48 protein-coding genes and 1 pseudogene (1 of these 49 running past the window's edge) are annotated in these 57,671 nt (G+C 62.8%); 26 read left to right on the top strand and 23 right to left on the bottom strand.

Going from position 1 to position 57,671, the window contains the following annotated elements:
- From ET21_RS0119435 to ET21_RS26730, 5 genes are all read right to left on the bottom strand, one after another.
- On the bottom strand, positions 1–600 hold the 5' portion of the coding sequence (locus tag ET21_RS0119435; RefSeq protein WP_156029307.1) for a zinc-binding alcohol dehydrogenase. It extends 450 nt beyond the left edge of the window; the window shows 600 of its 1,050 coding nt (coding positions 1–600); the start codon lies at positions 598–600; the stop codon falls past the left edge of the window.
- 126 nt (positions 601–726) lie between these two features.
- Positions 727–2,949 (bottom strand): TonB-dependent receptor, encoded by a 2,223-nt coding sequence (locus ET21_RS0119430; protein ID WP_051768246.1) that lies wholly within the window; start codon positions 2,947–2,949, stop codon positions 727–729.
- Between the two features lie 372 nt (positions 2,950–3,321).
- Positions 3,322–4,134, bottom strand: a complete 813-nt coding sequence (locus tag ET21_RS0119425; RefSeq protein ID WP_037471492.1) for an SDR family NAD(P)-dependent oxidoreductase — start codon at positions 4,132–4,134, stop codon at positions 3,322–3,324.
- A 49-nt stretch (positions 4,135–4,183) separates the two neighbouring features.
- Entirely contained in the window at positions 4,184–5,371 is a 1,188-nt protein-coding gene (locus tag ET21_RS0119420) for a cytochrome P450 (protein WP_030540958.1), read from the bottom strand.
- Positions 5,372–5,551: 180 nt separating this feature from the next.
- Complete coding sequence (locus ET21_RS26730; protein WP_051768245.1) at positions 5,552–6,526, bottom strand: AraC family transcriptional regulator; 975 nt, start codon at positions 6,524–6,526, stop codon at positions 5,552–5,554.
- 207 nt (positions 6,527–6,733) lie between these two features.
- On the opposite strand from ET21_RS26730, the gene ET21_RS0119410 reads away from it, so the two are divergent.
- Together ET21_RS0119410 and ET21_RS0119405 are read left to right on the top strand one after the other, a co-directional pair.
- On the top strand, positions 6,734–8,179 hold the full coding sequence (locus ET21_RS0119410; protein WP_030540956.1) for an FAD-binding oxidoreductase: 1,446 nt from the start codon (positions 6,734–6,736) through the stop codon (positions 8,177–8,179).
- 17 nt (positions 8,180–8,196) lie between these two features.
- The gene (locus ET21_RS0119405; RefSeq protein WP_030540955.1) at positions 8,197–8,577 is read left to right on the top strand and encodes a cytochrome c family protein; all 381 of its coding nucleotides are present in this window, start codon (positions 8,197–8,199) and stop codon (positions 8,575–8,577) included.
- A 41-nt stretch (positions 8,578–8,618) separates the two neighbouring features.
- Here ET21_RS0119405 and ET21_RS0119400 read toward each other — a convergent pair whose 3' ends face one another.
- From ET21_RS0119400 to ET21_RS0119380, 5 genes are all read right to left on the bottom strand, one after another.
- Positions 8,619–10,607 carry an acetoacetate--CoA ligase gene (locus ET21_RS0119400; protein WP_030540954.1) on the bottom strand — a complete coding sequence of 663 codons (1,989 nt, stop codon included), beginning with the start codon at positions 10,605–10,607 and terminating at the stop codon, positions 8,619–8,621.
- Complete coding sequence (locus ET21_RS0119395) at positions 10,597–11,016, bottom strand: Zn-ribbon domain-containing OB-fold protein (RefSeq protein ID WP_030540953.1); 420 nt, start codon at positions 11,014–11,016, stop codon at positions 10,597–10,599. Before ET21_RS0119395 ends, ET21_RS0119400 begins: the two co-directional genes overlap by 11 nt.
- Positions 11,017–11,019: 3 nt before the next feature.
- On the bottom strand, positions 11,020–12,198 hold the full coding sequence (locus tag ET21_RS0119390; protein ID WP_237751612.1) for a thiolase domain-containing protein: 1,179 nt from the start codon (positions 12,196–12,198) through the stop codon (positions 11,020–11,022).
- Positions 12,195–13,301 carry a VOC family protein gene (locus tag ET21_RS0119385; protein ID WP_081856783.1) on the bottom strand — a complete coding sequence of 369 codons (1,107 nt, stop codon included), beginning with the start codon at positions 13,299–13,301 and terminating at the stop codon, positions 12,195–12,197. The genes ET21_RS0119390 and ET21_RS0119385 overlap by 4 nt, the downstream gene beginning before the upstream one ends.
- A 76-nt stretch (positions 13,302–13,377) precedes the next feature.
- Complete coding sequence (locus tag ET21_RS0119380; RefSeq protein ID WP_051209639.1) at positions 13,378–14,310, bottom strand: LysR family transcriptional regulator; 933 nt, start codon at positions 14,308–14,310, stop codon at positions 13,378–13,380.
- 200 nt (positions 14,311–14,510) lie between these two features.
- Here ET21_RS0119380 and ET21_RS0119375 point away from each other — a divergent pair, with 200 nt between their 5' ends.
- The 4 genes from ET21_RS0119375 to ET21_RS0119360 are packed head-to-tail and all read left to right on the top strand — an operon-like array spanning position 14,511 to position 17,553.
- The gene (locus tag ET21_RS0119375) at positions 14,511–14,939 is read left to right on the top strand and encodes a nuclear transport factor 2 family protein (RefSeq protein WP_021238077.1); all 429 of its coding nucleotides are present in this window, start codon (positions 14,511–14,513) and stop codon (positions 14,937–14,939) included.
- Positions 14,940–14,966: 27 nt separating this feature from the next.
- Positions 14,967–15,983, top strand: a complete 1,017-nt coding sequence (locus tag ET21_RS0119370) for a fumarylacetoacetate hydrolase family protein (RefSeq protein ID WP_081856782.1) — start codon at positions 14,967–14,969, stop codon at positions 15,981–15,983.
- The gene (locus ET21_RS0119365; protein WP_030540947.1) at positions 15,980–16,474 is read left to right on the top strand and encodes a cupin domain-containing protein; all 495 of its coding nucleotides are present in this window, start codon (positions 15,980–15,982) and stop codon (positions 16,472–16,474) included. Before ET21_RS0119370 ends, ET21_RS0119365 begins: the two co-directional genes overlap by 4 nt.
- A 44-nt stretch (positions 16,475–16,518) precedes the next feature.
- Complete coding sequence (locus ET21_RS0119360; RefSeq protein ID WP_030540946.1) at positions 16,519–17,553, top strand: amidohydrolase family protein; 1,035 nt, start codon at positions 16,519–16,521, stop codon at positions 17,551–17,553.
- Between the two features lie 44 nt (positions 17,554–17,597).
- On the opposite strand, the gene ET21_RS0119355 is transcribed toward ET21_RS0119360, so the two are convergent.
- Together ET21_RS0119355 and ET21_RS0119350 are read right to left on the bottom strand one after the other, a co-directional pair.
- Positions 17,598–18,875 carry a pyruvate dehydrogenase complex dihydrolipoamide acetyltransferase gene (locus ET21_RS0119355; protein WP_030540945.1) on the bottom strand — a complete coding sequence of 426 codons (1,278 nt, stop codon included), beginning with the start codon at positions 18,873–18,875 and terminating at the stop codon, positions 17,598–17,600.
- A 3-nt stretch (positions 18,876–18,878) separates the two neighbouring features.
- Positions 18,879–21,233, bottom strand: a complete 2,355-nt coding sequence (locus tag ET21_RS0119350) for a transketolase (protein WP_030540944.1) — start codon at positions 21,231–21,233, stop codon at positions 18,879–18,881.
- Positions 21,234–21,363: 130 nt separating this feature from the next.
- Here ET21_RS0119350 and ET21_RS0119345 point away from each other — a divergent pair, with 130 nt between their 5' ends.
- On the top strand, positions 21,364–21,852 hold the full coding sequence (locus tag ET21_RS0119345) for an Lrp/AsnC family transcriptional regulator (protein ID WP_030540943.1): 489 nt from the start codon (positions 21,364–21,366) through the stop codon (positions 21,850–21,852).
- 23 nt (positions 21,853–21,875) lie between these two features.
- Here the strand turns inward: ET21_RS0119345 and ET21_RS0119340 are convergent, their stop codons facing one another.
- From ET21_RS0119340 to ET21_RS0119330, 3 genes are all read right to left on the bottom strand, one after another.
- Entirely contained in the window at positions 21,876–22,187 is a 312-nt protein-coding gene (locus tag ET21_RS0119340; protein ID WP_051768243.1) for a putative quinol monooxygenase, read from the bottom strand.
- A gap of 55 nt (positions 22,188–22,242) precedes the next feature.
- Entirely contained in the window at positions 22,243–23,373 is a 1,131-nt protein-coding gene (locus ET21_RS0119335) for an FAD-dependent monooxygenase (protein WP_037471489.1), read from the bottom strand.
- Between the two features lie 89 nt (positions 23,374–23,462).
- On the bottom strand, positions 23,463–24,524 hold the full coding sequence (locus tag ET21_RS0119330; RefSeq protein ID WP_021239165.1) for a VOC family protein: 1,062 nt from the start codon (positions 24,522–24,524) through the stop codon (positions 23,463–23,465).
- Between the two features lie 376 nt (positions 24,525–24,900).
- Here ET21_RS0119330 and ET21_RS0119325 point away from each other — a divergent pair, with 376 nt between their 5' ends.
- The 12 genes from ET21_RS0119325 (at position 24,901) to ET21_RS0119270 (ending at position 41,898) form a co-directional block, all read left to right on the top strand.
- The gene (locus tag ET21_RS0119325) at positions 24,901–25,956 is read left to right on the top strand and encodes an aromatic ring-hydroxylating dioxygenase subunit alpha (RefSeq protein ID WP_051768242.1); all 1,056 of its coding nucleotides are present in this window, start codon (positions 24,901–24,903) and stop codon (positions 25,954–25,956) included.
- A gap of 507 nt (positions 25,957–26,463) precedes the next feature.
- Positions 26,464–28,614: a TonB-dependent receptor gene (locus ET21_RS0119320; protein WP_021239167.1), complete on the top strand. Its 2,151-nt coding sequence runs from the start codon at positions 26,464–26,466 to the stop codon at positions 28,612–28,614.
- 143 nt (positions 28,615–28,757) lie between these two features.
- The gene (locus tag ET21_RS0119315) at positions 28,758–29,273 is read left to right on the top strand and encodes a helix-turn-helix domain-containing protein (RefSeq protein WP_150113402.1); all 516 of its coding nucleotides are present in this window, start codon (positions 28,758–28,760) and stop codon (positions 29,271–29,273) included.
- Positions 29,274–29,428: 155 nt separating this feature from the next.
- Positions 29,429–30,862 carry an APC family permease gene (locus ET21_RS0119310; protein ID WP_030540936.1) on the top strand — a complete coding sequence of 478 codons (1,434 nt, stop codon included), beginning with the start codon at positions 29,429–29,431 and terminating at the stop codon, positions 30,860–30,862.
- A 25-nt stretch (positions 30,863–30,887) separates the two neighbouring features.
- On the top strand, positions 30,888–32,612 hold the full coding sequence (locus tag ET21_RS0119305) for an amidohydrolase (RefSeq protein ID WP_037471485.1): 1,725 nt from the start codon (positions 30,888–30,890) through the stop codon (positions 32,610–32,612).
- A gap of 162 nt (positions 32,613–32,774) precedes the next feature.
- Positions 32,775–33,473 (top strand): LuxR C-terminal-related transcriptional regulator, encoded by a 699-nt coding sequence (locus ET21_RS0119300; RefSeq protein WP_021239171.1) that lies wholly within the window; start codon positions 32,775–32,777, stop codon positions 33,471–33,473.
- Positions 33,474–33,575: 102 nt separating this feature from the next.
- On the top strand, positions 33,576–34,871 hold the full coding sequence (locus ET21_RS0119295) for an aspartate aminotransferase family protein (RefSeq protein WP_030540934.1): 1,296 nt from the start codon (positions 33,576–33,578) through the stop codon (positions 34,869–34,871).
- Positions 34,864–35,919 carry a phosphotransferase enzyme family protein gene (locus ET21_RS0119290; RefSeq protein ID WP_051768241.1) on the top strand — a complete coding sequence of 352 codons (1,056 nt, stop codon included), beginning with the start codon at positions 34,864–34,866 and terminating at the stop codon, positions 35,917–35,919. The genes ET21_RS0119295 and ET21_RS0119290 overlap by 8 nt, the downstream gene beginning before the upstream one ends.
- Positions 35,920–35,990: 71 nt before the next feature.
- Positions 35,991–38,366 carry a TonB-dependent receptor gene (locus ET21_RS0119285; RefSeq protein ID WP_081856780.1) on the top strand — a complete coding sequence of 792 codons (2,376 nt, stop codon included), beginning with the start codon at positions 35,991–35,993 and terminating at the stop codon, positions 38,364–38,366.
- Between the two features lie 62 nt (positions 38,367–38,428).
- Complete coding sequence (locus tag ET21_RS0119280; protein WP_051768239.1) at positions 38,429–40,156, top strand: amidohydrolase; 1,728 nt, start codon at positions 38,429–38,431, stop codon at positions 40,154–40,156.
- Positions 40,157–40,217: 61 nt separating this feature from the next.
- Entirely contained in the window at positions 40,218–41,525 is a 1,308-nt protein-coding gene (locus ET21_RS0119275; protein WP_030540930.1) for an FAD-binding oxidoreductase, read from the top strand.
- A gap of 16 nt (positions 41,526–41,541) precedes the next feature.
- Positions 41,542–41,898 (top strand): cupin domain-containing protein, encoded by a 357-nt coding sequence (locus ET21_RS0119270; protein ID WP_021239178.1) that lies wholly within the window; start codon positions 41,542–41,544, stop codon positions 41,896–41,898.
- 246 nt (positions 41,899–42,144) lie between these two features.
- Here ET21_RS0119270 and ET21_RS0119265 read toward each other — a convergent pair whose 3' ends face one another.
- The 7 genes from ET21_RS0119265 to hmgA form a co-directional block, all read right to left on the bottom strand.
- Positions 42,145–42,894 carry a LuxR C-terminal-related transcriptional regulator gene (locus ET21_RS0119265; RefSeq protein WP_030540929.1) on the bottom strand — a complete coding sequence of 250 codons (750 nt, stop codon included), beginning with the start codon at positions 42,892–42,894 and terminating at the stop codon, positions 42,145–42,147.
- Positions 42,895–42,939: 45 nt separating this feature from the next.
- Positions 42,940–43,164, bottom strand: a complete 225-nt coding sequence (locus ET21_RS0119260) for a DUF2783 domain-containing protein (protein ID WP_051768238.1) — start codon at positions 43,162–43,164, stop codon at positions 42,940–42,942.
- Positions 43,164–44,765, bottom strand: coding sequence for an FAD-dependent oxidoreductase (locus tag ET21_RS0119255; RefSeq protein WP_030540927.1), 1,602 nt, complete (start codon positions 44,763–44,765; stop codon positions 43,164–43,166). Before ET21_RS0119255 ends, ET21_RS0119260 begins: the two co-directional genes overlap by 1 nt.
- 8 nt (positions 44,766–44,773) lie before the next feature.
- Entirely contained in the window at positions 44,774–45,733 is a 960-nt protein-coding gene (locus tag ET21_RS0119250; protein WP_030540926.1) for an MBL fold metallo-hydrolase, read from the bottom strand.
- Positions 45,734–45,799: 66 nt separating this feature from the next.
- Positions 45,800–46,441, bottom strand: coding sequence for a maleylacetoacetate isomerase (gene maiA, locus ET21_RS0119245; RefSeq protein ID WP_202807144.1), 642 nt, complete (start codon positions 46,439–46,441; stop codon positions 45,800–45,802).
- Positions 46,438–47,733 carry a fumarylacetoacetase gene (gene fahA / locus ET21_RS0119240; protein ID WP_030540924.1) on the bottom strand — a complete coding sequence of 432 codons (1,296 nt, stop codon included), beginning with the start codon at positions 47,731–47,733 and terminating at the stop codon, positions 46,438–46,440. Before fahA ends, maiA begins: the two co-directional genes overlap by 4 nt.
- Positions 47,730–49,007 (bottom strand): homogentisate 1,2-dioxygenase, encoded by a 1,278-nt coding sequence (hmgA, locus tag ET21_RS0119235; RefSeq protein ID WP_030540923.1) that lies wholly within the window; start codon positions 49,005–49,007, stop codon positions 47,730–47,732. Before hmgA ends, fahA begins: the two co-directional genes overlap by 4 nt.
- Positions 49,008–49,223: 216 nt before the next feature.
- On the opposite strand from hmgA, the gene ET21_RS0119230 reads away from it, so the two are divergent.
- Positions 49,224–50,720, top strand: coding sequence for an aldehyde dehydrogenase family protein (locus ET21_RS0119230; protein WP_037471482.1), 1,497 nt, complete (start codon positions 49,224–49,226; stop codon positions 50,718–50,720).
- A 297-nt stretch (positions 50,721–51,017) separates the two neighbouring features.
- On the opposite strand, the pseudogene ET21_RS27275 reads toward ET21_RS0119230, so the two are convergent.
- Positions 51,018–51,656: pseudogene (locus tag ET21_RS27275) on the bottom strand (SDR family oxidoreductase); the annotation flags it as partial.
- 85 nt (positions 51,657–51,741) lie between these two features.
- Between ET21_RS27275 and ET21_RS0119220 the strand changes: the two are divergent.
- From ET21_RS0119220 to ET21_RS0119195, 6 genes are all read left to right on the top strand, one after another.
- Positions 51,742–52,173, top strand: a complete 432-nt coding sequence (locus tag ET21_RS0119220; RefSeq protein WP_030540920.1) for a helix-turn-helix domain-containing protein — start codon at positions 51,742–51,744, stop codon at positions 52,171–52,173.
- 97 nt (positions 52,174–52,270) lie between these two features.
- Positions 52,271–53,047: a TetR/AcrR family transcriptional regulator gene (locus tag ET21_RS26725; RefSeq protein ID WP_021239189.1), complete on the top strand. Its 777-nt coding sequence runs from the start codon at positions 52,271–52,273 to the stop codon at positions 53,045–53,047.
- A gap of 513 nt (positions 53,048–53,560) precedes the next feature.
- Entirely contained in the window at positions 53,561–55,201 is a 1,641-nt protein-coding gene (locus tag ET21_RS0119210) for an FAD-binding oxidoreductase (RefSeq protein ID WP_030540918.1), read from the top strand.
- Positions 55,202–55,238: 37 nt separating this feature from the next.
- Positions 55,239–56,114 carry a fumarylacetoacetate hydrolase family protein gene (locus tag ET21_RS0119205; RefSeq protein ID WP_030540917.1) on the top strand — a complete coding sequence of 292 codons (876 nt, stop codon included), beginning with the start codon at positions 55,239–55,241 and terminating at the stop codon, positions 56,112–56,114.
- 232 nt (positions 56,115–56,346) lie between these two features.
- Entirely contained in the window at positions 56,347–57,174 is an 828-nt protein-coding gene (locus tag ET21_RS0119200) for an SDR family oxidoreductase (RefSeq protein WP_051768237.1), read from the top strand.
- Positions 57,175–57,281: 107 nt separating this feature from the next.
- Positions 57,282–57,659, top strand: coding sequence for a TonB-dependent receptor plug domain-containing protein (locus ET21_RS0119195; protein ID WP_030540915.1), 378 nt, complete (start codon positions 57,282–57,284; stop codon positions 57,657–57,659).
- Positions 57,660–57,671: the final 12 nt, after the last annotated feature.

The following is a 57,671-nucleotide window of genomic DNA, read 5'->3' as shown; positions in this document are numbered from 1 at the left end:
GCGCCCCAGAGCCGCCGCCAGCGCATCCCCGTCGCGTGGATCGAGCGCGATATCGACACCCATCGCCCGCGCCAGATCAAGACGTTCGGGATCGATGTCGAGGCCGATCAGCGGCATGGCCCCGCCATAGCGGGCGGCCGAACTTGCGATCAGGCCGATCAGGCCCTGCCCGATGATCGCGACGGGGTCGCCGAGCTGGAAATTGGCGCGCCGCACCGCGTAGATGGCCATGCTGGCGATCGATGCGAAGCAGGCCTGTTCAAAGCTGACCGCGTCAGGAATGGCGATCACCTGATTTTCGGAGACGACGCATTCGGCGGCATGATTGGCGAGCGCGAAAACCCTGTCGCCGATCGCGAAATTCGTGACGCCGGGCGCAATTTCGGCCACATATCCGGCGGCGCTGTAGCCGGGCCTGAACGGAAACCAGCCGTCAGGCAGGCCGTCGCCTGAAAGGAACAGACGTTCGGTGCCCGCACTGATCGCCGTCCGCACCGTTTCGACACGAAGACAGCCGGGATCAAGCGGCCGAAGCTCCTCCTTGCGCAGTGCAACTTCCCCTGCCCGCGTGAAGACGATCGTATCAGTCCGGCTGGTCATGATGAACTCCAACACAACTTGCGGGACGAAGAACCCGGCCTGTGCCGACCCTTCGCCCCGCAGAGCCGCTCCCCCAAAGATCCGGCACCGGCCCGGTCGCCGGGCCAAGTACCGGCAAACAGATGCCTAGAAGCGGAAATCGAGCGCCGCGCCGTAGGTGCGCGGGGCATCGGCGATGACCCCGTCGATCACGGCCTGCTCCGTAATCTGCCTGAAGACTTTCTCATTGGCCAGATTGCGGCCCCAGACGCGCACCCGCAGATGATCGTTGGGAAGCGTCCAGGACAGTTCGGCCGAAAGCAGGCCATAAGGGTCCTGCGAAAGCCGGTTGTCGATCTCGAAATAGCGGCGGCCGCTATAATAATATCCGACCGTCGCGCCCAGCGTTCCTGCATCGAACCGGCGTTCATAGGCGGCCGACACGTTGATCGTATAATCCGGCACGAAGACCGTGTGATTACCCTTGGCGTTGAGAGGCCCGGTCATATTCCCTCCCGTGGGAAGGCCGGTCACGGGGTCCACGATGGGCGTCGTCTGGACCGCGTTGGGGAAGTCGCCATAGCGGGAATGCAACAGCCCAACGCCTGCGCGCAGCGTCAGCCCCTCCACCGGGACGAGGGTGCCTTCGAAATCGAGGCCATAGATTTTCGCTGACGAGGCATTCAGCAACTGAGTCTTGCCGCCTTCTGCCCGCAGCAGCTGAAGATTGGTATAATCGTAGTAGAAGCCGGCGATGTTGAGGCGCAGCATCCGGTTGAAAAGGTCCGCCTTCAACCCGACCTCATAAGCGTCGATCTTCTCCGGCTTGAGCGCATCCGCAGTCGGCTCCTGCAAGTTGTAGAGGCCGCTCTTGAACCCGCGATTGTAGGACGCATAGCCCAGGACGTTCGGGCCAAGATCCTGGTCGAGCGAAATGCGCCAGGTCGGCTTGCTCGATTTCGACCGCCGCACGGGATAGATTATGGGGTCGCCCGGAGGCGCGAAGGAAGGCAGGACCTGCTCATAGTTGGTGGCTTCGCGCTTGTCCCGCGTGTAGCGTATTCCCGTGGTGAGGCGCGTGGTCTTGCCGAGCGGGAACGTCGCCTGGGCAAAGGCCGAAATGGAATCGGTTGTCATCTGACCCGTGCTTCGGGTGATGACCGGACCTGGAGCATGGGTCAGTGCGGGGTAAGCACGGACCTCAAACGGATCGAACTCGCCCTTGTTGCGATAATAGAAGAGGCCGCCGATCCATTTGATGTCGCTGCCTTCGGGCGACAGGATTTGAAGTTCTTGCGTGAACTGGCGCTCATGGGGATTGAGCGCGATGACAAGTCCCCGCTGCGGGTTGGAAAGGAAGTCGACGACCGAAGTCGCGCGCGATTCACGGAAGGCCGTGATGCTGACGAACTGGGCGAAATCCGCTTCCTGTTCGATTTTCAGGCTGAGGCCGCCACTCTTCGCCTTATAGATCGGCTCCTGTTCGGCGGAGGTATCGTAGAATCCACCCTGGGAGCTATAGCCCAACGCGTTTACGGAGCCCGGCGCCGTTCTGGTGGAAATGCCGGTGGTTGTCCTGATGCGGGCATAATCGGCGGCGAAGGTGATGCGCGTCGTGTCGGTAGGCGTGAACAGCAACTTGCTGCGCAATGCAAGGTCGAGCGGCGTCTTGTTCGCGTCGCGGCCGGTGATCACATTCGTGCCCCAGCCCTTGCCCTGATGGGAATAGGAACCGGCAAAATCGATCGCGACCTTGTCGCTAAGTCCGGTGGTGGCGTAGAGTTTTGCATTGAAGGTTTGATAGTTACCGTATCCCACGGTGCCTTCGATCTGCGTGTCGTGACTTGGTTCGCGCGTGATGATCTGGATAAGGCCGCCGGTGGCATTGCGGCCGAACAAGGTGCTTTGCGGCCCTTTCAATACTTCGATCCGCTCGATACTGTTCAGCGCGAAGATGGATGCGGCTTGCGCCGATATATAGACGCCATCGACATAGATTGCGACGCTGTTTTCCTGTCCGGGACTTCCGGCGGCCTGCGTGCCGACGCCGCGGATGAAGGGCGTGGCGTTGCCGATCTGCGTCTGAAGGGTGAAGCTGGGCGCGATCGCGGAAAGATCAGCCGTGTTGGTGATGCCCAGCGCCTGGACGGTGTCAGCGGTCACGGCGCTCACCGTGATCGGAACGCGCTGAAGACTTTCGCTGCGCCGCTGAGCGGTGACGACAATATCTTCGATGCCCACCGGCCCGTTGCGGGCACTTGCGGAATCCGGCATCTGCGTTGCGATGCCGGTCTGAACCCCCTGCGCATGAGCCATGCCAGCCAGACCCAGGGCCACGAAAGACACGCCCGCACGTAAATAGAATGTCATTATACCCTCCCCTATCTGTTATCATCGTGCGCGATTTTCTTTATTCGTGCGCACATTCAGCACAACATTCAGGCCGGGAAGCCCATTAAATCATGCGGGCTTCCCTTATCGCCACTTACCACAGATCACCAAATCTTGCGTCTTGCTCTTATGGGCTCTACGGCGGTTCTTTCGCCGCCATCAGGCGCCATCTGTAGAAATTATGGCTGCTCAAATTATGGGTAATAGCTGTCTGGCCGTCCAATCGTAAAAACAGATTAGAGCCATGCCGAAAACTGATAGGCACTGGCAGGGCCGGGACCCAGCGGCAGGCAAAGGCCGCCCCTCCCAGCGCTTCGCCCCCGCTTCCTCATGGCAGGGCATTATGCTCGCTCATGACAAGCCGGATACGCCCGGAATATGGCTGATATAGCCGCCGTCCACGGTGACGACCTGGCCATTGACATGCCCCGCCGCGTCCGACGCCAGGAAGGCGGCCATCTGCGCCACGTCTTCCGGTTCGCCGAGCCTGTCGTTCAGCGTCTCGCCAAGAGTCATCGTCAGCATTTCAGGCGGCAGATGGTCGCGCACGACCGGCGTCAGGATCAGGCCGGGGGCGACGGCATTGCAGCGCACGCCCAGGCGGCCGTGCGACGCCGCGACCGACCGGGTCATCTGGATCACCGCCGCCTTGGACGCGGTATAGGCAGCCTGGAGGGCATGGCCCCGCAGGGCCATCGCCGCCACGGTATTGACGATCGCCCCGCGCGAGGTGACGAGGTGCGGCAGCGCGGTCCGCATCGCGATCATCGTGCCGCGGCAATTGACGGCGAAGCTCCGGTCCCACGCCCATGTTTCCATCCGCGCGATATCCAGGTCCGCCGCATGGAGTTCGGGCGTGAGCGCCGCGGCATTATTGTGCAATATGTCGAGCCGCCCAAAGCGGGACACCGTCTCCTCGATCAGCGCGACGACCGACGCCTCATCCGCGAGATCGACAGGAAGCGCGATGGCGGCCGCTCCATCCTCGCCGATCCGCTGTGCGGCCGCCTGCGCCGCATCACCGGCAATATCGGCGATCACGACGCTTGCGCCGCGCCGGGCCATCAGCCTGGCGGTAGCGGCGCCAATGCCTCCGGCGGCGCCGGTGACGATCGCCACCTTGCCATCCAGCATGATCGGATCGCGCGGCTGATCACCTTCCATATTCGCCTCCTCATTCGTGCAACGGCTGACGCTATCCCGCCCGCCCCAGTTACTGGACGGCGCGGACAGAAAGCCGCTTCCACAGGCGGACGATATTGTTGACCTCCCGTTCCTCTTCGATAATTTCGAAGCGTTTCACCGCCGGGAGCAGTTCGGTGAGCAGGGCGGCGATCTCCATCCGGGCGAGGTTCGCGCCCGCGCAGCTGTGGACCGACCGGCCAAAGCCGACATGCTGGGCAACGCCCTGCCGCCCAATGTCGAACCGCTCGGGCGCATCCCATCGCCGTTCGTCGCGATTGGCCGAAGCGAACATCACCAGCACGCGGGAACCTGCCGGAATGGTGACGCCCTCGACATCGACGTCGCGGGTCACATAACGGGTCCAGCCCTGAATGGGCGATTCCAGGCGCACGATCTCGTTAATGGCGTTGGGGATCAGGTTGGGCCGGTCGCGCAGCAGGTCCCATTGTCCGGGATGGTTCGCGAACAGCCAGATGGCGTTCACCGTGGCGGTGATGGTGGTGTCCAGGCTGGGACCTACATAATCGAGCACCATCGTGGCGCATTTGTCGCGGGGGATCGCCCCCTCATCCGCCGCTTCATAGAGCCCGGCAAGCCAACTGCCCGGCTGAACGTCCGCCGCGGCGCCAGGCACGATCTGGGGCCAGGTCCGCTCCAGCACCTCGAACGCCTGCCGCGTGCGTTCCTTCTCCATCGGGCCGGCCGTGTTGAACGATGCGGGCGCGAAGTCCAGCATCAACTGCCGCCCCACCTCAGGCAAGCCGACCAGCCTGGAAACGATGGCGAGCGGCAGGTGCCGCGCCAGATCGGCCACCACGTCGAAGGTGCCGCGTTGCAGCAGGGACGCAACCAGCGACCGGGCCTCGCCCTTGATATGCGAGTCATGCTCACGCAGCGCCGCCGGTTTCAACGGACGCATGATCACGTCCTTCATGCGCGTATGTTCGGGAGGATCGCTGCACAGGGTCGTGCCGCTCGCGCCTTCATTAGCGCGATCGTTCAGCAGGACGCCTTTCGCCAAAGAGAAAATCTCCCAATTATCCAGTGCGAAGCGGACGGAACTGTCGCGAGGCAGCGCATAAAGATCATAATGCGACAAGTGAACCACTGGCCCCATATCGCGCAGCCGCGCATAATGAGGATAGGGATCAAGGAGCGCCGCGTCCTCATACGGGTCCCAATCGCTGACAGGGCAGCGCGTCGCATCGTCCAGCATCGAACCTCTCCTGCGATTGATCGATCAATCCACCCGCTGTTCTGCGACGGTTGACCATCGTTCGGTAAAAGCCGGGGCTATCGGTTACGCGGAGGCGATTTTCGAAACCAATTGATAATATGAATAGCATCCATCGCCGGATCGCCGATATGCAGGCGGCGAGCATTGTCCGCCGGGCTGTCAAACGGCGTCAGGCCCGGACCCTCCGCCCGCCCCCCGCGCCGCCCTGGCTTTCCTGAACCGCGACGGACTTGTGCCGTGGACGGAGCGGAAGGCGCGGCTGAACGTCAGCGGGTTGTCATAGCCCAATTGCGCACCGATCCGCGCGGGCGAGGCATCTCCGTCAGACAAGCGTTCCGCCGCAAGCTGCATGCGGTAGCGGCGCAGATAGTGAAAGGGCGTCTCGTCCATCAGCCGGTGGAAAGTCTCGGCAAAGACGGAGCGGGAAAGGCCCGCTTCCGCCGCAAGGCTTGCGACTGTCCAATGCCTGCCAGGCGCACGGCCGATCGCGGCGAGCGCGCGGGCAACAGGAGGATGCCCGATGGCGCGCAGCCATCCGCGTTCATGCGAGGATGACAGGGCCCAGTCACGCAGCGCCACGGCCAGCAGCATTTCGATCGCGCGGGTGGCGACGGTATTGAAGCCCATCCGTGGTTCGCCGCTGCCATCCTCGATCAGCAGCATGACCGGCTCGATCCAGGGCTTCAGCCGGTTGAGCGCGCCCCCAAGATGGATGACGTCAGGCAGGGCGCGCGCGACGCTGGATACGGCCGCGAAGTTCAGGATCGCCGTGCCCGACAGCAGTTCCGCCGTCCAGGGCGGATCGCCAACGTCGATCCTGATCGACTGGTCGAGATCCTCGCTCCAGCTCGGCAGGCCCAGCCCTTCATAAATATCCTTGAGCGAGGCCGTATGAAGGCGTTCGCCGTTCGTGAATTCATGGACCGGCCATCGCGGAAGCATCAGGAAATCGCCGCGCTCAAGCGGGACCACCGTATCGCCGGACGTGAAGGTCAAGCTGCCCTTGATGACATAGTTGAAGGGGCTGCCCGACAGGGAATCGATCCGCACCGCCGTATCGCGGCCGATGCGGATCACCGACAGCAGCGGAGAGGAAATGCGCACAGCGGCCAGAAGCTGAGAAAGCGGTTCCATCAGGACATGCCGGACGCAAAGTATGAAAATGGCGAGGAATCATGCATTGTCATACGTCACGCCGGTCGTCAAATATTCCGTCGCGGGGTGCGCGGTGCGTCATGCAATGCTGCCCAGAGAACCGGGCGCCTGCCTCGCTTCGATCCAGTGGACAAGAACCGGATCAGGCAAAGAAAACATAAAGTTGATGGAATGAGGGGGAGCCTGATGGCCATGTTGAACCGGAGACATCTTGTTGGAGGCAGCCTTCTGCTTGCCGCCGCGGCGGTTGCCCGCGCCCAGAAGCTCACGACGATTTCGCAGCGTTCCGATCCTCTTGAAGCACTCAAGGGCAAGATCTTTTTCCGGTCCGACGACAATTACGAGCCTATCCGGGAAGCGGGCATATGGAATGCGCGCAAGCCCGAACGATATCCGCACGCCATCGTTCTCGCCACGAACGAGACGGACGTGATCCATGCCGTCCGCCTTGCCCGCGCAAAAGGATGGAAGGTCGGAACGCGCTCAGGCGGCCATAGCTGGGAAGGGACGCACACGCGCGACAATAGCTTGCTGATCAATCTGGCGAAAATGGAACAGATCGACGTCCATCCCGCCCAGCGCATCGCGGTGATCAGCCCCTCGACACAAAGCCAGGACCTCAACCGGCTGCTGCGCGAAAAGCATGATCTGATGTTCCCAACGGCCCATAATTACGGCGTCGGCCTGGGCGGCTTCGTGATGTGTGGCGGCTTTGGCTGGAATGCGTTGTCGGTTGGCCTGGGATGCGAAAATCTCATGGCGCTGGACCTGGTCACGGCCGATGGCGAACTGATCCACGCCGACGAAAGCCATAACAGCGATTATCTCTGGGCGGCGCGCGGGTCCGGGCCGGGCTTCTTCGGCGTGGCCGTGCGCTATTATCTTCGCGTTCACCCTCGCCCGGCCTTTCAGCGGCTCACCAACTATATCTTCCCGCAATCAGAGATAGAGCCGGTGCTCAGATGGATGGACGGAGTGATGGAGCGCTTTCCGCGCTACCTTGAAATGTTCGCGCTCGCCACGGCCATGAAGGGCGAGAATCGGCTCCTGCTCACCTGCCCCATCCACGCCGAAACCGAAGCGCACTTGCAGGCGGTGCGCGAGATATTGGCGACCTGTCCCGTGCTTGGAAAGGCGGTCGACAAGATGGTGGAACTGCCGGTCAACATGCCGTCGGATACGGAGGATGATCCGCTGCTCCTGACCGGCGGGCGTTTCGTCTGCGACGGCGCGTGGACCGATGCGGGTGCGGACGATATTATTCCGCGCTTCCTCCGGTCGTTCAACAGCCGCCCCACGCCGGAATCCTTCGTCTTCTGGCAGCCCTTCGTGCCTGCCCGCACTTTGCCGGACATGGCCTGTTCAATCACGGGCCGCAGCTATGTCTCGCCGACCAGCGTTTCGTCCGATCCGGCCGATGATGCCCGTTGCGCCGCATGGACGCAGGACTTCATCCGCGATTTCGCGCCGATTTCGAACGGCGGCAATCTGAACGACGACAACATGCTGATGAACCGCCAATATGGCAACAACCGCCGCTACCTGTCGGCGGCGTCGGCCGAGCGGATGAAGTCCCTTCTTGCGCGATATGATCCGCACGGGATGTTCGGCTACCTCACTCCACCAGCTTGACAGCATCGGGACGATATATGCGCACCACCATCATTCCGGCCCTGATCGCGGCTGCGGCCGCCTTCGTTCCCGGCGTGGCTGACGCCGCGCCCGCGACCGAGCCTGCGCCCGGCAAAATCATCTTTCAACGCCGCTGCGCCGCATGCCACAGTGTTCTGGGCGACGGCATCGGGCCAGACCTCAGAGGCGTTTTCGGGCGCAAGTCAGGCGGAGCGGATGGCTTCCGGCGCTATTCGCCCGCCATGCAGAAGGCAGGCGTGGTGTGGGATGCGCCCACGCTCAAGCGCTATCTTGCCGGGCCTTCCAAAATGGTTCCCGGCAACCGCATGCTGTTTCCGGGCATGACCAATGCCAGCGAGATCGACCAGCTCGTGGCCTTTTTGAAAGCCTATCGCTGACAGGCGCCGGGCGGATGGAGGTCCGCCCGGCGGTCACACGGTCAAGCCGCCATCTGGGGCACGCGGCCTGACCGGGCATAGTCGATAAAGGCCGCAAAGCTTTCCGGGTTGGCCATGGCGTCGGGGCTGGCGACGCTGGCGGGGTCCGCGCCCAGCAGCATCTTGCGCACCGGAAGCTCCATCTTCTTGCCGGTCAGCGTGCGGGGGATCGCCGGGACCACGACGATGTCGTCCGGCGCATGGCGCGGCGAGGCGAAGCGGCGTATGCGGTCGATGATCCGCTGCTTGAGCGCGTCGTCCAGAACCACGCCATCGGCAAGAACCACGAACAGCGGCATGAAGGACGGCCTGCCCAGATATTCAAGGTCGACGACCAGGCTGTCGCGGATCTCGTCCATCTCCTCGACCACGCGATAGATTTCGGCCGTTCCCATACGGATGCCGAAGCGGTTGATGGTCGTGTCGCTTCGCCCATAGATGATGCAGCCGCCATGCGGCGTGAAGCGAATCCAGTCGCCATGACGCCATATGCCCGGATAGACATCGAAATAGCTTTCGCGGTAACGGCTGCCATCGGGGTCGTTCCAGAAAAAGAGCGGCATGGACGGCAGCGGCTTGGTGACGACAAGTTCGCCCACCTCATCCTCCACCGGCCTGCCCTGCTCGTCGAAGGCGAACACGGCCACGCCCAGTTCGGCGCACTGGATTTCGCCAGCGCGGACGGGAAGCGTGGGCGCGCTGGAAACGAAGGAGGTGATGATGTCGGTCCCTCCCGACGGCGCGGTCAGCCACACATCCGCCTTGAGGTCGCGATAGACCCAGGCGAACGCATCCAGCGGCAATGGCGATCCTGCCGATATCAGGGTCTTGAGGGCCGAGAATTTCCGGGTCGCGCCCGGCCGCAACCCATCCTTCATCGCGCCGGTCAGATAGGCCGCGCCGCAGCCGAACATGGAAACCTGCTGATCGTCGATGAAATCCCACAGCGCTTCGCGATCCGGCCAGCCCGGATGACCATCCCACAGCATGACCGTCGCGCCGCACAGCAACCCGCCGACCAGCACGTTCCACACGATCCAGCCCGTGCTGGCGATGATGAGGTCCCGGTCGCCCGGCTGGAGGTCCGCCTGTAGCGCGAGCGTTTTCAGCAGCTTGACCACCGCGCCGCCATGGCCATGGACCATCGCCTTGGGCAGGCCCGTCGTGCCGGAGGAATAGACGATCCACAGCGGATGTTCGAAGCCCAGGCGCACCGGCTCCAGCGGAGCGGCGTCCTTCGTCGCATCGGCCCAGGACAGCAGGTCACGCCATTCGGGCGGCGGGCCGTCGCTGAACGCAGGGACATGGATCAGCGTCTTGACGCTGGGCAGCTTCGCCAGCAATTCGCTTACCGCCGCGCGGCGATCATGCTGCTTCCCGCCATGGCGGTAGCCGTCTGCCGCGATCAGCACCTTGGGCTCGATCTGGCTCAGCCGGTCGAGCACGACATGATGCCCCATTTCCGGGGCGCAGCTCGACCAGATGGCGCCGATGCTGGCGCAAGCGAGGAAGGCGACCACGGTTTCGGGCCGGTTGGGAAGATAGGCGGCGACCCGGTCACCCTGCTCCACCCCCAGCCGCCGCAGCGTCGCGGCGAGTGCGCCGACATCACGCTCAAGCTCGCGCCACCCGATCTCGCGCGGCGGCGCGCCGCTTTCGTCGCGGTGGATGAGGGCGGGACGATCGTCGCTGCTCTGGCGGAATATCTGTTCGGCGAAGTTGATCCGCAAGTTGGGAAACCAATGGACGCCGGGCATTTGATCGCCGGTGAGCACGGGTTCGGGCGAACCGTCCCCGCCAAGGTCGAAAAATTCGACAATCGCGCGCCAGAAATCCTCCAGCGAATCCACGCTCCATTGCCGCAACGCCTCATAATCGGCGAAGTGGAGGCCGCGCGTGTCCGCCAGCATGCGCTCGAACCGCGCCAGTTGCGATGCCTCACGCCGTTTCTTGCCGGGCGTCCAGAGGATATCACCTTGTTCAAGCGGCATCGGTCTGCCCTTCTACGGGACGGAACATCGGCATCATCCAGCCATCCTCCATCGGCTTGAACGTCACTTCCACCGGCTGGTCGATATGGATCGTGTCCAGGTCGGCATCGACGATATTGGTCAGCATCGTCACGCCTTCCTCCAGCCGGACATAGGCCATGGCGTAAGGGACAGGCCCCATCCGGCGCGCGACGCTGTAGCTATAGACGGTGCCCCGGCCGGACGCCGTTTCCCACGCCGTATCGCCCAGGCAATAGGGGCAGAGCGGGCGCGGATACCAGTGCGGCTGACGGCATTGGGTGCAGCGGGCGATCATCAGCCGTCCCTCCTTCGCGGCTTCGAAGAAGGGCGTGGTCGATGTGTCGAGCATGGGTCCGGGCAGAGGCCGGTCCTGATAGGGCGTCGTCATAGGTTACTCGCGTTCCAGAATGAGGGTCGAAGTCGCGTGCCTGCCGCCGATCATGCCGCCCAGGCCGCTGGCCACGGCCAGGGTGCAGCCGGGAACCTGAACCTCACGATTGGCTTCGCCGCGCAACTGGCGGACTGCTTCGATGACCTTGGTTATCCCGCCGCGATGTTCGGGATGATTGTTGCAAAGGCCGCCGCCATCGGTGTTGAAGGGGAGCCTGCCCTGGCCCGCGATCAGGTTCCCCTCCTCCACAAAGCGTCCGCCCTCGCCCTTGGCGCAGAAGCCCAGATCCTCCAGCTGCATGATGACGGCGATGGTGAAGCTGTCGTAGAGCGAGGCATATTGGATGTCCTGCGGGGAAACGCCCGCTGCCGCGAACGCCCTGGGCCCCGACAGCGCGGCGGCGGACCAGCTAACGTCCACCTGCCCGCGCAGATAGCCCTTATAGGCCTCTCCGGCGCCCAGCACATTCACGACCGGGCGGGCGAGCGAACGCGCGATTTCCGGCCGCGCGACGATCAGCGCGCCGCCGCCGTCGCTGATCACGCAGCAATCGAGCTTGTGCAGCGGATCGCTGATCATCGGCGAGGCGAGCACCTCCTCGACCGTGACCGGCGTTTGCAGCATGGCGTTGGGATTATATTGCGCATGCAGGGACGCCGCCACGCGCACGGCCGCAAGCTGCGCCGACGTGGTGCCGAATTCATGCATGTGCCGCATCGCCGCCAGCGCGTACATCGGCGCGGGCGCCCAGCCATAGGGGCGTTCCCACGGAAGGTCCGGCGTGTCGGGGGAGATATAGGGGCCAGTGGCACCAATCCCGCCGCCAGCGCTGCGCGGCCGCCCCGCAAGCGTGATGAGCGCCACGTCGCATTTGTTCGCGGCGATCGCCTGAACGGCATGGCCCACATGCGAAAGATAGGAAGCGCCCCCCAGTTCCGTCGTGTCCATGTGGCGCGGATTGAGGCCCAGATATTCGGCCATGTCGATCGCGCCGAGACCAGGGGTGTCCACGGCGCAAAAATAGCCGTCCACGTCGCTGAGCGTCAGTCCGGCATCCTCCAGCGCGCCGCGCGCGCATTCGGCATGCAGTTGCGCGGATGTCTTGTCCGGCGCCTTGCGCGTGGGATGTTCGAACGCTCCAACGATGCAGGCGCGGCGGCGCAGGTCGATTTCCGTCATTTCTGGCTCTCAGTCATGGCCTTCCCCGCTGCAAGCAGCTTCCCATGGGTCGGATTGGGCAGCGCGGCCCCGGCCTCGACGCCGCCCGCCTTGACCGCCGCGTCCGCCGCCTGATCGGGATGCGGAGCGACCGGCTTGGCAGGCGCATAGCCTTCGACGAAATCCACCTCCCATGGGACCTCTTCCAAGATCCAGGGCTGGAGGTTGTGCATGAAGCTCATCGTGCCGAACAGCCAGCTCCAGCGCCGGGGCACCCAGCTATCATCCAGGGAGTCGCTGTCCGTGCCATATTCGGCCTCCCCCCCGGCCGGGCAGGGCAGATAGAGGAAGATCGAACTGGCGATGCGGTGACGCCCCAGCCCCCAGCTCGACTTCTTCCAGCCCTGGCGCTCCATGTAATTTGCGCCGACCATGACCTCGTCAATGTCCTCGACACCGAAATTCGCATGGTTGAACCGTGTCGCGCCAGTCAATCCCGGCAGATCGGCGCGCAGCCAATAGAGATTGTGATGATCGTTCGTGCCGGGCGCGCGGGCGAAAACGCCGATACCTTCCTGAATATCGGAAAGCCGGAAGTCCAGATTGTCGCGATACCAGGCGAAACTGGCTTCCGGGTCGGGCGCGTGGAACACGACATGCTGGATCGTCTTGGGATTGGCCTTCACCCGCCATTTGCGATTGGCGTTGCGCCGCTGCACATTGCCATAGCTGTTGACCGGCTCCGGCGCGCCCCAGATGGTCCTCTTGTCATAGATGCGCAGACCCATGGCAATGCCGTCGCAATCCAGGAAGCGCGCCGTCCCGTCCGCATCGATCGCGACATCTGTGACATTCCGCAGCCGCGCCACGAGGCGATCCAGATTCTTCTGGTCGCGAACGCCCCAGATCACCTGCTGCACGCCGAAGCCCGTCAGCTTCTGTCCTTCCACAACGGCATCAGCAAGGGGGCGGATCAGAACGGACGATCCTTCCTCCAGTTCGAATACGGCTTCCCGATCGGCCCTGGCGGAAAGATGCAGGCCGAAATCCTCAAAATAGCGAACACATTGGTCGAGATCCTCGACACCATAAATTATCGACTCGATCCCTATGATTCCGCCCATATAACCTCTCCAGAGAATTTACAGACGCAGGTACACGAGCGCGGAGACTGCCAAAAATCCAAAGGTTCAATGCGAGCTATAAACATTTCCTTTCGCCTTGCCCGCCGTGCATCTCCCTCTCCGCTTCCAGGCACAGGTCCAGCAGCCAGCGGATCGCGCCATCTCCCGCGCGGGACGTGTGCCATTGGGCCGATTCAACGATGTCGGGAAAGGACAGCGGCGGCCGCTGGATCGTGATCGGCATGAACTGCGCGAAATATTCGGCATGACGCCGGTACATCGTCGCAAGCCGGTCGGTCCCCACGATGCTGCGCGGAATGGAGGTGAAGCTTTGCACGCTGATGTCGACGCGGCGGCTGATCCCCTGGTGGTCGAGATGCGCTTCGGTGAAAGCTGGCAGCCGGTCGGGACCAAAAGCCGCGATGACATGCCCCGCGGCCAGATATTCCTCCGCACTCAGCGCATGGGCATAGCGCCCTTCCGACCAGCTGATGACGGAATGTTCGTCGGTATAGAGCGCCTGCTTGGGATGAGTATCGGGCAGATAGGAATCGATGGTCATGATCATGTCCACCTCTCCCCGTTCCAGCCGCTCCATCATCCGGCGGTCGGGCGTGAAAAGCTCGAAGGAAACGCCCGGCGCCAGCGTCATCGCCTTGCGCGTCACATCGGCGATCAGAACGTCATAGGCATAGTCGGACACATGGATGCGGAACTTGCGCTCCGCCGTCGCCGGTTCGAACGCCGCGGGCGTGGTGATGCGCGCGCGGATGAACATCAGGGCTTCACGCACCGGGCCACGCAGTTCCTCGGCCTTGGGCGTCAGGACCATCGTTCGGCCGTTCTGGGCCAGAAGCTCATCCCCGAAAAAGTCGCGCAGCCGGTTGAGCGCGCCGCTCAAGGCAGGCTGGCTCAGGTGAAGCCGCTTGGACGCGGCGGAAACATTCCGGTCTTCGATCAGGGCATCGAGCGCCACCAGCAGATTGAGATCCAGCTTTTCAAAGCGCATCGACATCCTCTTCTTCTATATTGCTCCAGGCGGTCCGACGGAGCATCTTTCCCCCTCATATCGCCACAAGGACTGATGGATCGCCCGTTGAAATATCGCAATCGCGAATAGCAGTGATCACCCAGATCGATTGGACCCGCGCCGCCCCGCGATCTACTCAGTCTGCTATAGGGTATAACGATCTTCCAGGAGAGACAAGCTTGAGCACCGCTTATGAGCTTGAAGCCGACGGGTTGGACGATGGCGCGCTGGCCGCGATGCTCGCCGGCCTGGAGGCGCGCCGCAGGGAAGCGCTGACCACAGACGACATGGCCGCGTTCGAAGAACTGATCGCCGACGACATCGTGCATGTCCACACCACGGGCATCGTACATGACAAGGCGCAGCTGCTTCAGCATGCCGGTGGTTTCCTGCAATTCATCGACATCCGCCGGGGACCGTTGAAGGTGCGGCGTATCGGCCCCGGCGCCGCGATCATGACCGGGGAAATGACGAACATCGTCCGCAGGCGGGGACATGAGGAGCGGATCGAAGTGGGATCGTTCGTGACCCAGGTCTGGGTCAAGCGGAATGGAAAATGGCAGATAGCGAGCTTTCACGCGGTGCGCACATCTGAAAACGCATCCTGAACTCGCCTGAACAATCGGAGTGACCTCATGACCGGAATTTACGCATTGGGCATGTTCTCTCAGGCGAGCGGGGATCGCTGGCCCGGGATCGTACAGAATGGCCGGGTTCTTCCCCTGAGCAGGCTGTTGGACGGCGCGCCCGGCACCGTGGACGCGCTGCTGGCCGACTGGAGCCGTTGGGAAGCGGCGATCGGCGCGGCCATGCAGTCCGCTCCGCAGGACGGATGGCAGGACGAGCAGGCGCTGACCGCGCACCTGCCCAACATGCCCGGCGACGTGTTCGGCTCCGGCGCCAATTACCGCAAGCATGTGGTCGACATCATTGTCGACACCGGCCCCGGCGAGTTCAAGGACATGACGCCGGAGGAACGGCGGATCGCGGGCGGCAAGGTGATGGACGCGCGGGCGGCGGGCGGCAGGCCGTTCGTGTTCGTGGCCAACAGGGGCGCGCTCGCCGGGCCGGACACGGAACTGGTTCTGCCCCATGATCATGCCGAACCGGACTGGGAACTCGAACTGGCCGTGGTGATCGGGCAACCTGCCTACCGCGTTTCGCTGGACAAGGCGCTCGATTGCGTCGCTGGCTATTCGATCATGAACGACATCACCTCGCGCGATCTCAACGCCCGCCCAGACATGCCGCAACTCGGCATGGACTGGCTGGCCAGCAAGGGCGCGCCGGGCTTCAAGGTCTATGGCCCCTACATCACGCCAGCGCGTTTCGTGCCCGATCCGCAGAAGCTGCATGTCCGCCTGTCGCTGAACGATCGCGTCATGCAGGATGAGGGCACAGACGACATGATCTTCCCCGTGGCGCGGATCATCCACTTCATCGCCACCTATACGCCGCTGCGTCCGGGCGACATCATCATGACCGGATCGCCGTCGGGCAACGGCACCCACTATAACCGCTATCTCCAGCCGGGCGACGTGATGCGCGGCGAGATCGACGGGCTCGTCGGCGCGCAGGTCGTGCGGTGCGTGGCCGACCCGCTTGCGCCGGACGCCGCCACGAACGCGCGCAAGGCGGAGGCGGCGGCATGACCGCGGCCAGTCTTCCGCCGATCCGGCGCGTCGTCACCGGCCATGACGGAGACGGCCGCGCGATCATCCGTTCGGACGACACGGCGGCCACGCATGACGTGCCAGCCGGTGGCGCGCGCTTCCTGCAAATCTGGGCGACGAAAACCGTTCCCGCCGATGCGAACGACCCCGTGGACGGGCGGGAACTGGCGACCGGCCACACGATATCGTCGGGCTCGGTCATCCGCATCGTCGACATCCTGCCGGGCACGGTTTCGCCCATGCACCGGACCAGTTCGGTCGATTACGGCCTGGTGCTGTCGGGCGAGATCGAACTGGAACTGGACGGCGGTTCGGTCACGACGCTGCGGCAGGGCGATGTCGCCGTGCAGCGCGGCACGATGCATCTGTGGCGCAACAGCAGCGATACGCCGTGCCGCATGGCCTTCATCCTGATCGAGGCAGCCCCTTATGTGCATGATGGGCAGCCTTTGCCGGAAATCCATTTCTGACCGGCGGCGGCGCGACGGAAAGCGACTTTTGGGAGTATGACCGGATGAGCCAGAACCACGCCTGCTCTCATCGCAAGCCGATAGCCGTGCAGCGGCGGGGGCAGCATCTTGCCGTCGATATCCATTGCCACATGCATATTCCGGCGGCGGACCCGCTCATTACGGATCGGCCGCCCGCCTTTCCGTTCATCAACGCGGCGTCAGCGTCGGTCATGGCGGACATGCTGTGCAAGGTCGCGCCGAAACTGAACGGCACGGAAGAAAGGCTGGCGGACATGGACGCGCAGGGCGTCGATGTCCAGGCGCTCAGCCCCTCGCCCGGCCAATATTTCTACTTCGCCCCGGCCGAGGAAGGCCGCGCCGCCGCCCGCGCCGTCAATGACGGCATTGCGGAGGCTGTCGGCCGCCATCCTGCCCGCTTCGTCGGCATGGGCACGGTGCCGTTGCAGGAACCGGAACTGGCGGTGGCCGAAATGCGCCGCTGCGTGCGCGACCTGGACCTGCGCGGGATCGAGATCGGTTCGCACGTCAACGGCGTCGAACTGGCCGATCCGCGCTTCCAGCCCTTTTTCGCTGCGGCGGAGGAATTGGGCGTGCTGCTGTTCATGCACCCGCTCGCCATTACCGAAGGCCGCAGGCTGACGGATCATTATCTCAGCAACATCATCGGCATGCCGCTGGAATCCACGATCGCGCTCAGCCACCTGATATTCGGCGGCGTGCTTGATCGTCATCCGGGTTTGCGGCTGTGCGTGGCGCATGGCGGCGGCTATCTGCCCGGCTATTGGGGGCGAATGGATCACGCCTATCGCGCCCGTCCCGATTGCCGCGGGGCGATCACGCGCGAACCGTCCAGCTATCTTCGCCAGATATGGATCGATTCGCTGGTGTTCGATCCGCTCCAACTGGAATCCCTGGTGCGCAACCACGGCGCGGAGCGGATCTGCATGGGAACGGACTATCCGTTCGACATGGGCGAAGTCGATCCGGTCGGCTTCCATTCCGGGCTGGCGGACGGCGACCGGGCGCGCATCCTTGGATTGAACGCGGCAGAGCTTCTGGGCCTGACTGTCGAATAGCGCATATCGGCGGCCGGGACTTGCCCGGCCGCCATAGCTTTTCATCAACCCAATATAAGCAGCGGGTTTTCGACCAGCGCCTTGAACGCCTGCATCAGCCTGGCGCCATCCGCGCCATCGATTGCACGGTGATCGAAGCTGCCCGTCGCGCTCATCACCGTCGCGACGCCCAGCGCGTCATCGACGATAAAGGGCCGCTTCTCTCCCGCGCCGCACGCCATGATCATCGCTTGCGGGGGGTTGATCACCGCCTCGAACTGCTTGATGCCATACATGCCCATGTTGGAAAGGCTGGCGGTGCCACCCTGATATTCTTCGGGCTTGAGCTTGCCCTCCCGCGCGCGGGCAGCGAAATCCTTCATCTCGGTCGAGATCGCCGCGACGCCCTTTCCATAGGCGTCCTTGACGATCGGCGTGATGAGGCCGTTAGGCACCGAAACCGCCACGGAAATGTCGGCGCGGCTGAACTTCAGCATCTGGTCGCCCGCGAACTGAACATTGCATTCGGGCACCTGCATCAGGCTGGCCGCCAGCGCCTTGATCAGCAGATCGTTGACGGACAGCTTGACCCCCTGCCCTTCCAGCGCCGCATTCAGTTCGCTGCGCAGCTTGAGCAGTTTGTCGAGCTGAACATCGACCGTCAGATAGATATGCGGCACCGTCTGCTTGGCCTGCGTCAGCCGCCGCGCGATGGTCTTGCGCATGTTGGACAGCTGCGTCAGCTCATGCGGAATGCCGAAGTCCTGCGGCTCCAGCGGCGCGGAGGCCGGGACGGCCTGCTGGGCCGCGACCGGGGCGGCCTTCGCAACCGGCGGCGTCAGCCCAAGGTCGCGGCGAACGATCCGCCCGTTGGGGCCAGTGCCGGCAATGGCCGACAGATCGATACCCTTGGCCTGCGCGATGCGCGCCGCCAGCGGGCTGACCTTCACCCGGTCTTCCAGCCGCCCCCGGACAGGTTGCGCGGCGGCGGGCGGAGAAGCAGGCGCAGGCGGCTCGACAGCGGCAGGCTGGGCGTGCGCTGATGCGGCGGGCTCTGGCGCGGCAGGCGCTGGCGCTGGCGCAGCTTCCGCCATCCCGCTCTCCGCATCGGTTATCCGCGCGATGACGGTGCCGACCGCGACTTCGTCCGTCCCCTCCGGCACCAGCAGCGTGACGACGCGCCCCTCGTCCACGGCCTCGAACTCCATCGTCGCCTTGTCCGTCTCAATCTCGGCGATCAGGTCGCCCGCCTTGATCAGGTCGCCTTCCTTGACCAGCCATTTGGTCAATGTCCCCTGTTCCATCGTGGGCGACAGGGCTGGCATTTTCACATCGATCGTCATGGCTCAGTCTCCCAAGAACAGGTCTGCGGCGGCTTCGATGACGGCTTGCGCATCGAGCCGGTAGGTGCGGTAGAGGTCCGGCAGGTCGCCCGTCTGGCCGAAACGGTCATTGCCAAGCGGACTCACCCGCTGGCCACGCACCGCGCCCAGCCAGGACAATGTGGATGGCGCGCCGTCGATGATCGTCACCAGCCCCGCATCGGGCGAAAGGGCCGACAGCAGTGTTTCCACATGGCTCGGCCCGGCCGGGCCTCCCTTCCACCGTGCGGCTCGCGCTGCCGACCAGTCGCGGTGCAGAAGATCGGGCGAGGTGATGTTGAGGATGCCCAGGCCCGGCAAGTCCTCCGCCAACTGCTCGGCCGCCTCCAGCGCTTCGGGCGCGATCGCGCCGGTGAAGGCGATCGCCGCATCCCTGCTGCCGGACGGGGCGCGCAGCCAATAGCCGCCCTTCAGCATGTCACCGATCCAGCCGTCATCCTGGCGCTGATGCTGCCGGATCGATCGCGTGGTGAGGCGCAGATAGACCGAGCCGCCATCCGGCGCCTGCATATGCTGGAAGGACCAGCGCATCAGATGCGTCAGTTCATCGACAAAGGCGGGCTCGAAATAGGTGAGGCCCGGCTGGCCCATGCCGATCAGCGGCGAATTGATCGACTGGTGCGCGCCTCCCTCCGGCCCCAGCGTCACGCCGGACGGCGTCGCCACCAGCAGAAAGCGGGCATCCTGATAACAGCCATAGTTCAGCGCATCGAGCCCGCGCGCGATGAACGGGTCATAGACGGTGCCGACCGGCAGCAGCCTGCTGCCGAACAGGGGCGCGGCGAGGCCCAGCGCGGCGAGCATCAGGAACAGGTTGTTTTCGGCAATGCCAAGCTCAATATGCTGGCCAGCGACATGGCCCGCCCATTTTTGCGCCGACGGGATCTTGGCCCCGGCAAAGACGTCCTTCAACTCCTGCCGCCGGAACAATCCGCGCTGGTTCACGAACCCGCCCAGATTGGTGGAAACAGTGACGTCAGGCGATGTCGTCACGATACGGTCGGCCAGCGGATGGCCGGATTTCGACAGGTCGAGCAGAATGCGGCCAAAGGCGGCCTGGGTCGATTGCTCCTCACCGTCGGGAACGGGAAGGCTTTCCGGCACGGCGATGGCTTGCGCGCTCGGCCGCTCCGGCTGGCGCGCCAGCGGGCTGTTCGCGACGAAATCCCTAAGCGCCGTCGCGGCATTTTCGCCAAGGCCGCCATAGGGCGCCCATTCCTCCCCCTCCGCTATGCCCAGGCTGTCGCGCAGGCCGTGCATCTGCGTCGGGTTCATCAGGCCCGCATGATTATCCTTGTGCCCCGCGAACGGCAGGCCGAAGCCCTTGACCGTATAGGCGATGAACAGCGTCGGCCGATCATCCTGCGCCTGATCGAACGCCTCGACCAGGGTTTCCATGCAATGGCCGCCCAGATTGGTCATCAATGCTGCGAGAGCGTCGTCGTCAAAGCTGTCGAGCAACTTGGCGACATGCGGCTTGCCGCCGATATCCGCCGTCAGCCGCGCCCGCCATGCAGCGCCGCCCTGATAAGTCAGGGCCGCGAATTCGGCATTGGGGCAATTGTCGATCCACTGCTCCAGGCTCTTGCCGCCCGGCCGCTTGAACGCCGCGCGCTGGCGCTTGCCATGCTTGAGCGTGACGACGCGCCAGCCGCAGGTTTCGAAAATGTCGTCGAAGCGGCGGAACATCCGGTCGGCGGTCGTGCTGTCCAGCGACTGGCGGTTATAATCGACGATCCACCAGCAATTGCGGATGTCGTGCTTATATCCCTCGATCAGGCATTCGTAGATATTGCCTTCGTCCAGTTCCGCGTCGCCCATCAGCGCGATCATGCGCCCCGCATCCTGCTCCGCCATCTGGCCATGCGCGATCAGATAATCCTGCACCAGGCTGGCGAAGGCGGTGATGGCGACGCCCAGCCCCACCGATCCGGTGGAAAAGTCGACGGGAATCTGGTCCTTCGTCCGCGACGGATAGGATTGCGCGCCGCCCAGCCCGCGGAAGCGCTGCAACTGGTCGAGCGTCTGATTGCCCAGCAGATAATGGATGGCGTGCAGCACAGGCCCGGCATGCGGCTTGACCGCCACCTTGTCCTGCGGGCGCAGGGCATGGAAATAGAGCGCCGCCATGATCGCGGTCATGGACGCGCAGCTCGCCTGATGACCGCCGACCTTCAACCCGTCCCGGCTCTCACGGATATGGTTCGCATTGTGAATGGTCCAGGCCGACAGCCAGCGCAGTCTGGTATCGAGCAGTTCCAATGAAGAAATCCGGTCCGATGCCTCATCAGACGCCGATGGAATTGAAGATGTTTGCATGCTGGACATGATGCTCGTCCTCCTTGCCGCCGGACTACACGAAAAGGCGAGACAGGTCCGTGCGATCTATGCCAATATGGAAGACGTTAAAGCAATATTCTGCCGTTACATGAATTATCAGAGGCCAAATATGCCAAATATCATCGACGACATAGATGCGCGCATTCTTGATCAGATTCAGTCGGACGGCCGCATCACCAACCAGGAGCTTGCGGACCGGGTCGGCCTCTCGCCAAGCCCCTGTCTGCGGCGGGTCAGGCATCTGGAATCCGCTGGCGTGATCAGCGGCTATGTCGCGCTGGTCGATCCGGGTGCGATCGGGCTGGAAGTCACCGCCTTCGTGCGGGTGCGGCTCAAGGAGCAGGGCGACCGGCACCTTGCAATGTTCGAGGGCGCGGTCGTGCACCTTCCCGAAGTGATGGAATGCTATTTGATGACGGGGGAGAGCGACTATCAGCTGCGTGTCGTCGTCGGATCGCTGGAGGAATTCGAAACCTTCCTGCGGCACAAGCTGACCCCGATCGAGGCTGTTGCCGAGGTTACGTCCAGCTTCGCGCTGCGGCCTGTCGTCTATAAAACGGCGCTGCCCGTCCGCGCGCGGCGGACGGGCGAGCGGTAGCGGCGGGAATCAAGCAGGCCGGGTCACACGTCTTTCAGGCGCATGACCTGCGGCGGCCCGGACAGAAGGCCTTCCAGCTTTTTCGCCATGGACTGGAATGCCGCGCTTTCGAAATGCTCCTGCAAAGCCTCTGCATTGCGCCATTTCTCTATGATCACGATACGCGCGGGATCATCAAGGTCGGCGAGCGCCTGATATTGATCGCATCCCTCCTCCCGCCGGAAGGTGGGGATGGTCTCCGACACGATCTGCCATACCGCGTCCGTGTGGGCCGGTATCGTCTGCAAAATGGCGACCACGGGCAGGGCCGTGCCGATATCCTCGGAAGATCCCATATTTCCTATCCTTCATCTCAGGCGGCAAACCGCCCGTCCGTTTAACAAGGTCCGGTCAATAAGGCTGTCTGGCGATGTCCATCAGCGCCATGTTGGTGTGGAACTGATCGACGATGGGAACGCCGGCACGCTCCATCCGGTTGAGGTCGAGGCTCAGTTCCATCACGCGGTGGCAACGCGGATAGCGGCGGTCGCAATAAGCGTTCAGCCGTTCGTCCAGATCGCCCGAAGCGCAAATCTGCTCCGCCAGGATGACGGCGTCCTCCGTCGCCAGGCCAGCGCCATAGCCCGAATGCGGGGTCGTGCCATGGCAGGCGTCACCCAGCAGGACGACGCGGCCCGAATGCCACGGCTGGGGCAGCATCACCATTTCCAGCGGCCGGTAATTGATCGAGGTGCTTTCGTCGAAGGATTTGGCGAGCGAAGATACCTGATCGCAATAGCCGCTCATCAATTCCGAAAGGAGGCGCGGCCAGTCCTCAGGTTCGCGCCACTGATTTTCGGTCATCGGTTCAAGGATGAACAAATACATATGAGTCTTCGAAACGGGATTGAATCCCAGTTTTTGGCTGGCGTCCAGGAACAGCCAGGTCGTTTCCATTTCGGCGGGCCGGGGGAAGACAGCGCGCCAGGCGCCCATATGGACGAAAGCCGCACCCGGCGCGTCAGGGAAGATCAGCTTGCGCATCTGGGAATGCAGGCCATCGGCGCCCACCACCAGATCATAGCGCCCCACGGAACCGTCGCTGAAGGTGACGGTGACGCCATCCTTGTCCTGATCAAGGGTATTGACCGTCAGCCCCAGACGCACATTGGTGCCAAGCGCGCGGGTGCGTTCGGCCAGGATCTGGTGAAGGACGGGGCGCATGATCGCGCCGCCCGCCATGATGTCGCCGGGTTCCGGCACGTAAGCGGGCCTGTCCTCGATGATGGTCCCCCATCGGTCATGCAGGCGCACCCCGCCATGCACGCTGCCCAGGCGGCGCACATCTTCCTCTATTCCGATTTCGCTGAAAACCCGCAGCGTGGCGCCATTGAGCGTCAGCCCCGCGCCCGTCGCGCGCCATTGCGGGTCACGTTCGGCCAGATCAACGTCAAGCCCCTTGCTCCGCAGCAGGATCGCAAGGGCCATGCCGCCGATGCCGCCGCCCACGATCAGGACTTTCCGAATAACCTCTCCAACCATTTCCTGCTCCTTTCGCGCACGCCCTGGCACATGCGCGTCATTATTCTGCTATGCCGTCACTATCCGCGCGATCGCCTGCCGCCGCAACGTCAATTGGACTGTGCTTCCATCTCTCGCGGCGCCAGCGGCCTTGGCTTCATTCCATCGGGGCCGGTGCCGTCCCGATAGGGTTCGAAAGATGCCTGGTCGGGATCGAAGGTCATGTCCCAACTGGTCACCGCCTCGGTAAAGGCGGCCGGGCGCGCATTGGCCCACATGAGGGATCCGAACCGGTAGTCCCAGGCGCGCGGCACCCAATTGTCGTCCAGATAATCCGTGTCGGCATGATATTCCGCTTCACCGCCAGCGGGGCATTTGACATAATAATAGATGGCCGAACTGATGCGATGGCGGGATATGCCGCCCGTCTTTTCATCGGCCGTCTTCTGCCAGCCCTGCTTTTCCATGATGTTCGCGCCGATCATCACCTCGTCAATGTCGTCCACGCCAAAGGCGGTATGCAGGAACCCGTGCCCGCCGGGCGCGAAGGGCATGCGCGCATTGACCCAGAAGATGGAATGATGCTCATAAGTGCCATCGGCCCGTGCGAAGATGCCGATCCCCTTGGAATGGTCCGAATAGCGGAAGTTCAGGCAATCCCGGTAGAATTCGAACGATTCCACATAGTTGTCGGTATAGAATACGACATGGTTGATCGTCTTGGGAATGGCGCGCATCCGCCATTGCCGGTGCTGGTTCAGCCGGACGATATTGCCGGGCGTATTGACGGGATCGGCCACCGAAAGCACGGGACGCTTCGCCCATACCCGCAATCCCAGATACTGGCCATCGGGCGCCTGGAAAAAAGCCGACCCATCGGCTTCCCGCCGCACCGGCACCCGGCGCTCGACTCGCTTGACCAGCTGTTCAAGATTGTCCTGCGTATCGACGCCCCAGACGGTCAGCCGCACCCCGTCCCCTTCGAAATTGCGGGGCGGCAGCGCCGGATCGTCCGCATGCAGCAGGATGACCTTCGAACCCGACAACACCTCAAAACTTACGCGATCGTCAGCCTGGCCGGTCAGTTTGAGGCCGAAATCCTGCCAGAAGCGCGTGCATTCCGCCATGTCGCTGACGCCGTAGATAATCGTTTCAATGCCCAGAATCGCCATAGCGGCACTCCTCTCAACTCCACGCCCGCGGCACGATGCGTCGGGCAACGCGGCGGCCAGCGGTCCTATTCCAACGTGGAATGATAGCGGAAAGGCGGATGGTCAAATCGGCATTTGGTGCAATTGCTATTGGAATCACCGATAGGTCATGTCCTCCATTATAAGATGCGCGCAAGCTGATGCCCCGTCCACATCCGGGCAGATCGCGAGCAATTTATACGTACCTTCGGGTGCGTTCTTACGGTGAGCGCCCAACGGCGCTATCCTGCGCGGGTGAGAGCGGGAGGATAACTGCGGGCGGACCGGCCGCTGCGCTGTTCGACAGCAGCAGGCAGGGTCATCACGGCGGCTCTCGCACATTTTGAGGAGGGCGAATATGTACCCGTTTCAGGGCGAAAAGAGCTTTGTAGCCAACCGCTGGTATGTCGCGGCGGTCAGTGACGAGATCACGAGAACCCCGATCGAACGGACGCTGCTGGACCTGCCCGTGCTTCTATACCGGGCGGAGGACGGAAGTCCCGTGGCGATGTATGGCCTGTGCCCCCACCGCTATTTTCCGCTGGTGAAAGGTCAGCTTGTCGGCGACGCCATTCAGTGCGGATATCACGGCTTCACCTTCGACAAGAGCGGGAAATGCGTCTTCATCCCGACCCAGAATAGCGGTTCGGGATATACGCAGCGTACCTTTCCGGTCGTGGAGAAAGCGCCCTTCGTCTGGATCTGGATGGGCGATGCCGAACTGGCCGACGAAAGCCTGATCGTCGATTACGCCGCCATCGGTTTGAGCCAGCCCGGCTGGACGCATCCGCGCCCGATCCATTTGCATCTGAAGGGCCGGTATCAACTGCTGATCGACAATCTCATGGACCTGACCCATGTCGCTTTCATCCACAAGCAGATCGGCGGATCGGAAGCCTTCGCCAATGCCAAGGTGATCTACGAGGAAGCCGATGGCTGCTTCAAGGCGACGCGCCCGTTGGCGATGCCATGGACGAGCTACCATGATTTCCTTTACGGGCCGGAAGCGCGTTTCGAAGGCATGTCCCAAACCGAATCCCGCACCGTCTTCTTCGGCCCGGAATATATTACCACGTCAGGACCGGTGACCGTGTCGATCGAAGGATATGACACCGTGCCCGAAGGGCTTGGCCGCCTGTTCTTCCACCATGTCATCACGCCCGAAACAGAACATAGCACCCATTATTTCGGCACGACATCCCGCGAATTCCGCCTCGACGATCCGGCCCTTGACGAGATGCTGCGCGAATCCGACCTGGATGTCCGCACCCAGGACGTAGAGGCGATCGACGCCATCGAAGCACGGCTGGAAAAGGCCGCTGCGCGCGAACGGGAACTGCTGGTCCGCAGCGACACGGCAGCGGTGAAGGTGCGTGGCATCATACAGGCGATGCTGGACCGCGAGGCGGCCTGATCCGCCACAAGTTCCCGCCGCGGTTCCGCCGGGGTGATCCTGCGGAACCGCGGCGGGAACGCGATGCGCGCCATATACTGTAACTTATAAGTCATAGTTATCGGGCGCGTCCCGCCTATCACCGCAACCGATGGCCTCAATCCAAAATTACGATTGGCCTCGCGCAGGTTGCGAGCCTTATCATGCACATAGTCTACAACGAGGGTGAGAGGAGCGCGCGGGAACCGGCTTTCCGCATGAAGGCGATTCATTCGCATTTTGTCTTGCGCCGCTTGTTCGCTGGTTCTCGGCCAGCGTCCGGAATGCTTGTGCACAACTGAAAATTGAGAACCTGATTCACCGGGAGGATTGCAATCTTCCCGGACAGGGCGAGCGCGTCCGCGATGCCCGAAACGATATTCAGCGGCTGATGATCGGCCGTAGAACCCTAGGGAGGATATTTTGAAACTTCTTCATCTCAGTCTGTTGGGAGCATCGCTGCCAGTTCTATCGGTCTCTTCCGCAACCTTGGCCCAAACGGCTCCTGACAGCGCCGCCGCTCCAGAAAGCCAAAGCGCTGATTCCGGGCTGGAAGACATCATCGTGACGGCGCAGCGCCGCAGCGAGAATATCCAGCGCGTCCCGATCGCGATCACGGCGGTGACGGCCGACACGATCCAGTCGATGGGCGTGCGCGGCACGCAGGACCTGAGTTCCATATCGCCCGGCCTCTATTTCGGCACCCAGATCGGCAATGCATCGCCCTTCATTCGCGGCGTCGGGACCTTTGCGGTCAGTGCCGGTCAGGAAAGCGCCGTGTCCGTCTATGTTGACGGTGTCTATATCGCGTCTCAATCCGGTTCGGTGTTCGCCCTCAACAATATCGAGCGTGTCGAAATCCTGAAAGGTCCGCAGGGAACATTGTTCGGCCGCAATGCGACCGGCGGCCTTATCCAGGTCATCACCAAAGATCCAAGCCACGACACGCAGGTGCAAGGCACGATCGGCTATGGCAACTATGATACGACCGAAGCGAAAATCTATGCCAGCACCGGCCTGACCGACACGATCGCCGTGGACTTTGCCGGTTCCTACACGCATCAGGGCGACGGCTGGGGCAAGAATGTCGTGACCGGGCGGGACGTCAACAAGCGTCCGCACGATCTTTCTCTGCGGTCGAAACTGCTCTTTACGCCGGGACCCGACACCCGCATCACGCTCAGCGGCGATTATTCCTATAATCGCGGCGACGTCGGGGTCACCACCCGCGTTCGCGAAGGCGCCATTGCGGCAAATGGATATCGCTTCACCGGCGGATTCTGGGATTCGGCCAGCGACATTACTCCTGTGCTCAGAAATGAGGCGTGGGGGGCAAGCCTGAAGGTCGAACAGACTTTTGACTTCGCCAAGCTGGTCAGCATCAGCGCCTTCCGCAAATCGGAAGCAAAGCAGTTTCTGGACTTCGACGCGACGCCTTCGCCATTTCTCACCATCTCCCTGAACCCGCGTGAGCGGCAATTCTCGCAGGAATTGCAGCTCCAATCGCCGGAATCCAGCGCGATCAACTGGATCTTGGGCGCCTTCTATTATCATGGCAACAGCCGCTACTCACCGTTCGAACTGGGCCTTTACCCGGCTGCAAGCGGTGCGCCCGGGCTGATCTACGACCGAATCCTCGGTCATCAGGTTACGAATTCCTATGCCGCTTTCGCTCAGGCGACGGTGCCGATCGGCGAGTCCACGCGCGTCACCGCCGGTATCCGCTATACCAAGGATCATCGCCGGTTCGACGGGTCGGAACAGGAGATATTGACCTTCGCGCCGGTTTCTCCCCCCGCCACTGTCGCCGCGACGCAACGCGCCAGCGAAGGCAAGCCGACATGGCGGCTCTCCGTCGCGCATGACTTCGCGCCCGGCGTAATGGGCTATGCATCGTACAATCGCGGGTTCAAGAGCGGGGTCTTCAACCTGCAAGCGCCCGGATCGGACCCGATCAAGTCGGAAAAGATCGATGCCTATGAAGCAGGCGTGAAAATCGATGCGCTCGACCGGCATCTGCGGATCAACATTTCCGGCTTCTACAGCGACTATAAGAATATCCAGCTTCAGCGGAACGACGACAATGGCGTCTTGCAGTTGCTGAACGCGGCATCGGCCAAGATATATGGCGCCGACGTCGAAATCACCGCCATTCCCTTCGAAGGGCTGACGTTGCGTGGTGCTCTGGGTCTGCTGCATTCGCGCTATGGCGACTTCCCGGACGCGCGCCTCACCGTGCCCAATCGCGATCCGCTGACGGGCGCCCTGATCGGCGGCAACACGCAGACGACGTTCAACGCCAAGGGCAATCACACCGTTCAGTCTCCCGACTATACGGCGAATGTTTCAGCCTCCTATGAAACATCGCTTGGCGACGGGAAGCTGGCGGCGAATGCCAGCTACGTCCTTCAGGGCCGCACCTATGCGGAGGTCGACAACCGGACCTTCATCCCCGGAAACGGCCAGTTGTCGGCTGACCTCAGCTATACCTTGCCGGGCGATCATTACCGCGTCCGCGTGTGGGGCCGCAACCTCACCAAGGAAAAGGTCTATCAACAACTGACGGAACAGGCCTTTGCTGACGGCGCCATCGCTCTTGCACCCAGGACCTATGGAGTCGCATTCGACTTCACGTTCTAACCGTCCGCACGCTTGCAAAAGGGGGCTAGCGTAGCGGAAGAGACGTGTCAGGCAGGAACGATCCCAAACGGTCGTGCTTGCCTGACACGGCTTTTCGGATCAGCTTGGGCCGGATAGTGCCCGCTGACCTTGGAGGCAAATAGATGGCGCGCCGGACGCCCCCGCAATCCGCTTCGCGTGGCAAGGACGCTCTCGTCGAGGAATTGCACGCCGCGCTTGTCACCGACGATCCGCAGCGCGCGGCCCTTCTCGACGCGATCCTCAAGGTCGTCGTGGATCATGGGCTGGGGCCGGAATCGCCTCCGGTAGAGATAATGCAACTGCTGGGCGACAAATGGTCGTCGCTGATCCTGACCCTGCTGGGCACGGGACCATTCAGGCCCTCGGAACTTCGGCGGGTCGTCAATCTGATATCCCGCCTCGGCAATTCGACGCCCATTTCCCAGCGCGTGCTGACGGTCAAGCTTCGTTCCTATGAACGTCTGGGCTTCATACAGCGCACCGCATGGCCCACCATGCCGCCGCGTACGGATTACCGGCTGACTCCCCTCGGGCGGGATCTGGTCAACACCATCGCTGGAATCGTGGACTGGTCCTTATCTCACAAGGATGAAATCACCGCCGCCATTCACGCCTATGACCATGCGGGCGCGGATTAGCCGGACAAGAGGGATGCAGGAAGCCGCGAAGAACTGCGTATTGGCGCAACCGCGCGTCTTTACTTCCGCGCCTGCTACGAAAGTTTAATTTTTGCGGCTTGATTTCCCGCTAGCCTCGTTTCCAACAGTGCGGCCGATGCACAAGGGGGACGGGAATGAACGATATGGCGACTGCTTCTCTCCAGAAAGATTCGACTGGAGCGGGACATATCGTCTTCTTCGTGATCGCGGCGGCCGCGCCGCTGACCGCTGTCGTGGGCGCGACCCCGGCCGCGTTCGCCTTTGGCAACGGCGCTGGCCTGCCGGGCACCTTCATCGTCGCGGGCCTCATCTACCTGCTGTTCGGCGCATCCTTCACCATGATGACGCGGATGTGCGGATCGGCCGGGGGCTTTTACGGCTATATCGGGCATAGCCTTGGCTGGGCGACGGGCGTCGGGGGGGCATTCCTCGCTATCGTCGCCTATACCGCCATACAGACGGCGATATACGGCCTGTTCAGCTATTTCGTCGCCGCCAAGCTGATGTTGATCGGGCTGGACGTGCCATGGTGGGGCGTGGCGATCGCCTGCGTCGGCCTCGTCCACTGGTGCGGCGCGCGGGATATCGCTTTCAGCGGGCGGCTGCTGGGCGTGCTGATGCTGGGCGAAGTGCTGGTCCTGCTGGCGCTGGACATCGCGATATTGGCCCACACCGGGCGCGAGGGGCTGGAATTTTCCAGCTTCACGCCCGGCGCGGTCGGCGCTTCGGGCATCGGCATATCGCTCGTCTTCGTGATCGCATCCTATGTGGGGTTCGAAGCGACCACCATTTTCAGCGAAGAAGCCCGCGACCCGGCCCGGACCATCCCGCGGGCCACCTACATCGCCGTGCTGTTCATCACCCTGTTCTACGCGCTGTCGACCTGGGCCATGGTCCAGTTCCACGGCGCGGCGCATATCGGCGATGCTGCCCGCGCCAATCCGGGCGAACTGTACTTCGCCGCATCGCGCCTGTTGCTGGGCGGCTGGCCGACGCTGGCGATGGAGACATTGCTGCTGACCAGCCTGTTCGCATCGCAGCTTGCCTTCCACAACACGATCACGCGCTATCTGTTCGCCCTCGCGCGGGACGGGCTGATCTTCAAGGCGTTCGCACGCACTCATCCCCGCTTCCGTTCGCCCCATGTCGCGAGCATGGCGCAGAGCCTGAGCGCGATCGTCCTGATCCTCATCTTCGCGGTGATCGGCGCTGACCCCTATGCGATCGTCTTTTCGTGGATGAGCGCCTTTGCGACGATCGGCATACTGGCGGTGCAGTGCCTCGTCGCGGTGGCCGTGCTGCGCGCCTGCTCGCATAACAGCGCTGAGTTCAGCTTCGGCCGCCGCATCCTGGCGCCTATATTGAGCGGCGTGGGCCTCGCCCTCTGCCTGCTATTGGTCATTGCCAACCTGCCGCTTCTGGCCGGGTCGGATTCCCTCATCGTCCGCACCTTCCCCATCATTTCGCTGGGGGTCGGCGTCATGGGGGCGATGCTGGCGCTGCGCCTGCGCCGCCTGCGCCCCGACCGCTACGCCAGCCTTGCCCGATCGCTCGAAACCATCAGCTGATATGTGATTTACGGGAGACCAGTAGATGCGTGATGTCCGTGCCGCCGCCCTGTTGCTGCTGACTGTTTCAGCGCCAGCAGCAGCCCAGTTCACCGGCCCCGGCGAGCCGCTGGCTCCAGCAATAGCCTCCATCGCCGTGGAAAATGCCCATATCCGCACGCCTGCGGGATGGGCCACGCACATGGCGATCGCCAATGGCGTGATCATCGCCATCGGCGACGAAGCGGCGATCCGCCCCCATATCGGCCCGGAAACCAAACATATCGCTGGCGCGGGAAGGACGATCGTGCCGGGCCTTCACGACATGCATGTTCACCCGATGGGCGCGGGTCAGAATGCCATGGCCTGCGCTATTCCGCAGGGCGCGCCCCCCGCCAAGGTGCTGGCTGTCGTAAAGGAATGCGCCGCCCGCAAGGCGCCGGGCCAATGGCTGACCGGCAACGGATATGATCCCTCCTCCTTCGGCAAGACGCTGCCGCACAAGTCGATGCTGGACAAGATCGCGCCAGACCGGCCGGTATTGCTGTTCGACATCAGCGGCCACAGCACATGGGCCAATTCGAACGCGCTCAAGCTCGCGGGGATCGACCGGAACACGCCCAACCCGCCCGGCGGCATCATCGAGCGCGACGCCAGGGGCGAGCCCACCGGCATATTGCGCGAGCGCGCTTCCGCCATGGCGTGGACGAAAATTCCCGCCCCCACGCGGGAGGAGAACCGGCGCGCGCTCGACTGGGCGCTGTCGCAACTCGCCTCGCTCGGCGTGACCAGCATCGATGACGCCGGGCTGGGCCAGAAAGGCGCGCTGGCCTACGCCGATCTGGCGGATGCCGGGCGGCTGAAGCTCAGGGTACGCGGCTGCATCATGGCCACCGATCCCGATGCGATCGCGGTGCGCAACCTTTATCAGCGGGATCGCTTCCGCCCCGATTGCGTGAAGATCTTCCTCGATGGCGTCCCCACCGACGCCCATACGGCGGCGATGGTCGAGCCCTATTATTCTCCTGCGGGGCATGGCCCCCACACGGATGACGGGCGCGAAAAGGGGCTGCTCATGATCCCGCAGCCGGAAATCAACGCCATGGTCGCCAAATATGACGCCATGGGCCTGACCGTCAAATTCCACGCCGCGGGCGATGCAGCCGTGCGCGCCGGCCTCAATGCGATCGCCAATGCCCGTCAGGTGAACGGCTTCACCGGCCAGATGCACAATGTCGGCCATTCCAGCTTCGTCCAGATGGACGACATCGCGCGCGCCAAATCCATCGCCGCGACGTTCGAATTTTCGCCCTACATCTGGTCCCCCTCGCCCATCACCGACAATATCCGCCATGCCATCGACGAAAAGCGCATGCAGCGGTGGATTCCCATCAAGGACGCGCTGGACGCTGGCGTTCAGGCTGTGCCCGGATCGGACTGGCCGGTGACGCCCAGCGCCAATCCCTGGCTGGCGATGGAAACCATGGTGACGCGGCAGGCGCCTGGCGGCAAAGGCCCGATGCTGGGCGGCGATGAGCGCATCACGCTTGATCAGGCCTTCGCCATGTTCACCATGGCGTCTGCCCGCAACCAGAATGAAGCGATGCGGAACGGATCGCTGGAAACCGGAAAGCAGGCCGATTTCCTGATCCTTGACCGCGACATCTTTTCAGTCCCCGTTACGACCGTGCACGATACGCGCGTGCTGGCGACCTTCATCGGGGGCGAGCAGGTCTATGACGCCGCCCAGCCAGCGCCCGCGCAACCTTGAGATGGCGGCGGAGCGCGCCCTCCGCCACCCTGTTTCATGCCTGTTTCAGTCCCGTGTCATTCTTGTTGAAAAAGCGGTGCATTGAAGTCAATCTCCCCGAAAGTCCGGGCCGGCAGGAAAACGCATTGATCCCTGTCAATTCGGGCCTTCGGGGAGACACTAATGCAGCAAGCGCAGGACTCTACGTTCAATGCCGCGGCGATATTCACCGACGTGACGCATGCTTTCCGCAGCTTATTGCCTTGGGACGGGGCATGTTTCTATCTGGTGGATGATCAGGGCGGCACCTTCGCGCATTATCTGGTGCAATTGCCGACCGAACAGTTGAAATTGTACCGGAGCAAGCTGGCGTCGCATGATCCGCTAAGTCCCGCGCGCTTCAACGACAGCGATCGCAATGTAATTACTTTGGAGTCGGCGCAGCACGACTTCGATTCGGGTCTCTATGTGAACGCCTTCCTCAATGCATACGAATTGCCGCATGAGGTCGAACTCTTCTTCCGCGACTCGCAGGACAGGATCATTGCGGGCATGGGGCTGTTCCGCACGGCGCGCAGCGGGCGCTTCCGGGTGCAGGACGTCGACCTGCTCAATCGCGTGCATCCGCTGGCCGAATGCTCCTTCCGTTTCCTCGACCACAAGGCCCGGCGCAAGCCTTGCCTGCGCGAATCCTATGAGCTGACCCGCCGCGAGGCCGAGGTGGTGGCCCATGTTCAGGCGGGCCACAGCAACCGCAGCGTGGCGCGCCTGCTCGGCATCAAGGAAGCGACCGTCAAGGCGCACCTGTTCAACGCCTATGAAAAAATCGGCGTTTCATCCCGGACCGAACTTCTTTCCCGGATACATTTGCTGGGGCACTGACTTCGCCCGTGCCCGCAGTCTGATACTGATCTAAGACCTTAGTTGAATTCTTTCCCGGCGCGCGCGGCATAGCCTGTCCGCACCAATTGCGGGGGAAGTTTTTTGACGTTAGAGAATGATCTTCTTGAGCGGCGTTACCGCACCCTGGGGCGCAGTTCGCCCCTCTTCTACGACCGGCCGCTTCATCTGGTGCGTGGCGAGGGTGCGTGGGTCTGGGACAATGAAGGCCAGCGCTATCTCGACGCCTATAATAATGTGCCCCATGTCGGCCATTGCCACCCGCATGTGGTGGACGCGCTGTGCCGTCAGGCGTCGCGCCTCAACATCCACACCCGCTATCTGCATGGTTCGATCGTCGCCTATGCCGAACGCCTGCTCGCCACGTTCGACGCCCCGCTGTCCCGCACATTATTCTGCTGCACCGGCACGGAGGCCAATGAACTGGCGCTGAGGATCGCGCGCACCGCGACCGGCGGCACCGGCATCATCGTGACCGATTACAGCTATCATGGCAATTCGCAGGCTCTGGCGGAAGTCACCACCGGCTTGCCCGTATCGGAACCCTTCGCCGCGCACGCCCGCGCCATAACGCTGCCCGATCCCTATCATAGAGCGCCCGGCATGTCTGCTGAGGATCAGGTTGCCGCGCATGTCGATCAATTCCGGCAGATGCTCGCATCTTTCCGCGACAATGGCGTGAAGCCAGCGGCCTTGTTGTTCGACACGATCTTTTCGACCGAAGGACTGATCGACGTTCCCGTCGACTATGTCCGGCAAATCGTCGACCTGACGCGAGAGGCCGGAGCACTGGTCATCGCCGATGAAGTCCAGCCCGGTTTCGGCCGCATGGGCGATCACTTCTGGGGCTATAAGCGCTACGGCATTGTTCCCGACATCGTGACTCTGGGCAAGCCGATGGGCAATGGCCATCCGGTCTCCGCGGTCATCACGCGGCCGGACCTTGCCGATCCGTTCGGCGAGCAATCGCTCTATTTCAACACCTTCGCCGGAAATCCCGTCTCTGCGGAGGTCGCGGCGGCGGTGCTCGACGTCATCGAACAGGAAGGCCTGATCGACCGCGCTGCGGTGACTGGCAACCATTTGCAGGACGGTCTGCGGCATCTGGCCGGACGCCATGCCGCGATCGGCGACGTGCGCGGGCGCGGCCTCTTCACGGCGATCGAACTAGTGGCCGACCGGGAAAGCAAGGCGCCCCATCCCGCCGCCGGGGCGATCGTCAACGCCTTGCGGGACGAAGGCGTGCTGATGAGCCGCACCGGCCCTGCGAACAATGTTCTTAAAATCCGGCCGCCTCTGGCGTTCGGCATAGACGAAGCGGAGATTCTGCTCACCGCTCTTGATGCGGTCCTCACCCGGATGGGCCATCGCAATGTCTGATCGCGCGCCGTCCGTCATGGATGACCAGACGCGCATGCTGGCCGGAATCGCGGCCGAAGCCTTGCGTCATTGGGCGGGGGAGTTCGGCGAACCCAGCCTCATCAAATTTCGCGAAAATGCTGTCTTTTCCGTGCGCAATTCACAGGATCAGGCATTTGCGCTGCGCATCCACCGGCCCGGCTATCACAGCGCGCAGGCGCTGGATTCGGAACTGGCATGGATGAACGCGCTGGCGGCGAGCGGCCTTCATGTGCCGCATCCCCAGGCCTCCCTGACCGGCCATTACAGCGTCGCCTTCCTGACGCCCGATGCGCGGGAAACCCGTTATGCCGACCTGCTCGAATGGCTGGACGGCGAAACGCTGAGCGCCATAGAGGATCAGCCCGATTCCGACGAAGCACGGGTGGCCGGGCTTTACCGGAACCTTGGCGAAACGGCGGGCCGCCTGCATGAACATGGCGCGTCATGGTCGCCGCCCGCCGGTTTTCACCGCCATCATTGGGATGCCGAAGGGCTGACCGGCGACGCGCCGATCTGGGGACCCTTCTGGGACCTGGAATGGCTTTCCAGGGCCGAAGCCGCCCTGATCAGGGAAGCGCGCGCCGTTCTGGCGGAAGATCTGGGCAAAATGCCCCGCGATCCGTCCTGCTATGGCCTGATCCACGCCGATCTTCTGTCCGACAATGTGGTGGTGCAGGGGTCCGACATCCGTCTGATCGACTTTGATGACGCCGGATGGGGCTGGCATATGTTCGAACTGGCGACGGCGCTGCATTTCCAGATCGGCAACCGTTCGTTCGAAGCCAAGCGCGACGCGCTGTTCACCGGCTATCGCAGCACGCGGGATGTTCCCGGCAATTTCGAGGAGCAGCTGCCGCTGTTCCTGCTCGCCCGCAGCGTGACCTATCTCGGCTGGGTGGCGACGCGGCAGGAAACCGAAACGGCGCGCCAGCAGACGCGGTCGCTGATCGAACGCTGCTGCGACATAGCGCAGGCTTATCTGGCCCAGCGCCGCACGCATCATTTTCTAACTGGACAGAGACGATAACCAACTAATTATCAAAAATAACAAGATTACACGCAGGAAGAACACAACAATATTAGAAGAGGGACAATAATATGACCAACAAACCTTTATGGTGGAAGCTGACATCTTGCACATGCCTGATGCCAGTCGCCCTTTCCACGTCCGTGGCCTTCGCCCAGGGCGGCGCTGCGGCGCAGGATCAGGCTGGCGGGGACGGCGGCGAGATTATCGTCACCGCGACCCGGCAGGAAGTGACCCTGTCCAAGGTGCCTTTGAGCGTCGCCGCCTTCAACCAGGAAACTCTGGACCGCCAGGGTTCCCGTTCCGTCGACGACATCGCGCGCCTGACGCCCGGCGTCACCTTCTCGCGCGGCGACGCCCGCAATTCCGGCGCCGCCAACATCTCGATCCGCGGCATTTCCTCGACGGCGGGCTCGGCGACCACCGGCATCTATATCGACGACACGCCGATCCAGACGCGCTCGCTGGGCTATGGCTCCTTCTCCAGCTTTCCCGCCGTGTTCGACCTTGATCGCGTCGAAATCCTGCGCGGTCCCCAGGGCACCTTGTTCGGTGCGGGATCGGAAGGCGGCACCGTCCGCTTCCTGACGCCGCAACCGGACCTGGACGACTTCAAAATCTATGGCCGCGCGGAACTGGCGACGACCAAGAGCGGCGCGCCCAGCTATGAAATCGGCGCGGCGGCGAGCGCGCCCCTCGTCCCCGGCAAGCTGGCGGCGCGGGTCAGCGCCTATTACCGGCGCGACGGGGGCTATATCGACCGGGTCGATTATCGCACCGGAGACGTTCTGGATAAGAATTCGAACAGTCAGGGCACGGTGGTGTTCCAGGGCGCCATAGCCTGGCAGGCGACGGAACAGTTGAAGATCACCCCGTCCGTCTTCTTTCAGCGCGTGACGAACGATGACGGCAACGCCTATTGGGAAAATCTGTCGGACCGCAGCGACAACGACTATCGCAACGGCAACGCGCTGGCGAACACCAATCATGACAGGTTCATCCTGCCCGCGTTGAAACTGGACTGGGAAGGCGACAAGGTCGCGCTGATCTCCAACACATCCTATTTCAGCCGTGACCAGTCCTCGGTCAGCGACTATTCCAGTTTCGAAGCGTCGATCTGGGCCGGAAACCCCTTCTTCCCGCCGGAGATGGCGGCCGCATCCACCTTCACCAACACGCAGCGCAACTTCACGCAGGAAGTCCGGCTGCAATCGGCGGACCCGGATTCCCGCCTGACCTGGGTCGTCGGCGGCTTCTATTCGCATAACCGTCAGGAAGCGATCCAATATGTGGAGGACACCTATCTCCCGACCCTGATCCAGCAGAATATCGGCATCAGCTTCGAACAGTTCTTCGGCCAGCCGCTGGTGGACGGGCGCTATACGTCCGTCATGGACAAGGCGGTGACCATTGAAAAGCAACTTGCCGCCTTTGGCCAGGTCGACTTCGCCGTCACCCCGAAACTGAAACTGACCGTTGGCCTGCGCTATGCCAAGGCCAAGCTGGACGCATCGGCCAGCTTCGTCGGCCCCGTCATCGGCCCGCCCGTCAATGACCAGGGCGGCCAGAAGGAAAAGCCGCTAACCCCGAAATTCGGCCTTTCCTATCAGGCGAGCGAGGATACGCTGGTCTACGCCAACGCCGCGAAAGGCTACCGCATCGGCGGCTATAATTTCGCGGTCGGCCTTCCCTGCGGCGTTTCATCCACCGGCACTCCGGTTCCGGGCACGGAACTGGGCGCGCTTGGCCTGACGAACCGGCCCGCCTTCTTCGATTCAGACAGCGTCTGGAGCTATGAAGCAGGCGCCAAGAGCAAATTCCTCAATCGCAAGCTTTCCGTCGAAGCCAGCGCCTTCTGGATCGACTGGAAGAATATCCAGCAGACAGTGGCGCTGAACGGGTGCGGCTTCAACTTCACGGACAATCTGGGGTCGGCCACCAGCAAGGGCTTCGACGTCCAGTTCCAGCTGGCGGCGACGGACAATCTCACTGTCGGCGGGTCGGTCGGCTATACCAAGGCGAAGTTCAACGACACGGTCCTCGCCGGGCCAAGCGCCACGCGGAACCTGGTGACCGAAGGCGACCTGATCGACCTTCACCCGTGGCAGGTCTATCTCAATGCGCAGTACCGGTTCGACCTGATGGGCCAGCAGGCCTATATCCGGGGCGATTACCAGTATCTGAGCGCGCTCAAGGGAGAGACGGTCAACCTCAACCCGCTGAACGGCACCGCCGATCTCACCATCCCGGCCCAGCAGGAGGTGAACAACCTGTCGCTAAGGGCGGGCCTGTCCTTCGACGGTTTCGACCTGTCGGTGTTCGCGAACAATGTCACCAACGGCAGCGCGACCCTCGCCCGGTCGCATGATCCGGGCACCACGCTGTTCTTCCGCCGGGTGACGCAGCGGCCCCGCACTCTCGGCGTCACCGCCACATTCCGCTACTGACCTGTCATTCCGGGCGCTGGCCTGTGCCGGCGTCCGGTTCCCTTGCCGGAGTTCCCTTCACGATGCAGCGCAAATATTCACGGACACGGATGATCGCGGCCCTGCTGGCCCTGTCCCTTCCCAGCATGGCCCAGGCCCAGTTCGGGGCGGAAGCACCGCCCCCGCCCCTTGCCGCCGACCTCATATTGAAGAACGGCCATGTCTGGACGCCGCAGGGCTGGGCAAAGGATGTGGTCATTTCCAAAGGCGTGATCATCGCGGTCGGGGACGGCGCAGCGGCGAAGGCCGCTCCCGGCGGCAAGGTCATCGACCTCAAGGGCAAGACGGTGCTGCCCGGCCTCCACGACTTGCATGTGCATCCCATGTCCGCTGGCCTGTCGGAACTGCAATGCCAGATCGAACCCACCAGCACGATGAAGCAGGCGCTGGACGCCGTTGCCGGATGCGTGAAGGGCAGGGCGCCGGGCGAATGGATCGTCGGCCGCGCCTATGAACCGGCGGCGCTGGGCGAAACGCCTTCCAAGGGCCTGCTCGACCGCATCGCCCCCAACAACCCGGTATTGCTGACCGATGTCAGCATCCACAGCAGCTGGGCGAACAGCGCCGCGCTGAAGCTCGCCGGTATCACGCGCGACACGCCCAACCCGGAAGGCGGCATCATCGAACGCGACGCGAAGGGCGAGCCCACCGGGGTCCTGCGCGAAGCGGCGGCCAATCTCGTGCGGGTCAAGATTCCGCCGAGCAGCCGGACCGTCAATGCAAAGGCGCTGCAATGGGCGCTGGACAAGATGCTGTTCTACGGCATCACCGGCTTTGAGGATGCGCTCGTCTCCCGCGGCGCGGCGCAGGCCTATGCCGATCTTGCCGATGCAGGCCAGCTCAAGCAGCATGTCAGGGCCTGCATGATCGCGGCCGATCAGCAGCTCATCGCCCTGCGCCAGGTCTATGCGCGGCAACGCTTCGACCCCGGCTGCGTCAAGATATTGACGGACGGCGTGCCGACCGATGGACATACGGCGGCCATGCTGGAGGATTATGTTCCCCATGCCGGGCCGCATGCCGAAGCCGATCCCGCCCGCGCGAAGGGCCTGCTCCTGATACCCCCGGCCACGCTGAATGCGGATGTCGTCCGCTATGATGGCATGGGCCTTGTGGTGAAGATGCACGCCGCCGGCGACGCCGCCGTCAGGGAAAGCCTGGACGCCATACAGGCGGCGCGGGAAGCCCATGGCTTTTCGGGCCTTCAGCATGAGGTCGCCCATGCCAGCTTCGTCGCGCCCGACGACCTGAAACGCGCTAGGGCAATCGGCGCGACGCTGGAATTTTCGCCCTATATCTGGTCGCCCTCCCCCATCGTCGACAACATCGTCACCGCCGTGGGCGATCAGCGCATGAAACGATGGATTCCCATCCGCGAGGCGCTGGACGCCGGAGTCTTCGCAGTCGCGGGGTCCGACTGGAACGTCATCCCCTCGGTCAATCCCTGGGCCGCGATCGAAACGCTCGTCACCCGGCGCGCGCCCGGCGGCGGGGGCGAACCGGCAGGACCAGCCGAGGCGATCACCCTCAAGGAAGCGGTCCGCATCTTCACGATCGACGGCGCGCGGCAGCTTGGGCGCGGCGACGAGACGGGAACCATCGAAACGGGCAAGCGCGCGGATCTGGTGATCATCGACCGGGACATCTTCAACGTGCCCATCACCACCGTGCATGACACCCGCGTGCTCATGACGCTGATCGACGGGGAAGTCGCCTATCAGGCGCCCGGCAACGGCCTGACCGCACAATGACCCGGACGGCGGCTCGCCGGTCGCGGGCCGCCGCTCCCCTCCCTTGCTGAAGAAGAACGCGATGCAAGATCCCATTCGCCGGCTCGATGCGCTCAACTACTACACCGCCACCCGCAAATATGACGACTCCTATCCCCGCCTGACGCAGGATCTGGACGCCGATGTCGTCGTCATCGGGGGCGGCTTTTCCGGCATCAACACGGCGCTGGAACTGGCCGAACATGGCATCACCAACATCGTCGTGCTGGAAGGGCGGCATCTGGGCTATGGCGGCACCGGCCGCAACGGCGGACAGGTGATGGCTGGAATCGGCCACGACATCAATCTGGTCGCCCGCCATGTCGGGCCGGAAGGGATGAAGTCCCTTTTCCAGATCGCCAGCCTGGGCGCGGGCATATTGCGCGGCCGGGCGGAAAAATACGGCATCGATGCCGATGTCCATCGCGGCTATGGTTATCTCGCCACCAACGCGCGGCAGGAACGCACATTGCGCGCGTGGCAGGACGAATTCCGCGAAGCCGAGCCGGACGAAGACATAGAACTGCTGACCGGACCGGCGGTGAAGGACGTCATCGGCTCCGGCGCCTATTGCGCGGTGCTCAAACATATGGGCGGCGGCCATGTGCATTCGCTGAACCTGCTGCTGGGTGAGGCGCGGGCGCTGACGGGTTACGGCGCGCGCATCTTCGAAAACAGCGAAGTGATCGAGGTCGAGTATGGCGACCGCATCCGCGTGCGCACGGGTTCGGGCAGCGTCACCGCGTCGAAGCTGCTCTGGGCCTGCGACAGTTTCCTGCGGCGGCTGGAGCCTTCGATCCATGCGAAGACCATCAACACCTATTCCTTCCAGATCGCGACCGATCCGCTGCCCGATGAACTGGTGGCCCGGATCAGCCCCATTCGCGGCGCGTACAGCGACATCGCGCCGGTCATCAACTATTTCCGGGTGACGGCGGAAAACAGGCTGCTGTTCGGCTCCGCGACCCGGTTCGTGGAATATTTCCCGCGCGACTATGCGGCATGGACCCGCGCGCTGATGCTCCAGATATTCCCCTATCTGCGCGACACGGGAATAGCTTTCGCATGGGGCGGGCCGATGGCGTGCAGCGCCAATCTCTTCCCGCAGATCGGAACGCTGGAAGGCAGGCCTAACGCCTTCTTCGTTCAGGGCTATTCCGGTTTCGGCGTCACCCCTTCGCATATCGTGTGCAAGATACTGGCCGAAGGGATGAGCGAAGGATCGGCGCGATACGATCTCATGAGTTCCATCCCGCACATGCGCATATTGGGCCGCGACCGGCTGCGACCGGCCGTGATGTCCGCCGCCAAGACCTGGCACCAGATCACCGGCTATTTTCACGGCCGCTAAAGAAAGGAAGACTGTCATGCACAAGTTCCAGCCGAATGACGTGCCCGATCTCGACCCATGGGGCACGCTTGCGGACCTGGGTTCCGAAGTCCTCGAAGGCGAAGGACTTGCCTTCGGAAAAATGGTGGCGGGCACGCCCGGCGCGCCCCTCTCCTGCGCCTTCTTCGCAACGGGCAAGGGACGGTTCCGCATGACCTACCCGTTCAACGAACATGCCGTCGTGGTCGAAGGCAGCGCCACGCTGACCAACGAACTGACCGGCGAAGCCCAGACCTTCGCGCCCGGCGAGGCATGGTATGTGGAAAAGGGAACGCCCGTCCTGTGGGAAATCCACAGCGACCGCTTCACCAAAAACTACTGCGCCATCGCGTAAGGGGTCGCCCAACCATCTCTCCCGTTGGGCCGAGCGCACCCACCCCGTCCCCCTGAACACTTCCATTCTATTCGGCCTGAGCACCCCACTCCGTTCGGGCTGAGCCCACCACTCCGTTCGGGCTGAGCTTGTCGAAGCCCTCCCTTCTAAAAGGAAGTGGAACCCTTCGAATGACCGTCACCCCGGACCTGATCCGGGGTGACGCTCTGGAAAGCCTTCCCATGGAGGGGCAGGTCTAAAACCCCCTCAACTCAAAAGATTTTCCAGAAGCTGCCCGGCACTGGAAATGCCGTAGCGTTCATAGGCGCGACGGCGATAGGTAAGCACGCTGGTTTCCGCCACACCCAGATCGATCGCGGTCGCCTCCGCCGTCATGCCCGCCAGTGACCGGGCGCACACCTGCCGCTCGCGCGATGTCAGCCGCGGATAGGCGCGCGCGAGGCGGTGCTCGATCTTCTGGGTCAGGGACAGTCCGACCTCATCGCCCAGCAACTCGCCATGCCGTTTCAATATCGGCAGCGACAGCGCGGCGAGGGCGGCGAGCCGGTCCACCTGCGCCTCCCGCAGGCCGCGCCCGCAGTAGAAGCTCAGCACATAGTGGCGGCTGCCATAGGTCTGGACGAAGGCGATCTTTTCCTTGAGCCCCGGCCGGTCGAAACATTCGCGGCGGTACAGGGGATCGTCGATGTCCTTGGCCGCTATGGATGCGGACATGATCGGCGCCTGTTCCGGCATGGTCCTCACCAGGCGCAGCAGCGGGTCCATGGCGTGAAAGCCGCTGGAATAGAGGGAAGCCCGCCTGCGCGACGATCCGCGATGGCCCGATGAGGCGAGTTGCACCGGCGGCCCGTCATCGGCTATCCAGAAACCGAACAGTTCGTCCACGTCCGAAATGTCGTCGGCCGCCCGCAGGATGACTTCGCCCAGCGACGCGGTGCCCAGCGCGCTGATCAGGGCTTCGTAATTCTTGTCCTGCCAAGCCGCCGCAACCGCCATGTCCTGCTCCTTCAGGCAAGGCCCGAAGGCCGCCTGATGATGCTTTTAGGCCTGTTCGGCTGCCGATGAAATGGCCAAATGCGCGGCCTTCGCCGTGTCGATCGCCTCGGCCAATACCTGCGGATCGCCGATATGGTTGGCGAGCAGCAGGATGAGCTTGCTGTTGACGACGGCGCTGCGCCGCTCATCCAGCCCCTCGTGCAGGGCGGCCAGCCTGGCGTACAGGCCGTCCGGGTCGGCGATATTGGGTTGCAGATTGAGCGCCGCCATCACTTCTTCCCCATTGCGCGGCCCAGCGCCGCTTCCACCGCCCGCGCGTCCGGCGACCGCCACCGTGCGGCGACATATTGGTCCGGCCGGATCAGATAGGCCGAACCCCGCTCAAGATCATAACGCGCCACCACCAAAGCTTCTACATCACCCATGATTTCGAGCCGCAAATGCGTCACGCCCGCAGGCGCGTCGATGTCCGCATGCCAGCTCAACAGCGTGAATTGCCCATGCGACAGATGGTCGAGCAGCCAACCATCCGCGACCGGCGCGTCAAGGGCAACGCTCCCCGGCGGGATGCCCGCCCATAGGGCGCCTTGCTCGTCCGGCGTGTTGAGCGGACTGCCGGGATAGCTAACGGCCGTCGAGAGGCGGCCGGAATTGACGAACGGCCGCGCGAACGCATGCTGATGCGCAAGCTCCAGAACGGCGTCCCGCATCGCCGTCACCGCCTGCGACACCGGCGACATGAAGTCGGTCGAGCGGGTGGAATTGAGGATATTCTCGTCCGCCGTGACCACCGCCTCATAATCATAGCTGGCGATCAGGCTTTCGGGCGCTTCGCCACGCAGCACCAGATCCAGCTTCCAGCACAGATTGTCGGCGTCTGCCACGCCGCCATTACATCCCCGCGCGCCGAAGGGGGAAACGAGATGAGCGCTGTCGCCCGCGAAAATCACCCTGTCATGAACGAAGCTCTCCATGCGGCGGCACTGGAAGGTGTAGACGCTGTACCATTCCGGCTCGAATTCGATGCCGTCGCCCAGCATGCCGCGAATATAGGGCGCGACATTTTCCGGCCGGATGCAGGCTTCGCGGTCGATATCCCGGCCAAGCTGGAAGTCCAGCCGCCATACCTCGTCCGGCTGTTTGTGCAGCAGGGCGGAACGGCCCCGGTTGAACGGCGGATCGAACCAGAACCATCGTTCACAGGGACGATCCCCCTTCACCTTGATGTCGGCGATCAGGAAATTATCCTCGAACACGCGGCCTTCGAAATCCATGCCCAGCATGTGACGGACAGGCGAGCGGGAGCCATCGCAGGCGATCACCCATGGCGTTTCCAGCCGGTATTCCTGCCCGCCCGTTACGACGCGCAGAACCGCCTGCTTGCCATCCTGTTCGATGCCCGTGACCTCATGGCCCCAGCGGATTTCGACATTGGGAAGCTCCGCCAGCGCGTCGATCAATATATCTTCGGCATGATATTGCTGAAGATTGATGAAGCCCGGCATCTGCTGATGCTTCACGGGCAGCATGTCGAAACTGTAGATGGGGTCGGCGGAATCGCCCCAGAAGACCTTGCCGACATTCCAGACCGCGCCCTTTTCCGCCATGTGGGCGCCGACGCCCAGCCGGTTCCAGATATCCAGCGTGCGCTTGGAAAAGCAGATCGCCTTGGAACCGGCGGGCACGAAGTCGAGCCGGTTCAGGATGACGACGCGATGGCCCCTGCGGCCAAGGTCCAGCGCGACGGTCATCCCCACCGGACCGCCCCCCACGATCGTCACGGCGGGCGGCGTCGGGGAAATTGCCGCGAGCGGCGTCGTCCCTACGGGGCGCCACACCGGCACCCCGTTCATGCTGTTGGTTGCGGCCATCGCCCGTCTCAGCCCTGAAGTTGCGCCCAAACCTCGCGGTCGCGTTCTTCCGTCCAGATGCGCGGCCAGTCGATGCCGTCAAACTCGTCCCACAGACGCTGCACATCGAAGGGCAGGCAATGTTCGAAGATCGGCCAGCGCCCGAATTTCGGCTCCAGCGCCGCATGGGTCGCTTCGAATGCTTCCTTGAGCGTGCCGCCGCGCTTGTGGGCCGCGCCGACATGCTCGATCATGCCGAGCAGGAAGCCGCGCGTCTGTTCCACGGCGGCGTCGGTAGCCTCCAGCCCATGCGCAACTGCGCCACGCCCGCCGATCAGATGCTCGGCGCGGAACGCCTTGACGCGGTCAAGCGTGTCGCTCGACCAGTCGAAATGGAACGCGTCGCCGGTATAGAGCGCCGCTTCCGCCTCCACCAGATCGCCCGCGAACAGGGTCTTCGTCTTCGTATGCCAGCCGACGATGTCGCCCGCCGTATGCCCCCGGCCGCAGAAATGCAGTTCGATCGTGCCCCGGTCGCCGCCCAGGTCGATGTCGAAGCGGTCCTCGAACGTCTGGGTCGGCCAGGTCAGGCCGGGGATTTCTTCCGGCTGCTTGAACAGGCGCGGCATGCGGCCAAATTCGCTGTCCCAATCCTGCTTGCCGCGTTCCTCGATCAGCTTGCGGGTGGTTTCGCTGGTGATGATGTTTTCCGCATCGAACGCGCTCGCGCCCAGCACGCGAACGGCGTGATAGTGGGTCAGAACCAGATATTTGATCGGCTTGCCGGTATGTTCGCGCAGCTTCCTCAGCCAGTCTCGGGCGGCGGCAGGCGTTGCCCGCGCTTCGAACGCGACGAGGAAATCCTCCCCCTCGATCGCGCCGACATTGGGATCACCCTCTGCGGTCAGGGCGTAGACGCCGTCCGCGATGACTTCCAGGGTTTCGGTCTTTTCCGCCACGTCGGCGGAGGATGCAAAGGGCTTTGCCATGATCGTCCTTTTCCTTTGGGTCGGCGCACAAGCCGGGATTTTTGGTTGGGGAAATGATATTCGGGGTCAGCCGGGATCAGCGTCCTGCTGCACCGCTGGATCGGCGGCGGCGAAGGCCGGAAGCGCACGCGCCGCCGTGGCCGCCGCGGTCAAGCGAGGGAATGGCGACAGGTCCACGCCGAACCGCTCGGCCGAATAGATTTGCGGCACCAGATAGACGTCGGCCAAAGTGGGTCCGTCACCAAAGAGGAACACCCCGCCATGCACTCCGGTCATCGCTTCCAGCGCGGTGAACCCATCGCTTATCCAGCGCGCGATCCAGTTGTTGATAGCGGCTTGATCCGCACCCAGATCATTCTTCAACGCTTTCAATATTCGCAGATTGTTGAGGGGATGGATGTCGCAGCCGATGATCGCGGCCATCGCTCTCACCTGCGCCTTTCCCCCCGCATCCTGCGGCAACAGCGGCGGATCGGGATAGCGTTCCTCCAGCCATTCCAATATCGCGGGCGACTGGATCAGCACCTGCCCGTCCGCCTCCAGCGCCGGAACCAGCCCCTGCGGCTGTAGGGCGAGAAATGCCTGATCCTTCTGATCCCCCCGCCGCAAGTCGTGCGCCACCTGTTCGTAGGTGACCCCTTTGAAGTTGAGCGCAATGCGAACCCGGTAACTGGTGCCCGAACGCCAATATCCGTGCAGCCGCATCATGACAGGGCCGGAAGGATGCGCGCGGTACAGGGGCCAAAGCCGATCGGCACAGCGCCTTCGCGGCTTGCGGTGGCTGCGATGGTCAGCTCATCGCCATCCTCCAGGAAGCGCCGCTCCTCGCCGCTGGGCAAGGCGATGGGCGACTTGCCGCCTTCGCTCAGTTCCAGCAGGCTGCCGCGTTCCCCCGCTTCCGCTCCCGAAATCGTGCCGGTTCCCAGAAGGTCGCCCGGCCGCAGGTTGCAGCCGTTGGAGGCATGGTGCGCGACGATCTGCGCCACGGTCCAATACATATTGCTCGCCGGTCCCCGGCTCAACCGGATGGGCGGCAGACCCTCGGCGCGCATCCGTTCGCTGCTCAGCAGCACTGCCATCTCGATCGCAAAAGCACCCTCGTTGCGATCGGCGGGATCGTTCAGATAGGGCAATGGATCGGGGTCGCCCTCCGGCCTCACCGGCTGGGCGATGCGGAACGGAGCCAGCGCCTCCACCGTCACCACCCAGGGCGAGATGGTCGTGTGGAAATTCTTGGCCAGGAAGGGTCCAAGGGGCTGATATTCCCACGCCTGGAGATCGCGCGCGGACCAGTCGTTGAGGAGGCCCAGGCCAACGATATGATCCGCCGCCTCGCCGATCGGAATGGGCTGGCCGAGTGGATTGCCCTGCCCAACCCAGACGCCCAGTTCCAGTTCATAGTCCAGCCGTTGAGTGGGACCGAAGACCGGACTGTCCGCATCGGGCGCCTTGCGCTGGCCCAGCGGCCGCCGCACCGGCTCGCCGGAGGGACGGACCGAAGAGGCACGGCCATGATAGCCGATAGGCACCCACTTATAGTTGGGCAGCAAGGGATTGTCCGGGCGGAACAGCCGCCCGACATTTTCCGCATGATGGATGCCGACATAGAAGTCGGTATAATCGCCGATGGTGGCGGGCAGGTGCAGCGTGCAGCCGTCCGCTGCATGCAGGGCAGGCGCGATACGATCCCGCCATCCGGCGTCCGACAGGATAGACGACAGGCTCCGCCGCAGCGCGCGCCGGTCCGCTGCCGGCAATGCGAAAAGGGCGTTGAGCGTGGATGCGCTGACCGCATCGGCGGCGGAGGCCGGAAGGTGACCAGCAATGACGGCGAGGTCCAATATCAGGTCGCCTATCGCAACTCCGGCCCTGCGTTCACCATCCCCTATGGAGAAGATGCCGAAGGGCAGGTTCTGAATGGGGAATTGAGGATGTCCGTTGGCGGACTCCACCCAGCTGGTCAGGGCGGGATCGTGCGTTTCGTCCATGCGGCCGGTCATGGCAGCTTCGCCCTTTCCATGTTCGCCCACACCGCGTCATAGTCCAGTTGCATGGGCGGCGTCCGCATCGCCCAAGGCGTGGTGCGGATGACGTGCCGGGTTTCGAACATGAAGGCCATCGTGTTCTCGATCTTGAAGGGTGCAAGGTCGGCCGCGACCGCCTTTTCATAGCTGGCCCGGTCTGGACCATGGCCGTTCATCTGGTTGTGAAGCGATCCGCCGCCGGGCAGGAAGCCGCCTTCCTTCGCATCATATTCTCCGGTGATGAGGCCCATATATTCGCTCATCACATTGCGATGGAACCATGGGGGCCGGAACGTGTCCTCCGCGACCATCCAGCGCGGCGGGAAGATGACGAAGTCGCAATTGGCGGTGCCCGGCGTCTCGCTGGGGCTGGTGAGGACAGTGAAGATGGACGGATCGGGATGGTCGAATGACACCGTGTTGATCGTGTTGAAGCGCCGCAAGTCATATCGATAGGGCGCCAGATTGCCGTGCCATGCGACGACATCGAACGGGCTGTGGCCCAGCGCCGTCGACCAGAGGCCGCCCTGGAATTTCTGGATCAGCAACGTGGGCACGTCCTCATCCTCGAACCAGGCGACCGGCGTTTCGAAATCGCGCGGATTGGCAAGGCCGTTCGCGCCGATCGGTCCAAGATCAGGCAGGCGGAAAGGCGCGCCGTAATTTTCGCAGACATAGCCCCGCGCCGGACCGTCGAGCAGCTCGACCCGGAAGCGAACACCACGCGGAATGACCGCGATCTGCTGCGGCTCCACGGTCAGGAGGCCAAGTTCAGTGACGATCCGCAGCGATCCTTCCTGCGGCACGATCAGCAACTCGCCATCGGCGTTGAAGAAGGCGCGATGCTTCATCGACAGGTTGCAGGCGTACAGATGAATGCCTACGCCCGCGCCCGTTCCAACATCGCCATTGCCACCATAGGTGACGAGGCCGTCCACCCAGTCGGTGGGCGCTTCGGGAAAGGCCAGCGGGTCCCAGCGCAGACGGTTGGGATTGGGAGGAACCTCATCAAACGGGGCGGAGCGCAGCAGGCCAACGTTGCGATAGGGCTCGAACGCATCATGATTGGCGGCAGGCCGCAAGCGATACAACCAGGAACGCTTGTTTTCCGTGCGCGGCGCGGTGAAGGCCGTTCCCGAAAGCTGTTCGGCATAAAGGCCGTAGGGTACGCGCTGGGGGGAATTGCGCCCGACCGGCAGCGCGCCGGGCACTGCCTCCGTCGCCATATGGTTGCCAAAGCCGGGAACCATTGCCGGTTCCACAGCGGCGGTATCGCCGGAAGCTGCCACAGGGTCATGCGCCGTCAACTCAAACTCTCCTCTCCTGTGCCCCGTGGCGGATGAGGGGCAGGATATGGCGGGCCGCCGCGCCCTTCTGTCATCGGAACTGATGACAGCAACGCGCGCGCGGCGTTTTTAGACAGGGAGCAGAGAGAAATTTCGTCCCGCGCCCATAGGAGAGCGATAATGGCATATGCAGGCCCCTTCACGATCGAACCAGCCGCCGCCCGGTTCCTTGAGCGGGACGCCGCGCTGTTCATCGAAGGGGCATTCTGCGCTTCGGAGGGCAGCGAGCGGCTGGCCGTCCATGATCCCTCGACCGGCGCAGTCATCGCGCATGTTCCCGACGCGACGACGGCGGATGTCGACAAGGCGGTGCGATCGGCACACGCCGCATTTTCCGATGGCCGCTGGCGCGATCTTCGCCCTGCCGACCGGGAACGCGTCCTGCTGCGCCTCGCCGATCTGCTTGAGGAACGCGGGGAAGCCGCCGCGCAGATCGAGACGCTGGAACAAGGCAAGTCAATCAATCTGTCGCGCATGCTGGAAGTTGGCGCGTCGGTCGATTGGATACGCTATGCGGCAGGCCTTTCCACGAAGATTTCGGGTCGGACCTTCGACCTGTCGCTGCCCGGCGGACGGGCGCATTGGACCGCCTATACGCGTCGCGAGCCGATCGGCGTCATCGGCGCCATCGCGCCCTGGAATTTCCCCCTGATGATCGCGCTGTGGAAGGTCCTGCCCGCTCTGGCATCGGGATGCAGCGTGGTGCTGAAACCGTCCGAAGTGACGCCGCTGACCGCGCTGCTCATCGCGGAACTGGCCGTGGAGGCAGGCGTCCCCGCTGGCGTTTTCAACGTTGTGACCGGCAGCGGCGCGGTCGCGGGCCGTGCGCTGACATCGCACCCCCTGGTCGCGAAGCTGAGCTTCACCGGATCGACCGCCACCGGCAAGGCCGTGGGCCACGCCGCGATCGACGGCATGAAGCGCTTCACTCTGGAGCTGGGCGGCAAGAATCCCGCGCTGGTCCTGCGCGACGCGCGGCTGGACAAGGTCATTCCGGGCCTGATGGCGGGCGGGTTCCTGAATGGCGGCCAGGTCTGCGCCGCCGCATCCCGCATCTATGTCGAAGCGCCGCTATATGATGATCTGGTGGCCGGGCTGCGGCAGGCGATCGGCGGCGTGACGGCGGGACCCGGACTGGACCCGCAAGCGCAACTCAACCCGCTCGCATCGGCGCAGCACAGCATGAAAGTGCGCGGCTTCCTTGACAACGCGCGCACGGCCGGAGCGCAGATCCTCCAGGACGTCAGCGTGCCGGACGAAGGCTATTATGTCTCACCCGCCCTCGTCCTGGACGCGCCCGAACAGGCGCAGCTGACCCGTTCGGAAGTCTTCGGCCCCGTCCTGACGATCACGCCCGTCGCGGATGCCGAAGAAGGCCTGCGCCGCGCCAATGACAGCGACCTTGGCCTTGCGGCAAGCGTCTGGACGCAGGACATCGATCAGGCGATGACGCTGACCCGGCGGATGGAAGCAGGCACGGTCTGGGTCAACAGCCATGTGTTCATCGATCCGAACATGCCTTTCGGCGGGTTCAAGCAATCGGGGCTTGGCCGCGATTTCGGCTCCGAATGGCTTAACGGCTATACGGAGGAAAAGGCCGTCTGCATCGCGCATTAGACCGCCCGGCGCGACCCCGTCCTCCATGAGGGCCGCGCCGATCCCGTGTGATGATGACCATGGCGGACCCGTCAGGTCGCGCCGTGATGGATATTTGGCCACTTGCGCTATCACTGCGGAGATCGGGACGGTCGGCCGTCCCAAAAGGGTGCGCAGATCATTGCCGTCATGGAACAGCGATCCCGTGGAAGCAGCAGCGTCCCAGCTCGCGACAGCCTGGGCAAAGGGCGCTGGCATGCCCACGCCAGCGAGAATTCCGGCATATTGTTCTACCGGCAGGTCGGCATAGGGAATGTCCCGGCCAAAATGCTTCGACAGCTCCGCGGCATAATCCGCCATCGTATAAGGCGTGTCGCCGCCAAGTTCGTAGACTTTGCCTTCATGGCCCGTCCCCGTCAGGACGATCGCAGCCGCTTCGGCCAGATCGTCTCTGGTGGCGAAGGATATCTTCCCGTCCCCGGCGCTGCCGATCAGCTTGCCGCTTGCCCGTACGCCCTCAAGCCCGTGCAACGGATTTTCGGCATACCAGCCATTGCGCAGGATCGTGAACGGCACACCGGCTTCACGAAGCGCCGATTCCGTTTCGCGGTGCTCCTCGGCCAGGCTCAGCAACGAGGTGTCTGCATTCACGATGCTGGTATAGACGATCCGCTTCACCCCCGCGATTTTGGCGGCCTTGATGACATTTCCGTGCTGTTCGCCGCGCTTTCCCAAGTCAGCGGATGAAATAAGCAAGAGGACGTTCACCCCTTTCAGAGACTGCGCCAATTGTTCCGGGGATTTATCATAATCGAAGCTACGTACTTCGACGCCCAGATCAGCCGCTTTTTCCGGCGAACGCACGAGCGCCAAGATCGAGGACGAGGGGATGCGTACTTTCAGCGCTGCAATCGTCGATCGTCCCAAGCCGCCATTTGCACCTGTAACAGCGATCATCATGAATCCTTCCGTTAATGTCTGCTGGAAGCGCTCCATTTATGCGACTTGAATAGCTTGGGTAAGTACGTACAATATTGTTAGTATGAAATCTCCGAGCCAGCATTCCAACAGCACGCCGTTGTCCACCGCCTTGCGGGAAGGCGACCTGATGGCGGTCGCATGCCCGTCCCGTGAGATATTCCGCCATATTACGAGCCGCTGGGGCGCCATGGTAATCCTGGCGCTGGAGGTAAGGACATATCGTTTCAGCGAGTTGCGGCGGCGGATCGGCGGCGTGAGCGAGCGCATGCTGGCGCATACGCTCCACCTGCTGGAAGGCAACCACCTCATTCTGCGGCAGGCCCATGCGGTCGTACCGCCTCATGTCGATTATAGCCTCACCGATCTTGGACGGGAAGCAGCCATATTGTTGCGTCCGCTGGCCGACTGGGTAGAATCCAACGTGCACAGAATGATCGGGGATGGGAATGGCGTGGCGGGGGAAATATATCCCCGCGCTGGGAAATCGAACTAAATCCGCCAATACTGTTGATGACGGAACGGCGGTGCATGTGATAGCGGCATGCTCCCGTATCTCCAACGCCGATCCCATCCTCCGAAAGGACCGATGAATGACCCGAGTGCAGAGGCGAAATGCCGACGAGTCGCGAAAGCTGCTGCTTGATGCCGCTGAACGGCAGTTCGCGATGCATGGCTATGACGGCGTATCAATGCGCATGATCGCTTCGGACGCGGCGATTTCCCTCGGTTTGCTGACTTATCATTTTCCGACCAAGGAACAATTGTTCGAAATGGTGATCGCCAGGCGGGCCGATGAGCTTAATCATGTCCGCCGTCAGGCATTCGACGCGCTGCGCACATCGTCCATCCACGACATCATGGACGCTTTTTCCAGGCCCATCGTGGATGCGCTGACTGGGCCCGATCGCGGATGGCACTTTTACGCCCGGCTCCTTGCGGTCATGGGCCGCGATCCCCGATGGGCGGCGCTGGTGACATCGCACTTCCTCGTGTCGGTGAATGAAGGGATCGAAAGGCTCATCGCGGCCGAACCCAGACTTGACCTGGATAGCGCCAGCGAAGCCTTTTCCTACGCCATCTCCGTCTTCACCGGCACATTCGCCGTGTCCGGCTCCGATGCATTGAACTATCTGCCGACCAGCAGTCAGAAGGATTTGAGGGCAGCCTATCCGACGATGCTCGACTTTATCGTCGGCGGGATCGAGAAGATCGCCCACCGCCGCGAAGTGACGCCTCCACCCGTGCGGGGAAAAGCGAAGGCGGCCAAGGTGCCCAGTGCGCGGAAGGCACAGTCGAAGGCCGAAGAAGGCCGGACAGTCTCCGGCAGCGCCAAAAGGACCAGCAAGGCCGTCACCGAAGCAGGTTGAGGCACTCTGCGAGCATTTCGCGGCTGCGTCCTACGCCGCTTACGGGATTGGAGTGAACTCCTGCGCAGGCATGCGAAGGAGGCAGGTGCCCGTGAGAGCCCCGGTCAGTCTGGGGAGTTGTGCTCCGTTCCCGCCAGAGCAGGGCAAATTTCCGATCGCGAATATCTCCAAGCTGGCGAACAAGCTGTAGTCCGTCGAAGATCGATCAACGCCATCATTGACTCATGGGCCGTACGATCGTACGGTTTCTCCATAACTGGAACAAGCAGGTGAGGATGGGAGTATGATGCGGCTCGTACCATCAGGCGAGAGCAGTGGAGGCGAACAAGGATTTCGCCGCCTGCACTGTGCGTGATTTCCGGGTAGTCCAGATACAATTCTATCCGCCGGACCCAACTGTCGCCCACGGGGGATCGCCGATGATGTTCGGCAATGTCAGTTTACGATGCTTCGGCCGCCGCTCTGCGGCCTAAGGATCTCAGATAAATAGCCTTTTTAATTCGAGGATTTGCAATGGCCCTTCCTTTGCCGCCCCAGGTTTCCGTCGCCGATTTCAAGCAGGCGCTCGAACAGTTCGCCCAGGCAGTTGGTTCGCAATGGGTGTTCACGTCCGAAGACGATGTGATGCTCTATCGGGATGCCTATTCGCCCTTGTGGGACGAGCCCGATGAACTGATCCCTTCCGCCGCCGTCGCACCAACGACGGTCGAGGAAGTGCAGGCGATCGTTCGCATCGCCAACCGCTTCAAAATCCCCTTGTTCGCCATCTCCACTGGCATGAACCTGGGCTATGGCGGGTCCTCGCCCAATCTGCGCGGCAGCGTGATCGTTGATCTCAAGCGAATGAACCGCGTGATCGAGGTCGACGACAAGCGTCATTTCGCAATCGTCGAGCCTGGCTTGTCCTATTTCGACCTCTATCATTATATTCAGGAACGCAAGCTCAAGGTGTGGCTGGATATTCCCGATCCCGGCTGGGGCAGCCCGATCGGTAATGCACTTGACCACGGGATTGGCTATACGCTCCAAACCTATGCCGACCATTTCGGCGCGCATGCCGGAATGGAAGTGGTACTGCCCAATGGCGAGGTGATGCGCACCGGCATGGGCGCAATGCCGGGCTCCAAGACCTTCGCCGAATATCGCTATGGCTATGGCCCCTATGTCGATGGGCTGTTCGCACAGGCGAATTTCGGCATCGTCACAAAGATGGGCTTCTGGCTGATGCCTGAACCGGAAGCCTATATTTCAGCCATGATCGAAGTGCTGCGGCGCCAGGATCTTGCCCCGCTGGTCGACATCGTCACCTATCTGCAAAATACGGGCATGGTGACGATGCCGGAATATGGCAGCCCGGTCCTGCGAAAGATGATGGACCCGCGCGTTCAGAAGCTGGCCTGGGACCTGTCCGCCACGGACGAGCAGCTCGACCAGCTTGCCCGCGATCTGGGCGTCGCTTCCTGGAATGTCGAGCTTCAATTCTATGGTTGCCGCGAAGTCGTGCGCGCGGCCTGGGAATCGTCCAAGGCAAAGATCCTTGCCGCCATTCCGGGCAGCACTGGCAAACTTCTCCACGAATATCATTTCCCCATGTCCGATGAGGATAAGGAAAAAGTGGCACGGAAGGTTTCCCTGGGCATTCCGTCGTTGAATATGTTCTCCATCGGCGCGCGAACCGAACTCAATCCCAACCCTAGTGACGGCCATCTCTGGTTTTCCGCCGTCACGTCCAAAACGGCTCAGGCCGTCTTCGATGCGCAAAAGATGTTCATCGAAGCAGCGGAGCGCCGTGGCGTGCCGTCGATCGTCACGCGCTTTATGCCGCCGATTGCCTGGCTGACGCGCAGCTTCCTGATGATGACCGCATTCGGCATGTCGCGGGAAGATGCGGCGAAGAACAAGGAAGTGCGCGAGCTGTACAATTATTATGTCGCTGAAGCCGCGAAGGCCGGTTTCGGAGAATATCGCTGCGCGCCAGCATTCCAGGACGTCGTGTCCCAGGCCTATTCGTTTAACGACAATGCCTTGCAACGCTTTGCCGATACACTGAAAGATGCGGTTGATCCCAACGGCGTCATTGCGCCTGGACGTGGCGGCGTATGGCCTACACGCTTCCGGCCAAGCGGCCGGAAGCTGCTCCAGCCCGCTTCCTGAGCCCGCTCCGGGTCATGACAGCCTAAGGAACGAATATATGCGACTGGTAAGCTATTCCCACGATAATCAGCGAAGCTGGGGCGCCGTTACCTCCAGCGGCATGGTGATCGACCTGCGCACGCCGCTAGCCTCTTCGGGCGGCGCCACGTTGAAGCAGGCGATCGAGAATGGCTTGATCGAACAGGCGCGCACAATCGCCGAGTCGGCACAGCCTGGCGGTGTGCGGCTGGAGGATGTTTCGCTGGATCCGGTCATCCCCGATCCCGGTCAGATTCTTTGCATCGGCCTCAACTACAAGGATCATCTGGCCGAAACGAAATTTGCGAAGGCCGATCACCCAACCGTGTTCGCGCGCTATGGCCGCAGCCAGATCGGTCATCGCCAGCCGATCCTGCGGCCGGTCGAGTCAGATATGCTTGATTATGAAGGCGAACTGGCGATCGTCATCGGCCGCCGCGTCCGGCGCGCCTCCGAAGTCGACGCGCTTTCGGCCATCGCTGGCTATTCCTGTTACAATGACGCGAGCGTTCGCGACTTTCAGCGCCATACCACGCAATTTCACCCTGGCAAGAACTTCCCCGCGACTGGCGCTTTCGGACCATGGCTGACCACTGCCGACGAAATTCCCGATCCGGCGGCGCTCACCATTCAGACGCGGCTGAACGGCGAGGTGATGCAGTCAGCAACGCTAGATCAGCTGATCTTCACGATACCTGAACTCATTGCCTATTGCTCGATCTTCACTGAGCTTCTGCCAGGTGACGTCATCGTCACCGGCACGCCAGGTGGCGTCGGTTCGGCGCGCAAGCCGCCGGTCTGGATGAAGGCTGGCGACGTAGTCGAAGTTGATATTCCGGGTGTCGGCTGCCTCTCAAACCCGGTCGTGGACGAAAGCACGGGACCGGCCGCCTAACGGATTAGACCGTCCACGAGGGCGGCTAGCCCACCTATTTACCGCCGGAAGCTAACTTTCCGGCCACTCCGGTGTGCCTTATTCCGCCGCCCCTCTCGCAATATGCTTATTGCGCCCGTTACTGGACAACCGTACTATTTTTATTGACGTGATTACCGCACAGTCGTACTAATAGCATGGACAATGTCGAGGACGACGCAGCGCCCGGTCCGCGACCATGGAGAGAGACAATATGTCGCAATATGCGGGACAAACCGTTTACATCGCCGGCGGCGGCAATGGCATCGGGCGTGCGCTCGCACTGGCCTTTGCCAGCCGGGGCGCCAATCTCGCCCTAGTCGATATTCTTCCCGATGGGCTGACCGAGACCGAGGCGGCCGCACGATCGGCGGGAGCGCCCAAAGTTACGAACCATATTGCCGATGTCAGCAATCGTGAGCAAGTTGATCGAGTTGCAAGCGAAGTTCTCTCAGCGCATGGCGAGATCCATTATTTGTTCGCCAACGCTGGGGTTGGACTCACCGGCATTCCGCTGGACAAGGTGAAGCCAGAAGAACTGGAATGGTCGTTTGCCGTCAATGTTTTCGGCGTCTTTCATTCCATTCAATCGCTGTTGCCCTCGATCAAGGCGCATGGGAAGCCTGCGCATATCCTTAGCACAGCATCAGTCGCCGGACTGTTCACACCGCCCGGGACGCATTTATCGGCTTATAGTTCAGCCAAGTTCGCATTGCCTGCGATCATGCAGGGGTTTCGCGACAGCCTGGAAGGCACGCCTGTCAAGGTGTCCACAATCTACCCAGGCCTGACGAAGACAAATGTAGAGCAGCGTTCGCAAGATCTGCGGCCGGTGGTCGAGGGCGCTGTGGCGCCGATGCCCAGCTTCGTCAGCCCGCTGAACGGCGAGGATGCGGGCGCCGTGAGTGAGCGGATCATCAAGGGGATGGAGGCTGGTTTCCACCATATCTTCCCCCATACGGAAGTCGCCCGTGAACAGCATGACGCATATTCGCAGATGATCGCCAACGGGCTTTCAAATTCAGAAATTCTGTTCAGCTGAACTGAGGGAGATTGGCGAAACTATTCGTGAAGACAGCAATCAGGAAAATATGATTCAGGAGGGGAAAGATGAAAGCTAAACATGGAATTCTACATTTCGGATCTGTGATGGCCGCGACGATGCTTTCGCAAGCCGCAATGGCGCAGAGCGCGCCGCCCGCAGCGCCGGTGGAACCGCAGCAGCCGGGGATCGGCGTCGAGGAAATCGTCGTCACCGCCCAACGGCGTGAGGAGCGCTTGCAGGATGTGCCGATCGCGATCACGGCGATCACTTCAACGCGCCTTGCCGCCACTGGCGTCGCTACGGCGCAGGACCTTTCGGTTGTCACGCCCGCGTTGACGACAGGGGCGCAGAACAATTATTTTCAGCCTCGCCTGCGCGGCGTTGGAACGGGGGCCTTCGGTCCGGGCATCGAAAATCCGATCGCGACCTATATCGACGGCGTCTTGAACCGCGCCGGGTTTGTCGGAGGCTCCAACTCCTGAGAAGGTGGAGCC

The sequence above is a fragment of the Sphingobium sp. DC-2 genome, from assembly GCF_000722555.1.
Classification (GTDB): Bacteria; Pseudomonadota; Alphaproteobacteria; order Sphingomonadales; family Sphingomonadaceae; genus Sphingobium; species Sphingobium quisquiliarum.
Note: the sequence above shows the minus strand (reverse complement) of the source record. Positions and strands in the feature narration are given on the sequence as shown.

Bases quoted from the DNA above. Each gene is read 5' to 3' on its own strand.
- ET21_RS0119430 (WP_051768246.1), bottom strand. From the start codon at position 2,949: ATGACATTCTATTTACGTGCGGGCGTGTCTTTCGTGGCCCTGGGTCTG.
- ET21_RS0119425 (WP_037471492.1), bottom strand. From the start codon at position 4,134: ATGGAAGGTGATCAGCCGCGCGATCCGATCATGCTGGATGGCAAGGTG.
- ET21_RS0119420 (WP_030540958.1), bottom strand. From the start codon at position 5,371: ATGCTGGACGATGCGACGCGCTGCCCTGTCAGCGATTGGGACCCGTAT.
- ET21_RS26730 (WP_051768245.1), bottom strand. From the start codon at position 6,526: ATGGAACCGCTTTCTCAGCTTCTGGCCGCTGTGCGCATTTCCTCTCCG.
- ET21_RS0119410 (WP_030540956.1), top strand. From the start codon at position 6,734: ATGGCCATGTTGAACCGGAGACATCTTGTTGGAGGCAGCCTTCTGCTT.
- ET21_RS0119405 (WP_030540955.1), top strand. From the start codon at position 8,197: ATGCGCACCACCATCATTCCGGCCCTGATCGCGGCTGCGGCCGCCTTC.
- ET21_RS0119400 (WP_030540954.1), bottom strand. From the start codon at position 10,607: ATGCCGCTTGAACAAGGTGATATCCTCTGGACGCCCGGCAAGAAACGG.
- ET21_RS0119395 (WP_030540953.1), bottom strand. From the start codon at position 11,016: ATGACGACGCCCTATCAGGACCGGCCTCTGCCCGGACCCATGCTCGAC.
- ET21_RS0119390 (WP_237751612.1), bottom strand. From the start codon at position 12,198: ATGACGGAAATCGACCTGCGCCGCCGCGCCTGCATCGTTGGAGCGTTC.
- ET21_RS0119385 (WP_081856783.1), bottom strand. From the start codon at position 13,301: ATGGGCGGAATCATAGGGATCGAGTCGATAATTTATGGTGTCGAGGAT.
- ET21_RS0119380 (WP_051209639.1), bottom strand. From the start codon at position 14,310: ATGCGCTTTGAAAAGCTGGATCTCAATCTGCTGGTGGCGCTCGATGCC.
- ET21_RS0119370 (WP_081856782.1), top strand. From the start codon at position 14,967: ATGACCGGAATTTACGCATTGGGCATGTTCTCTCAGGCGAGCGGGGAT.
- ET21_RS0119365 (WP_030540947.1), top strand. From the start codon at position 15,980: ATGACCGCGGCCAGTCTTCCGCCGATCCGGCGCGTCGTCACCGGCCAT.
- ET21_RS0119360 (WP_030540946.1), top strand. From the start codon at position 16,519: ATGAGCCAGAACCACGCCTGCTCTCATCGCAAGCCGATAGCCGTGCAG.
- ET21_RS0119355 (WP_030540945.1), bottom strand. From the start codon at position 18,875: ATGACGATCGATGTGAAAATGCCAGCCCTGTCGCCCACGATGGAACAG.
- ET21_RS0119350 (WP_030540944.1), bottom strand. From the start codon at position 21,233: ATGCAAACATCTTCAATTCCATCGGCGTCTGATGAGGCATCGGACCGG.
- ET21_RS0119345 (WP_030540943.1), top strand. From the start codon at position 21,364: ATGCCAAATATCATCGACGACATAGATGCGCGCATTCTTGATCAGATT.
- ET21_RS0119340 (WP_051768243.1), bottom strand. From the start codon at position 22,187: ATGGGATCTTCCGAGGATATCGGCACGGCCCTGCCCGTGGTCGCCATT.
- ET21_RS0119335 (WP_037471489.1), bottom strand. From the start codon at position 23,373: ATGGTTGGAGAGGTTATTCGGAAAGTCCTGATCGTGGGCGGCGGCATC.
- ET21_RS0119330 (WP_021239165.1), bottom strand. From the start codon at position 24,524: ATGGCGATTCTGGGCATTGAAACGATTATCTACGGCGTCAGCGACATG.
- ET21_RS0119325 (WP_051768242.1), top strand. From the start codon at position 24,901: ATGTACCCGTTTCAGGGCGAAAAGAGCTTTGTAGCCAACCGCTGGTAT.
- ET21_RS0119315 (WP_150113402.1), top strand. From the start codon at position 28,758: ATGGCGCGCCGGACGCCCCCGCAATCCGCTTCGCGTGGCAAGGACGCT.
- ET21_RS0119310 (WP_030540936.1), top strand. From the start codon at position 29,429: ATGAACGATATGGCGACTGCTTCTCTCCAGAAAGATTCGACTGGAGCG.
- ET21_RS0119305 (WP_037471485.1), top strand. From the start codon at position 30,888: ATGCGTGATGTCCGTGCCGCCGCCCTGTTGCTGCTGACTGTTTCAGCG.
- ET21_RS0119300 (WP_021239171.1), top strand. From the start codon at position 32,775: ATGCAGCAAGCGCAGGACTCTACGTTCAATGCCGCGGCGATATTCACC.
- ET21_RS0119290 (WP_051768241.1), top strand. From the start codon at position 34,864: ATGTCTGATCGCGCGCCGTCCGTCATGGATGACCAGACGCGCATGCTG.
- ET21_RS0119285 (WP_081856780.1), top strand. From the start codon at position 35,991: ATGACCAACAAACCTTTATGGTGGAAGCTGACATCTTGCACATGCCTG.
- ET21_RS0119280 (WP_051768239.1), top strand. From the start codon at position 38,429: ATGCAGCGCAAATATTCACGGACACGGATGATCGCGGCCCTGCTGGCC.
- ET21_RS0119275 (WP_030540930.1), top strand. From the start codon at position 40,218: ATGCAAGATCCCATTCGCCGGCTCGATGCGCTCAACTACTACACCGCC.
- ET21_RS0119270 (WP_021239178.1), top strand. From the start codon at position 41,542: ATGCACAAGTTCCAGCCGAATGACGTGCCCGATCTCGACCCATGGGGC.
- ET21_RS0119265 (WP_030540929.1), bottom strand. From the start codon at position 42,894: ATGGCGGTTGCGGCGGCTTGGCAGGACAAGAATTACGAAGCCCTGATC.
- ET21_RS0119260 (WP_051768238.1), bottom strand. From the start codon at position 43,164: ATGGCGGCGCTCAATCTGCAACCCAATATCGCCGACCCGGACGGCCTG.
- ET21_RS0119255 (WP_030540927.1), bottom strand. From the start codon at position 44,765: ATGGCCGCAACCAACAGCATGAACGGGGTGCCGGTGTGGCGCCCCGTA.
- ET21_RS0119250 (WP_030540926.1), bottom strand. From the start codon at position 45,733: ATGGCAAAGCCCTTTGCATCCTCCGCCGACGTGGCGGAAAAGACCGAA.
- maiA (WP_202807144.1), bottom strand. From the start codon at position 46,441: ATGATGCGGCTGCACGGATATTGGCGTTCGGGCACCAGTTACCGGGTT.
- fahA (WP_030540924.1), bottom strand. From the start codon at position 47,733: ATGACCGGCCGCATGGACGAAACGCACGATCCCGCCCTGACCAGCTGG.
- hmgA (WP_030540923.1), bottom strand. From the start codon at position 49,007: ATGGTTCCCGGCTTTGGCAACCATATGGCGACGGAGGCAGTGCCCGGC.
- ET21_RS0119230 (WP_037471482.1), top strand. From the start codon at position 49,224: ATGGCATATGCAGGCCCCTTCACGATCGAACCAGCCGCCGCCCGGTTC.
- ET21_RS0119220 (WP_030540920.1), top strand. From the start codon at position 51,742: ATGAAATCTCCGAGCCAGCATTCCAACAGCACGCCGTTGTCCACCGCC.
- ET21_RS26725 (WP_021239189.1), top strand. From the start codon at position 52,271: ATGACCCGAGTGCAGAGGCGAAATGCCGACGAGTCGCGAAAGCTGCTG.
- ET21_RS0119210 (WP_030540918.1), top strand. From the start codon at position 53,561: ATGGCCCTTCCTTTGCCGCCCCAGGTTTCCGTCGCCGATTTCAAGCAG.
- ET21_RS0119205 (WP_030540917.1), top strand. From the start codon at position 55,239: ATGCGACTGGTAAGCTATTCCCACGATAATCAGCGAAGCTGGGGCGCC.
- ET21_RS0119200 (WP_051768237.1), top strand. From the start codon at position 56,347: ATGTCGCAATATGCGGGACAAACCGTTTACATCGCCGGCGGCGGCAAT.
- ET21_RS0119195 (WP_030540915.1), top strand. From the start codon at position 57,282: ATGGCCGCGACGATGCTTTCGCAAGCCGCAATGGCGCAGAGCGCGCCG.